44 protein-coding genes and 3 tRNA genes are annotated in these 57,671 nt (G+C 61.6%); 28 read left to right on the top strand and 19 right to left on the bottom strand.

Going from position 1 to position 57,671, the window contains the following annotated elements; all coding sequences use genetic code 11:
• Nucleotides 1-164 precede the first annotated feature (164 nt).
• Genes JF616_06345 through JF616_06325 form a run of 5 tightly spaced genes read left to right on the top strand, consistent with a single transcriptional unit; the run spans nt 165 to nt 10,664 of the window.
• On the top strand, nt 165-803 hold the full coding sequence (locus JF616_06345) for an RNA polymerase sigma factor (protein MBW8887364.1): 639 nt from the start codon (nt 165-167) through the stop codon (nt 801-803).
• Entirely contained in the window at nt 800-1,537 is a 738-nt protein-coding gene (locus JF616_06340) for a zf-HC2 domain-containing protein (GenBank protein ID MBW8887363.1), read from the top strand. The genes JF616_06345 and JF616_06340 overlap by 4 nt, the downstream gene beginning before the upstream one ends.
• Nucleotides 1,534-3,078, top strand: a complete 1,545-nt coding sequence (locus JF616_06335) for a caspase family protein (protein ID MBW8887362.1) — start codon at nt 1,534-1,536, stop codon at nt 3,076-3,078. Before JF616_06340 ends, JF616_06335 begins: the two co-directional genes overlap by 4 nt.
• Nucleotides 3,075-5,042, top strand: a complete 1,968-nt coding sequence (locus JF616_06330; protein ID MBW8887361.1) for a hypothetical protein — start codon at nt 3,075-3,077, stop codon at nt 5,040-5,042. The genes JF616_06335 and JF616_06330 overlap by 4 nt, the downstream gene beginning before the upstream one ends.
• Nucleotides 5,043-5,078: 36 nt before the next feature.
• Complete coding sequence (locus JF616_06325) at nt 5,079-10,664, top strand: VCBS repeat-containing protein (GenBank protein ID MBW8887360.1); 5,586 nt, start codon at nt 5,079-5,081, stop codon at nt 10,662-10,664.
• Between the two features lie 22 nt (nt 10,665-10,686).
• Here the strand turns inward: JF616_06325 and JF616_06320 are convergent.
• Nucleotides 10,687-10,760 (bottom strand) — tRNA-Val (locus JF616_06320).
• Between the two features lie 143 nt (nt 10,761-10,903).
• Between JF616_06320 and bioD the strand changes: the two genes are divergently transcribed.
• The 4 genes from bioD to JF616_06300 all read left to right on the top strand — a co-directional run bounded on the left by bioD (nt 10,904) and on the right by JF616_06300 (nt 14,383).
• Complete coding sequence (bioD, locus tag JF616_06315) at nt 10,904-11,629, top strand: dethiobiotin synthase (GenBank protein MBW8887359.1); 726 nt, start codon at nt 10,904-10,906, stop codon at nt 11,627-11,629.
• 108 nt (nt 11,630-11,737) lie between these two features.
• Nucleotides 11,738-12,928, top strand: coding sequence for an 8-amino-7-oxononanoate synthase (locus tag JF616_06310; GenBank protein ID MBW8887358.1), 1,191 nt, complete (start codon nt 11,738-11,740; stop codon nt 12,926-12,928).
• A complete protein-coding gene (locus JF616_06305; GenBank protein ID MBW8887357.1) occupies nt 12,921-13,592 on the top strand; it encodes a hypothetical protein in 672 nt (223 codons plus the stop codon). The genes JF616_06310 and JF616_06305 overlap by 8 nt, the downstream gene beginning before the upstream one ends.
• Complete coding sequence (locus tag JF616_06300) at nt 13,589-14,383, top strand: methyltransferase (GenBank protein ID MBW8887356.1); 795 nt, start codon at nt 13,589-13,591, stop codon at nt 14,381-14,383. Before JF616_06305 ends, JF616_06300 begins: the two co-directional genes overlap by 4 nt.
• 22 nt (nt 14,384-14,405) lie before the next feature.
• Here the strand turns inward: JF616_06300 and JF616_06295 are convergent, their stop codons facing one another.
• From JF616_06295 to JF616_06270, 6 genes are all read right to left on the bottom strand, one after another.
• A complete protein-coding gene (locus JF616_06295) occupies nt 14,406-15,380 on the bottom strand; it encodes an SDR family oxidoreductase (GenBank protein ID MBW8887355.1) in 975 nt (324 codons plus the stop codon).
• Nucleotides 15,377-16,180, bottom strand: coding sequence for a type III pantothenate kinase (locus JF616_06290; protein ID MBW8887354.1), 804 nt, complete (start codon nt 16,178-16,180; stop codon nt 15,377-15,379). The genes JF616_06295 and JF616_06290 overlap by 4 nt, the downstream gene beginning before the upstream one ends.
• Nucleotides 16,180-17,064, bottom strand: a complete 885-nt coding sequence (gene nadC / locus JF616_06285) for a carboxylating nicotinate-nucleotide diphosphorylase (protein MBW8887353.1) — start codon at nt 17,062-17,064, stop codon at nt 16,180-16,182. The genes JF616_06290 and nadC overlap by 1 nt, the downstream gene beginning before the upstream one ends.
• A gap of 65 nt (nt 17,065-17,129) precedes the next feature.
• Nucleotides 17,130-17,588 carry a hypothetical protein gene (locus JF616_06280; GenBank protein ID MBW8887352.1) on the bottom strand — a complete coding sequence of 153 codons (459 nt, stop codon included), beginning with the start codon at nt 17,586-17,588 and terminating at the stop codon, nt 17,130-17,132.
• Complete coding sequence (locus tag JF616_06275) at nt 17,585-18,823, bottom strand: hypothetical protein (GenBank protein MBW8887351.1); 1,239 nt, start codon at nt 18,821-18,823, stop codon at nt 17,585-17,587. Before JF616_06275 ends, JF616_06280 begins: the two co-directional genes overlap by 4 nt.
• Nucleotides 18,824-18,831: 8 nt before the next feature.
• On the bottom strand, nt 18,832-22,044 hold the full coding sequence (locus tag JF616_06270; GenBank protein MBW8887350.1) for a transglycosylase domain-containing protein: 3,213 nt from the start codon (nt 22,042-22,044) through the stop codon (nt 18,832-18,834).
• Between the two features lie 202 nt (nt 22,045-22,246).
• Here JF616_06270 and JF616_06265 point away from each other — a divergent pair.
• The 6 genes from JF616_06265 (at nt 22,247) to JF616_06240 (ending at nt 28,032) form a co-directional block, all read left to right on the top strand.
• Nucleotides 22,247-22,333: transfer RNA gene (locus tag JF616_06265), tRNA-Ser, on the top strand.
• 190 nt (nt 22,334-22,523) lie between these two features.
• Nucleotides 22,524-23,225 (top strand): hypothetical protein, encoded by a 702-nt coding sequence (locus tag JF616_06260; GenBank protein ID MBW8887349.1) that lies wholly within the window; start codon nt 22,524-22,526, stop codon nt 23,223-23,225.
• A gap of 103 nt (nt 23,226-23,328) precedes the next feature.
• Nucleotides 23,329-24,816, top strand: coding sequence for a glutamate--tRNA ligase (locus JF616_06255; GenBank protein MBW8887348.1), 1,488 nt, complete (start codon nt 23,329-23,331; stop codon nt 24,814-24,816).
• A 19-nt stretch (nt 24,817-24,835) separates the two neighbouring features.
• Nucleotides 24,836-25,909, top strand: coding sequence for a WYL domain-containing protein (locus JF616_06250; protein MBW8887347.1), 1,074 nt, complete (start codon nt 24,836-24,838; stop codon nt 25,907-25,909).
• Nucleotides 25,910-26,155: 246 nt separating this feature from the next.
• Nucleotides 26,156-27,085 (top strand): hypothetical protein, encoded by a 930-nt coding sequence (locus JF616_06245; GenBank protein ID MBW8887346.1) that lies wholly within the window; start codon nt 26,156-26,158, stop codon nt 27,083-27,085.
• An 8-nt stretch (nt 27,086-27,093) separates the two neighbouring features.
• On the top strand, nt 27,094-28,032 hold the full coding sequence (locus JF616_06240) for a hypothetical protein (GenBank protein MBW8887345.1): 939 nt from the start codon (nt 27,094-27,096) through the stop codon (nt 28,030-28,032).
• Between the two features lie 401 nt (nt 28,033-28,433).
• On the opposite strand, the gene JF616_06235 is transcribed toward JF616_06240, so the two are convergent.
• Nucleotides 28,434-29,561 carry a hypothetical protein gene (locus tag JF616_06235; protein MBW8887344.1) on the bottom strand — a complete coding sequence of 376 codons (1,128 nt, stop codon included), beginning with the start codon at nt 29,559-29,561 and terminating at the stop codon, nt 28,434-28,436.
• A gap of 75 nt (nt 29,562-29,636) precedes the next feature.
• Nucleotides 29,637-29,981, bottom strand: a complete 345-nt coding sequence (locus tag JF616_06230; GenBank protein ID MBW8887343.1) for an STAS domain-containing protein — start codon at nt 29,979-29,981, stop codon at nt 29,637-29,639.
• A 142-nt stretch (nt 29,982-30,123) separates the two neighbouring features.
• Here JF616_06230 and JF616_06225 point away from each other — a divergent pair, with 142 nt between their 5' ends.
• A complete protein-coding gene (locus tag JF616_06225) occupies nt 30,124-30,723 on the top strand; it encodes a DUF4416 family protein (GenBank protein MBW8887342.1) in 600 nt (199 codons plus the stop codon).
• Nucleotides 30,724-30,782: 59 nt separating this feature from the next.
• On the opposite strand, the gene JF616_06220 is transcribed toward JF616_06225, so the two are convergent.
• The 7 genes from JF616_06220 to JF616_06190 all read right to left on the bottom strand — a co-directional run bounded on the left by JF616_06220 (nt 30,783) and on the right by JF616_06190 (nt 37,762).
• Complete coding sequence (locus JF616_06220; GenBank protein MBW8887341.1) at nt 30,783-31,121, bottom strand: P-II family nitrogen regulator; 339 nt, start codon at nt 31,119-31,121, stop codon at nt 30,783-30,785.
• 233 nt (nt 31,122-31,354) lie between these two features.
• Nucleotides 31,355-32,365 carry a hypothetical protein gene (locus tag JF616_06215; GenBank protein ID MBW8887340.1) on the bottom strand — a complete coding sequence of 337 codons (1,011 nt, stop codon included), beginning with the start codon at nt 32,363-32,365 and terminating at the stop codon, nt 31,355-31,357.
• Nucleotides 32,366-32,855: 490 nt separating this feature from the next.
• Nucleotides 32,856-33,665 carry an urease accessory protein UreG gene (gene ureG / locus JF616_06210; protein ID MBW8887339.1) on the bottom strand — a complete coding sequence of 270 codons (810 nt, stop codon included), beginning with the start codon at nt 33,663-33,665 and terminating at the stop codon, nt 32,856-32,858.
• Between the two features lie 20 nt (nt 33,666-33,685).
• Nucleotides 33,686-34,414, bottom strand: coding sequence for a hypothetical protein (locus tag JF616_06205; GenBank protein ID MBW8887338.1), 729 nt, complete (start codon nt 34,412-34,414; stop codon nt 33,686-33,688).
• A 4-nt stretch (nt 34,415-34,418) separates the two neighbouring features.
• Nucleotides 34,419-36,134: an urease subunit alpha gene (gene ureC / locus JF616_06200; protein MBW8887337.1), complete on the bottom strand. Its 1,716-nt coding sequence runs from the start codon at nt 36,132-36,134 to the stop codon at nt 34,419-34,421.
• Nucleotides 36,131-36,916 (bottom strand): urease subunit beta, encoded by a 786-nt coding sequence (locus JF616_06195; protein MBW8887336.1) that lies wholly within the window; start codon nt 36,914-36,916, stop codon nt 36,131-36,133. The genes ureC and JF616_06195 overlap by 4 nt, the downstream gene beginning before the upstream one ends.
• Entirely contained in the window at nt 36,917-37,762 is an 846-nt protein-coding gene (locus tag JF616_06190) for an urease accessory protein UreD (protein MBW8887335.1), read from the bottom strand. It abuts the gene before it with no gap.
• A 213-nt stretch (nt 37,763-37,975) separates the two neighbouring features.
• Here JF616_06190 and urtA point away from each other — a divergent pair, with 213 nt between their 5' ends.
• From urtA to JF616_06150, 8 genes are all read left to right on the top strand, one after another.
• Entirely contained in the window at nt 37,976-39,283 is a 1,308-nt protein-coding gene (gene urtA, locus JF616_06185; GenBank protein MBW8887334.1) for an urea ABC transporter substrate-binding protein, read from the top strand.
• Between the two features lie 92 nt (nt 39,284-39,375).
• A complete protein-coding gene (gene urtB, locus JF616_06180; GenBank protein MBW8887333.1) occupies nt 39,376-41,232 on the top strand; it encodes an urea ABC transporter permease subunit UrtB in 1,857 nt (618 codons plus the stop codon).
• Nucleotides 41,219-42,382, top strand: a complete 1,164-nt coding sequence (urtC, locus tag JF616_06175) for an urea ABC transporter permease subunit UrtC (GenBank protein ID MBW8887332.1) — start codon at nt 41,219-41,221, stop codon at nt 42,380-42,382. Before urtB ends, urtC begins: the two co-directional genes overlap by 14 nt.
• A complete protein-coding gene (urtD, locus tag JF616_06170; protein ID MBW8887331.1) occupies nt 42,379-43,203 on the top strand; it encodes an urea ABC transporter ATP-binding protein UrtD in 825 nt (274 codons plus the stop codon). The genes urtC and urtD overlap by 4 nt, the downstream gene beginning before the upstream one ends.
• On the top strand, nt 43,196-43,957 hold the full coding sequence (gene urtE / locus JF616_06165) for an urea ABC transporter ATP-binding subunit UrtE (protein MBW8887330.1): 762 nt from the start codon (nt 43,196-43,198) through the stop codon (nt 43,955-43,957). The genes urtD and urtE overlap by 8 nt, the downstream gene beginning before the upstream one ends.
• 34 nt (nt 43,958-43,991) lie before the next feature.
• Complete coding sequence (locus JF616_06160; protein MBW8887329.1) at nt 43,992-45,545, top strand: ammonium transporter; 1,554 nt, start codon at nt 43,992-43,994, stop codon at nt 45,543-45,545.
• Nucleotides 45,546-45,862: 317 nt separating this feature from the next.
• Nucleotides 45,863-47,353: an ammonium transporter gene (locus JF616_06155; protein MBW8887328.1), complete on the top strand. Its 1,491-nt coding sequence runs from the start codon at nt 45,863-45,865 to the stop codon at nt 47,351-47,353.
• Nucleotides 47,354-47,600: 247 nt separating this feature from the next.
• Nucleotides 47,601-47,677: transfer RNA gene (locus JF616_06150), tRNA-Pro, on the top strand.
• Nucleotides 47,678-47,824: 147 nt separating this feature from the next.
• Here JF616_06150 and JF616_06145 read toward each other — a convergent pair.
• Both JF616_06145 and JF616_06140 read right to left on the bottom strand, forming a co-directional pair.
• On the bottom strand, nt 47,825-50,260 hold the full coding sequence (locus JF616_06145) for a putative Ig domain-containing protein (GenBank protein MBW8887327.1): 2,436 nt from the start codon (nt 50,258-50,260) through the stop codon (nt 47,825-47,827).
• An 8-nt stretch (nt 50,261-50,268) separates the two neighbouring features.
• On the bottom strand, nt 50,269-50,958 hold the full coding sequence (locus tag JF616_06140; protein MBW8887326.1) for a TIGR02147 family protein: 690 nt from the start codon (nt 50,956-50,958) through the stop codon (nt 50,269-50,271).
• 274 nt (nt 50,959-51,232) lie between these two features.
• On the opposite strand from JF616_06140, the gene JF616_06135 reads away from it, so the two are divergent.
• Genes JF616_06135 through JF616_06120 form a run of 4 tightly spaced genes read left to right on the top strand, consistent with a single transcriptional unit; the run spans nt 51,233 to nt 55,925 of the window.
• Complete coding sequence (locus JF616_06135) at nt 51,233-52,438, top strand: fumarylacetoacetate hydrolase family protein (protein ID MBW8887325.1); 1,206 nt, start codon at nt 51,233-51,235, stop codon at nt 52,436-52,438.
• 12 nt (nt 52,439-52,450) lie between these two features.
• A complete protein-coding gene (locus JF616_06130; protein ID MBW8887324.1) occupies nt 52,451-54,049 on the top strand; it encodes an aldehyde dehydrogenase (NADP(+)) in 1,599 nt (532 codons plus the stop codon).
• Nucleotides 54,046-55,011, top strand: coding sequence for a C-terminal binding protein (locus JF616_06125; protein MBW8887323.1), 966 nt, complete (start codon nt 54,046-54,048; stop codon nt 55,009-55,011). The genes JF616_06130 and JF616_06125 overlap by 4 nt, the downstream gene beginning before the upstream one ends.
• Nucleotides 55,012-55,043: 32 nt before the next feature.
• Complete coding sequence (locus tag JF616_06120; GenBank protein ID MBW8887322.1) at nt 55,044-55,925, top strand: SMP-30/gluconolactonase/LRE family protein; 882 nt, start codon at nt 55,044-55,046, stop codon at nt 55,923-55,925.
• A gap of 107 nt (nt 55,926-56,032) precedes the next feature.
• Here JF616_06120 and JF616_06115 read toward each other — a convergent pair whose 3' ends face one another.
• On the bottom strand, nt 56,033-57,487 hold the full coding sequence (locus tag JF616_06115) for a hypothetical protein (protein MBW8887321.1): 1,455 nt from the start codon (nt 57,485-57,487) through the stop codon (nt 56,033-56,035).
• Between the last annotated feature and the right edge of the window lie 184 nt (nt 57,488-57,671).

Here is a 57,671-nt window from a genome sequence, read left to right as displayed (position 1 = left end):
TCCCGGGTTGGCCGAAACCTCGGAAATTAAAAAGAATGGGGACCGGGCTCAAATGGCGCTCTACGACGGAATGCGGTTCGCCCCCCGATTTTAAGTAGCTTTGGCGCATCCGCCGCGGGCCTTTTGCGCAAGCGCGGAACAATCCCGGGAGCTAGCGCATCCAAATGATAAGCGCCGTCTGGATCGGTGGACAGGGCAAGGCCATAGGCAAGCTTCTGCGCTTGTCCCGCCGGCTTTTGCATGCCTTTTCCATCGGTCCCGAAACGCCCGGACATAAAGACGAATCCCTTCCGGCCATGCGGGCGGCGGAGTCCCCCGAGGAGCCGGAAGCCAGCGTCGAGATAGGCGCGTTATATCGCAAATACGCCGCGTCGATCTATTGGGTTTGCATGAAGTACGTCCGCAATAAGGAAGACGCGGAGGACATGGTCAACCAGGTGTTCATCAAGGTCCAGCAAAACCTCGCCGGGTTCAAGGGACAAAGCCGCATCTACTCCTGGATCTACCGTATCGCCGTGAACGAATGCATCCAATTGTTCCGCAAACGGAAATTCGAGGTGGACGGGGCCGGCGTCCCGGATTTCGAGGAGATGCTGCACGCTTCCCCGGAAGAACATATGGACGCATGCCTTTTGGTGGAGCGCATCACCCGGGAAGCCGATCGGGAAACCGTGGAAATCGTTTTCCTGCTCTACTTGGAAGGGTTGACGCAGGAAGAGGTGGTTGAGAAGCTCGGCATCTCGCGCACGACCATCCATCGCAAGGTGACCGCCTTCAAGGCGAAGATGGAGCGCTACCGGTGAAGCCTATCCACGCATCCACGGGACCGCATCCGTCGCGCCTCGCCCTGGCGGAATTCCTGGCCGGGGAAGCCTCGCCGGCGGATCGGTCCGCCTTGGAAAGCCACGTGCAAGCCTGTCCGGACTGCGCCGCGAAGTTGCGCGAAGCGACGGCCGCGCGGGATGCTTTCGCGGCGAAATACCCGAGCTGGGAATACTTCTCGGCCACGCGCCGGGCCCGGTCGGCCAGGGCCCCCGCGAAAAGCGCATTGCGGGCGTTTTGGGATTCGCTCTCCCCCCGGCCCGCCATCGCAATCGCCGCCCTCCTGATCCTGGCCATCGTGGCCCTACGCGTTCCCTGGACCCCTTCGCCCTCGGATTTGTCGGCCAAGGGCTCGGCCGAATTCCATTTGTTCGTGAACGGCCGGGCCTCCGGCGATAGCGTGGCCTGCAAGCCGGGAGACACCCTGCAATTGGGCATAATCGCGGATAGACCGGTCCATTTCGCCGTCCTCTACCGCGACGACGAAGGCGCCTTGCAAACCTATATGGACGAAGGCCAAGGCCGGCCGCTAGGAAACCCCCGAGGCGAAAACCTGCCCCATAGCCTTATTTTGGAACGTGGGTGGCAACGCGAACGTCTCTATTGCATATGGTCTTACGGAACCTTCGATTCCCGAGCCGCGCGGGCGCAGGCCGAAGGCAAAGCCGTCGCCGGATTGCATATGCGTCCCTTCTTGCTTTTGAATTCCCCATGAAGTGGTTGGCAGCCGGGGTCCTGGGACTCAGCTTGCCCGCCTGCGGCCTCGATCGGCTGGCCCTGGTGGTCGGCGATAACCAGGGGCTTTCCGATGAAAAGACCCTGAGCTACGCCACCCGGGATGCGGAGCAGGTCTTTTCCGCGCTATCGCAATTGGGAGGCTTGGACAAGGGCTCCGGAACCCTGTTGCTCGATGCGGACGTGGACAAGGTCCGGCTGGCCTTGAAGTCCATCCGCGAGCGGGTGAAGGCCCTGAAAGGCCAAGGCCGCAAGTGCCAGATCCTCCTCTACTTTTCCGGCCATGGATCGGACGAGGCCTTGCATATGGAAGGCGCGAGCCTGCCTCTCTCGGAAGTCCGCGAGTATTTCGCCGGCCTGGAAGCGGACTTCAAGCTCCTGGTCGCCGATGCCTGTTTCAGCGGATCCCTGATCCAAGCCAAGGGCGCGGGCCTGGCCGATCCCGTTCCCATCCGCTACCGGGACGAACTGAGCGTAAACGGGTCCGCCATCCTGACCTCCAGTTCCGCCGGGGAGCTGTCCCAGGAAAGCAAAGAGTTGCAGGGATCGTTGTTCACGCATTTCTTCGTCACCGCATTGCGCGGCGCGGCCGATTTCGATCGCGACGGGAAAATCACCTTGTGGGAAGCGTACGCCTTCACGCAAGCCTCCTTGCGGCGGCGCTTGGCCGGGGACAAGGGGACGGTGCAAACGCCCGGATTCGACGTGCAAGCGCGCGGCTCGGACAACGTAGTGCTTACGCGCCTGGAACTGGGCCAAGCCTTCCTGACCTTGCAGGGGATGCCCGCGGACGAATACCGGATCCTGCAAGCCGAAGACGGGACCCAGGTCGCCGAGTTCCGCCTTTCGGATCCGGAAGGGGTTAAGCTGGCGCTGCCGCGTTCGGCCTACCTCATCTACCGGGGACGGAGCGAAGTGGGATTCGCCGATCTCCGCCGCGGCAAGAGCGCCGCCTTGGGCCCGGAGGATTTCCGGCCGGCAGGACGGGAGCAACCGGGGGCCAAGGGCGGCTTCCGGAGCTATCCGCAGGCCTTCGCCTCGCGGGATCCCATGCAGATCGCGGCCCAGCCCCGGTGGTATCCGGCCTTTCCGGGGCGCGGGCGATCGGCTTTGGCCCTGGAGGCCGGGCTGATGGGGAACGTCGGGCCTTGGGGAGCGGGCTTGGCGGGCCTGTACCTCGCGAAGTCCGCCGCCATGGGCGAGGGCGGCCGCCTGGAGCAGGGCGGGCTGGGGGTATCGGGCGAGGTACGGTATTATTGGAGTTACTCCAGGGCGGGATCGATCTTCCTCGGCCCGCGGGCGGAATACTGGTCCATCGGGCAGGAGGTGAACGGGTCGGAGTTGCCGCGCGCGGATCTGCTGGGTAGTTTCGCGGCCTTAGGGCTGGAGCGCGCCCTGGGATCCGGATTCGCGGCCACGGTCTCCGCCGGGGCGGGATGGTTCTTCAGCCGCACGGCGGGAGGCGGATTGGATCGCGTCGCCGCCTTCCCGGTATCCTTTTCCTTAAGGTTCGGGCCATGAAGGCAGCCATCCGGGCCGGGATCCGCATTCTCATGTTCGCCGCCGCCGGGGCCGCGCTATGGGGTTGCCTTCTGCAGCAGCCCTTGGTCCGCCCCGAAGATGCCTACGATGCGCGTGCCGCCCTTCGGGGGGATTCGCTGGAGCGCTTCGATTCCGTTGAGGTCTGGCTCGAAGACGCGGAGGACTCCCGCCTGGTGGTCCTTTTATGGAAAGGGCCGTTGGCATCGCCGGAAAGCCTGGGCGTGGGCGCGGCGGACGGCAGTCGCAACCTCGTGTACGTCGTACGCGGCTATCGGCGCGATCGGGGCAACTGTTTCGTCGAGCGGAAGTCGCGCGGCGGCGAGACGATGGGGGTGGTGACGGACACCTGCGTGGCGAAGGATACGACGAAACCTCCGCCGCCCCCACCCGACACGCTGCACCCGCCACCTCCCTACGTGCGTCCCCATTTCCAAGGCCGGGATTTGGATGTGGTGGACAGCATCCCCGGCTCGATGCGCGTTAGCGACATGCCGGCTTTCCGAATCACCGCCAGAACCTCGGAAGACTGGATCCAAGCCGCATGGGAATCTTCCGGGGGCGATTCCGCCGCGCCCGGCCGCGATTCGGTCCTGCGGGTCGTATGCCGAACCTGGAGCCTTCCCGTGGGACATGACACGGCATATGTCGTCCTGGATTCGGCCGGTTCGCCGCTGGACAGCCTACGGGTGCTCTTGACGATAGGTCCCCGGTTCTTACGCGGTAAGGTCGTGGATTGGGGCGAGGGAGCTCCGCAAATCGCAATCCGGGTGGAACTGGCGACCCAGCCGATGGATTTCGGAAAAGGCTATACCGGCTTCACCGGCGAGGACGGGAGTTATGCCATCGCCGTGAATGAAGCCCTTCCGGCTGCCTACTACGCGCGCTTTTCAGGGGTGGATCGCATCGGGAAGCTGGACACGCTTCGCCTCGTGTCCGGCCCGGTAAGCCGCTTCGTGACCGCGATTCCCCCCGTCGGGTCCTTCCGGACCATCGATTTGGGCGATAAGCGCGAGATCCGTTCCGTCGCGGTAGCGGCCGGCTACGCCGTCGTAATGTCGACCCCGTTCAACCAGGCGGGCAAGGCGTACCTTGTCCGGATGGATACCCGACCTCCCGTTCTCGAAAAAACGATCGACTTGGCCAATAATGATGGCGATTCCCTAACTGCCGAATATTTCGATGCCGGAGAAATGCTGGCTGATAGCGACGCGCTGTATATTTCGTATCCGGATGCCAACCGCATCGGCCGCATCGCCGCGTGGAGGACTTCGCCGGTCCAGAGTGTGGTGCCCGTCACACTGCAACCGGGCGGTCTCTTGCGTGATGGGGCCCACTTGCTTACCTTAGGTCGTCTAAGCGATGGAACCTTGGCCCTCGCCCGCTTCCTCGCCGCCGATCTCTCCCTGTTGGAGATCGATACCTTGAAAGGTTACGGATGGGACGGGGCGCAGCCGGAGAGTCGATCGCCCAAACTGGTCTCCGGGCCCGGCGGGTATTACGCGGTGGAGGGGAACGCGCCGAACGTGCGGGGGCATGTGTTGCTGATCGGGAAAGCGGACGGTAAGGTGAAAGCGGCGCGGGATCTTTCCGAAGGCGAAGTGGACGATCTGGCATGGGTGGGCGGCCTGCTCTATGTCGGAGGGTCGTCGCCGGGATCGCGGTGGCTACGGGGATTCCACGCGGACTTAAGCCCGGCGGATTCCATCGATGCCGCGACGCCCATTGATCGCCTCGCCGCCGATGCCAGCGGGCTCTTCGGGGGATATGCTTTCGCGACTTCCGCCGAAAACGATTCCTTGCTGGTATTCGCCCCCTTCTCCCGGGAGACCCTCGGACGTCTTCCGGTGCCGGGCGCGAGGCCGGGGCGATCCATCGCCTTGGATCCGGCATCGCGGACCGTACTGGTCTCCGATGGCGATGCTTTGCGTTTCTCTTCTTTCTGATCGGATCCGTATCCGCCTCTACTGAAAGGCTTCCCGATGCGATTTTTCTTCGCCTTCCTCGTGGCTATGCTTCTGGCCCTGTGCCTGCCCCGTTCCGGTGCGGCACAGGAATTCCGGAATATCGGCGTAGGCATTACCGGCGTGGGGACGGGGTCGGGACCGGGCTCGGATGACGTCAACGATGCCGGGATCTCCGTTGGCGATTTCGATCATGACGGCAAACCGGACGTCCTCGTTTTCGGTAAATCCAACCCCACCTCGGTCTATGGCTTCATCCACACAGTGGAGGTCTGGCGGAATAACGGCGGCGGCAAATATTCCAAGTTCGAGGACTTCCATGCCTTAGGGGATTCGCTGGCTTCCTCCGCCGCCTGGGCCGATCTCGACCACGACGGATACTTCGAATTGGCGGTCTGGGTCCATCATCATGTCACCGATCCGGATGGCGGATATGATAGCGGCTGCGTCCGCATCTACGGTTACAACCCTGGCACGAATCGTTTCGAAGTGAAGGCCACCCCGCCGAACCTGGTTCCTCCTTTGTTGTATTCCGCTTCGCCCGTATTCCGGTTCCGCGATCTGGACCAAGATGGAATCCCTGAATTCTTCGTATCCGCCCAAATCCGCCCCGCGCGCGGCGATTACACGCCCGATCATGCCGTAACGGCCGTCTACAAGATCGGTCCCGGCCTGTCCTTCACGGCGATGCCCGGATTGCAGCCCGTCTATAATGCCGTGGTCGCCTTCGGGGACTTCGATCAAGACGGTAAGACGGATCTCTTCCTGGCGGGAAATGATACGAACGCCGTTAGCGTCGCCACCGTTTATAGGTATACGGGATCCGGCTTCTCCCGATACGCATCGCTTGCCGCCGGGATCTCGGTGGTCTCCGCCGATTGGGGGGATTACGACGGCGACGGACTCCCCGACCTCGTGCTTAGCGGCGGCAGAATCGCTACCACGAGGCTGTACAATAACACCGGATCGGGTTTCCTGTTGGATACGGCGGCGCTCTCCGGCTCGTTGAAAGCGGACGCGGACTTGGGAGTGGTCTCGTTCGGTGACATCAACGGGGACGGGTATCCGGACCTGGTGGTAAGCGGCGCGAATACCGATTATCCCGGCCAGTACTTCACCAAGGTGCTGGTGAACGACGACGGCTTTTTCGATGATCTGGGCGTTCCTTTGCAACCCTTCTCGTTGGCGACCGGATCCTTGGCCGATTTCGACGGCGACGGCAACGTGGATTTGATGCTTTCCGGCACGACCAACGACGCGCAGGGACGGCGCTCGCTCTCCACCGTGTTTTACCGGAACATCCGCGGCGATTTCCATGAGGCCCCCGCCATCGATTCGCTCCCGCCCGGCAGGCCGCTTTGGGGCGACTTCGATCATGACGGGCGCTTGGACCTCCTGGTCTGCCCGACGGGCGATGCCGCGAATGGAGCCTCTTGCAAACTGTACCACAACGACGGCAAGACCATGGTACCCCAGGCTTCGGCCTTGGACGGGATCAAGGGTGATCCCGAATTGTGCGACTTGGACGGGGACGGCTGGTTGGACGTGCTTCTGGCGGGAAAGACCTTTTACACCGGCGGGTTGCGGTGGTTCCGGGGAACGTCATCGGGATTCGCGGAAGCGACCCTGAATATGGATTCCTCCCTGGTCGCGAACATCCAGCATGTCCGGGTGGCGGATTTCGACGGGGACGGGAAGCCCGACCTTGCGGCCTGGGGGATCGACGCCTCCGACGCCGCAACCAACCAACATTCCTGGTCCTCTATATTCCGCAACCTTGGCAAGGGGGCCTTCGTCCCTGCGCCTAAAGGCGACCTCCCGGGGCTTACCAACGGGGATATGGCATGGGGGGATTTCGATCGCGACGGGAAACCGGACCTCCTTATCGCCGGAGATACCTTGAGCTGGGGATCCGGCTCCCCGATCACTGCGATTTACCGTAACGTGGGGGGTACCTTCCAGCGGACCGCCGATCAATTCCTGGGCCTTACCGATGCGAAAGTCGCATGGGGGGATTTCGACGGCGATGGCGACCTCGATTTCGCCGTCAGCGGAACAAACCCCCTTTCCCACCTGGTTACCGGTATGAGGGGCGACCCCACCACCCTCATTTACAGGTTCGTAAGCGGGCGCTTCCAAGAATCCGCACGCCCCGACATGCAAATAGGGGGCGACCTGGCCTGGGTCGATTTCGATAATGACGGCGATTTGGATCTCATCGGTTCCGGCACCTACATCTACCAAAACGTCACTTACAGCCTCACCTTGCTCTTCCGCAACGATGGGACCAAATGGACCACCCTTTGGCCCGATAACGCATTCATCCTGGGGGGCGTGGCGGTCGCCGACTTCGATGGGGACGGCGATCAGGATTTCGCCGTAAGCGGTTATCGCCTGAAGGTCTTCCGGAATTCGCTCATCGTCCCCAATGCCGCGCCTTCGGCGCCGGGCGGTCTCTCATCCGCCCTGGGCCGGAATTCGGTCCATCTCTCCTGGGGCGCGTCCAACGATGCGGAGACGACTCCCGACGGCATGCAATACAACCTACGGGTAGGCACATCGCCCGGCGGCGCCGACGTGTTGTCGCCGCTCTCCGCCCTTACGGGTTTCCGCTTAACCCCGAGCCCGGGGAATGCCGGGCAGATCCGCACGGCCACCCTCAATGGGTTGGCTCCGGGAACCTACTACTGGAGCGCCCAGGGGTTCGATCAGCAATTGGCCGGATCGCCCTTCCCTTCGGAACAGAGTTTCAGCCTGGGACTGCCGGCTCCGGAACTCTTGGGCGCGGAATCCGGTCCCGGGCCCGGCGCGGTCACCCTGCGTTGGCATAAGCTGCCGCAAACGCAATTCCAGCGTTACCTGGTGCATTACGGGACGTCGGCCGCGCCGGAAGCGCGCATGGATTCGGTGATCCACGCTGGCGATACCGTTCTGATCGTCAAGGAGTTGACTGACGGAACAACCTACCATTTCCGCCTCTCGGCCGAGGACGCGGGCGGAAACCCTTCTTCCTATTCGAATGAACTCACCGCGACCCCGGACGGCACGCCGCCCGCCATCCCCGCGCCTTTCACGGCTTCGCCGGGCGATCGCTCGGTCACCTTGAATTGGCCCGCCGCCACGGAAAGCGATTTCCTCTGCTATCTGATCTACCAGCGGAATGCTTCCGGCCCGGTCGCCCGCATCGATTCCATCACCGACATCCATGCGACCGGCAAGGTGGTGTCCGGGCTCAAGAACGGAACGCCTTACGCCTTCCTCATCGTCGCGTCCGACCGCGTGGGGAACCATAGCGGATTCTCGCCGGAAGCCGTCGCGATCCCCGCTTATCTTCTCACCCCCGCCGTTCCGGCCATCGCCTTCGGCAAGATCCATCTGGGAGCGGCCCAGGAAGCCACCCTCAAGATCACCAACGGGAGCGGGTTGCGCGTGCCGGTGGATTCGGCCCGGGTCGTGAACGACGCCTTCCTCCTCCCCGCCCTGCCCTCTTCCCTGCCCGCCAACGCGGATACGACCTTGACGGTGCGCTTCGCGCCGGGCAAGCCCGCGGGCGGCGACTTTACCGGCGTGCTCAAGCTCTATTACGGCGGCGCCCCGCTCCCATTGGAGATCGACCTTTCCGGGACCGCGGCGGCCCCGCCCTGGTGCCGTATCGACAAGGTTACCCCCGCCGACCTGCCGTGGGACACGGCTTCGTCCATATCCCTCCTGGCCACGGCCAACGATTCGGACAACGCCGGCGAAGGCGATCGCATCACCGCCTACCTCTGGTCCTCTAACCTGGCCGGGCCCATCGGCGCCAGCGCCTCGGGCTTCACCCTGAAACCCAGCGCCCTCGGCATCGGCGCGCACGATATCACCCTGCGCGTGGTGGACAACGAAGGGGATACGTCCGCGGCCGCACATGCCACCGTGTCGGTGCGCAGCCGTAAACCCCTGGTCCGCATCGATTCCATCTCCCCGCGCGGCCTTATCCTCCGGGGCGCGGATCGCCCCCGGTTCCATTGCACCGCCTACGATCTGGACGAAGGCGCCGATCCGATCCATGATAGCCTGCATACCTTCGCCCTGTATTCCACCTTGCAGGGAAGGATTTCGGGCGCGAAGGACACCACGCTCGATTCCTCCGCCCTGGCCCTAGGTCTGCACGGCTTCTACGCCATGGCCGTGGACGACGAAGGCGATACCTCCTGGTCGGACACCTCCTGGGTCCCCGTGCAAGCGGGCGTGGGGCTGGCCCTGATCGCGGCGGGCACGGATTTCAACGACAACCTGTATTTCTACCAGAACATCGCGCCGGCCTGTAATTGGGCTTATGCCAAACTGCGCCAGCGCGGCTTCACCGATTCGCTCATCACCTATTTCAATCCGGTGGGATGGCAAAGCATCGGGTTGGATTACCACGCCAACAGCAATATCGTGGACGAAACGCGCATGACGCCGGCCTTGCTGCGCGATCGCATCCTGGGCTACCGGGATCGGGTGCGCAACGGCGTACCCTTGCTGATCACCTTGATCGGCCATGGCGGCCATGCCGAGGTGCAGAACGGGAAATTCTTCCTGAGCCCCACGGAGTTCGTGACCCCCGATTCCCTGGATGCCTGGCTGGATACCTACGACTCGGGCAAGGGCGACAGCCTGCGCACGCCCATCGTGCTGGTATTGGATTTCTGCTACGCGGGTACCTTCATCCCCAAGCTGCGTTCCGCGACCCAGAACCGGATCGTGATCACTTCGGCGGCGGCGGATCGCCAAGCCTATTTCCAGTTAGGGCAAAGCTTCAGCTACGCCTTCTTCAAGCAGATCGCCAAGGGCGGCAACCTCGCGCAAGCCTGGGCGGCGGGAAAAGTCTGGTCGGATGCGAATGCCATCTCGGGACGGGTGCTGGCCAATCCCCAGGCCAATGCCGATCTCGACGATACTCCCAATGAGACCGTCGATCTGGCGCGCCTTTCCGAAGTCTATGTCGGCGGATCGCAACAGAACCAAAGCCCGGAAGCGGATTGGAAGGAAGTCCGCACCCGTCTCGATCCCGATACGCGGACCCTCTCCATCGTAGCCGTTCCCGAGGGACCTATCCCCGTCGATACCGCTTGGTACACCGTGCTAAAGCCCGATTTCGATCCCAAAGCCGCCGCCGATCCGTTCCAGTATGCGCCCCTCGTCCGCGCCAAAGACGGCAGCTTTTCCGCTGAAGTAAAGCTCGATAACGTCCTGTTCGGCGATTACCTGGTCCTGGTCTACGGCCTGGCCGGCGGCGTGGACATGATGCCCATGACCCAACGCGCCTCCTCGTCCGGACCGGTGGCCCTGCTACGGGGGCTGCCGGATCGCTTCGAGCTGGGGCAGAATTACCCCAATCCCGCCGTGGGCCAAACCTGGGTCCCCTTCGGTCTCACGCGGCGTGGGCCGATAACATTGACGCTGTGGGACATGCGCGGGGCCGAAGTGCGCACCTTGGCTACCGGCACTTTCAATCCGGGGCGTTACCTGTTGAAGTGGGACGGCCGCGATGGACACGGACGCGCGGTGCCGCCGGGGATTTACCTGTACCGCTTGTCCGGGCCCGAAGGGGTCCAGAGGAAAAAGCTGGTGTGGAGATGAGGGAAGAAGAGGAGAGCGAACCTGGACGATACTGGACTCGAACCAGTGACCCCTACCATGTCAAGGTAATACTCTAACCAGCTGAGCTAATCGTCCTGGTACGTCGCAGAACCCCGGGTGACAAAGCCGAGGCCATACCCGTCGAATCGTGAAGACCCGGGCGGATAAGGATTGGGAAAGCTAGTCGGGCCCCGCGGGTTTGTCAATCGAACCCCGGGCCGGTTTTTAGATTTCCGCCTATGGGCCGCATCCTCTTCATCACCGGCACCGGCACCGATGTCGGCAAAACCGCCCTCTCCCTGGCCGTCCTCTTATGGGCCAAGCAGCGGGGACTGAATGCGGCCTACCTGAAACCGGTCCAATGCGGAAGTTATCCCTTCGGCAGTCCCCCGCGGGAAGGGGGCGACGCGGATTGGATCGGGACGTTGTCGGGAGGCATGCCGGCTTACGTCACCTGCGTGTTACCCCTGGCGGCCTCTCCCCACCTGGCGGCCGAGCGCGAAGGCATCACGATCGATCCGGACCTATTGCGCGGCGAAGCGGAATCCCATGCCGCCGGCCGCGATCTCCTGATCCTGGAAGGCGCGGGCGGCGCCGCCGTGCCCCTGGATCGCCGGGGATCCAGCTTGGCCGGCCTGGCCCGGGACCTGGGGGCGCCCGCCCTCGTCGCCTGCGCCCCCGGCCTCGGCACCTTGCATCATACTTCGGCCACGGTCGCCTGGTTGCGGCAAGCGGGTGTGGGCTTGGCGGGATTCTCCTTCTGCCGCCGCGCACCGGAAGAAGATCCGCTGGAGGAGGACAACCGACGCACCTTGGGCGAACTCCTCCGGCTGCCTTTTTTCGGAACCCTTCCTTTTTCTACGGCCCTCTCCCAAGGCAGGCCGTTGGGGCCCGAGGACGGGGCCAGCTTCTGCGCTCCGCTGGCCGCTTCGCTGGAGAATTGGTTCGCCGGCGCATCGGGCTGAGCGTTCGCAACCCGGTCGGAGCCGAAAAACGGTCCCGGGATATTTTTATTTTTTCCCGCTTGCCCCTCCGCGTCCGCGGATAGGCCCAAGACCTTCCGGCGAGGACACGTGAATTCCGAAGATCAGAATCCTTTCCAAGCCCGCCTGGACGATCTGCGCGCGCGCGATCGCATGCGTACGGTCTCGGGTTGGCCTGGCCTGCCCGGCAAGTACCTCGAGCGGGATGGCCGGCGCTGCCTCAATCTCAGTTCCAATGATTATCTGGGCCTCTCGGCGCATCCCCGCTTGCGTCGGGCGGCGGCGGAGGCGGCGCTTTCCTTGGGGACAGGCGCGGGAGGATCGCGCCTTTTGGGCGGCGGCCTGCCCATCCATCGCGAATTGGAAACGGCGGTGGCGGCCCTGCGGCCCTTGGGCAAGGCCTTGTTGTTCAATACCGGATTCATGGCCAATGCGGGAGCTCTGCCGGCCTTGTCCCAGGTTCTGGGACCGATATTCAGCGATAAGCTGAACCATGCCAGCATGTCCGAGGCCATGCGCGCCTTGCCCCGCGGCTTCCATCGCTACCGCCATCGGGACCTGGGGCATTTGGAAAGCCTGCTGGCCGCGGGCAAAAGGGAGGGACCGGGCCTGGTCTGTAGCGAAACCCTGTTCAGCATGGACGGGGACAAGGCGGACGTGGAGGGACTACTACGGTTACAGGCGCGTTACGGGTTCTGGCTTTTCCTCGACGAAGCCCATTCCACCGGCTGCCTGCCGGAAGCCGTCGCGCCCGCGTTGGCGCAGGCGCGGAAGACCGGTCGCATCCTGATCATGGGTACTTTCGGAAAAGCCTACGGCGGTTTCGGGGCCTACATCGCCGGGCCCGCCGAAGCCATCGATTGGCTGGCCAACGCGGCCCGCAGCTTCATCTTCAGCACCGCCCTGCCCCCGGCGGTAGCGGGCGCCGCACTGGAAGCGATAAGGGTGGCGGAAGAAGAGCCTTGGCGCCGCGAGCGCTTGGCCGCGATAGCCGCCTATACGCGCGGCCTGTTCCGTAGCCGCGGCTTCGATATCGGGAGCAGCGAAAGCCATATCGTCCCGGTGATCGCCGGGAGCGATCGGGCCGCCTTGCGCCTTTCCGAGACCCTGTACCATGCCGGTTACCATGCCCCGGCCGTACGGCCGCCCACGGTTCCCGAAGGCACGGCCCGTCTGCGCATCAATCTCACCTGCGAAATCGAAGAGAAGGAGATCGACGCCTTGGCCGACGAGATTTCGGGGGCCCTGGACGAAAGCGCCAACGAGGCGGGCGATGGCTGAAGTCCTTTGGATCGGCGGGTGGGCTTCCGACCTCGCATGCTGGCACGGCGCCTTGGATGCTCTATACCCGGGCCGTACACATCGCTTCCTGGATGCCCATGCCCTCCTCGACGGCGCCGCGGATCTCCGAGCCGAAGCCGCCCGCCTGCCTCCGGGCGGATGCCTGGCCGCCTGGTCTCTAGGTAGCTTGCTCATGCATCAGGCCCTTATGGAGGGATGGCGCCCGTCGTGCCGCATCCTCTCGCTCTCGCCCATCTTCGATTTCTGCCGCGCCGGCGGACGTTGGCCCCAAGCGGCCGTCTTGCGCATGGCCCGCCGCCTGCCGAGCGAGCGGGATAAGGTCCTCGCCGAGTTCCGTTCGGCGGCCTGGGGCCAGTCCCAAGTGCCGGGGGAATGGGCCGAAGCCTGGGATGCCCGGGTTCGATCCTACTCGGATGATTCCCTCGTGCTTGGCCTTCGGACCTTGGCCGAGGCGCATTTGGAAAAGGCCCGGCTTCCTTCCGTCCCCGGACTGGTTTTCCTGGCCAGCCCGGAAGACCCGCTCTCCCCCGCCGCGCCGGGCGCGGATCCCCGCTGGCGTTCCTACCCGGGCGGCCATCTCCCGTTCCTCGACTTTCCCGGCCTCGTCGCGCCCTTGCTGCCGGCTCCGGAAAAGGCCGCATGAATTTCCATACGCGTCGATTCGACCGCGCCGCCGGGAGCTACGCGGCCCACGCCGATTTCCAAGCCGGCATGGCCGAACGCTTGCTCTCCGGATTGCCCAACGACCTGCCGGCCGCCGGACCGCTCATCGAATTCGGATGCGGCACGGGCCATCTTACCGCCCTGCTTTCGCGCCGGTTCCCGGACGCCGATCTGCTCGCCACCGATGCGGCACCGCGAATGCTGGGTCAAGCCGAGCGATCATTGGGAAAGCGCGCGGGCCTTCGCTTCGCGATCTGCGACGCATCGGGCGCCGTCCCTGCCCCCGGTCCCATCGCCGGGTACGGGCCCTATCGCTTGGCGGCCAGCAATGCCTTGGTGCAATGGTTCCCCGATTTGGTCCGCCACCTCCGCTGTGTCTCGGGGTTATTGGCCCCGGGCGGGTGCTATCTCGCTTCCGGATTCGATCGGTCCAACTTCCCGGAGCTCAATTCCATCTTGGGCGAGGCGCCCTTCGGCTACGCGGATTTCCCGGGCCATCCCGCCTCCGATCTGGGGGGCCTGGCGGCGGAAGCGGGGCTGGAATTAGCGATGTTGGAAAGCGAACGCCGGGAAACGGTATACCCTTCCCCCCGCGCTTTCCTGGAAGGCATCCGGGCGCTGGGCGCGGCCAGACGGCCCCGCGAGGGTTCCCCGATGACCCGTTCGCGGCTGGAGTTGCTTCTCAGAAGGTATCAGGAACGTTACCCCCGCGAGCGCGGGGTGGCCGCGACGTGGGCGCCTTGGTACGCGGCCTTCCGGAAGCCGGGTTGAGCCGTTCCTGCCGGCGCGCGCCTCACCCTTGGGATTGGCGTACGTAGTCCTGCAGGTTCTCGCCGGAAGACAGAAGCTTATCGAAATAGGCGACCGTCTTCTGCAAGCCTTCCTTAAGCTCTACCGTGGGAGCCCATCCGAGCTCCTTCTTGGCCAGGGAGATGTCCGGCTGCCGTTGCTTAGGATCGTCGCTGGGCAGGGGCTTGGAGATGATCTTGCTTTTGGATCCGGTCGCGGCGACCACCTGCTCGGCCAGCTGCCGGATGGTGAATTCATTGGGGTTGCCCACGTTCACGGGTCCCGAAAGCGTGGGATGTTCCATCAATCGTACCATGCCCTCGATCAGATCCGAAACGAAGCAGAAGGAACGGGTCTGGGACCCTTCGCCATAGATGGTGATATCCTTCCCCTGCAAGGCCTGCACGATGAAGTTGGAGACCACGCGTCCGTCGTGCGGATGCATCTTAGGCCCGTAGGTATTGAAAATGCGGATGACGCGGATGTCGACCTTGTTCTGGCGCTTATAATCGAAGAACAGGGTCTCGGCCACGCGCTTGCCCTCGTCGTAACAAGAACGGAGGCCGATGGGATTCACGTGCCCCCAGTAATCCTCCTTCTGCGGATGGATTTCGGGATCTCCGTAGACTTCGCTTGTGGATGCCTGGAGGATGCGGGCCTTCACGCGCTTGGCCAGGCCCAGCATATTGATGGCGCCCATGACGCTCGTCTTGATGGTTTTGACGGGGTTGTACTGGTAATGGATAGGCGAAGCCGGGCAAGCCAGGTTATAGATCTGATCCACTTCCAGGAAGATGGGCATGGTTACGTCGTGGCGTACCAGCTCGAAGTTGCCGCGGCCGCGCAGGTGCTCCACGTTCCGCTTCATGCCGGTGAAAAAATTATCCATGCAGACCACGTCGTGGCCTTGCCCTACCAACCGCTCGCACAAATGCGAACCCAGGAAGCCGGCGCCTCCCGTGACCAGGATCCTCTTCATTTCTTCCTTTTCCTTTTCTTGGAGCGTCCGTCGATCAGGTGATTGATCCCGATCAAGGTGAGATCCGGTTCGATGACATGGATGGCGCGGGAGCGTCCTCCCAGCAAAGGCGCCAGGCCGCCGGTGGCGATCACCGAAGGCGAGCGCATCTTCTTATCGGCGAAGATCGCCTTAAGCAGGTATTCCACTTGGCCCACCGTGCCTTGCAGCATCCCGATGCGCAACGCGTCATCGGTGGTGGTTCCCACGGCCTTATCGATCCACTTGAGCTCCACCTCGGAAAGCTTGGACGCCGTCTGCGCCAAGCCCCGCAGGGAGCTCTGGATGCCGGGGCAGATGATGCCGCCGAAGTAGCAGTCCGGCCCGAAAACGTCGTAAGTGGTGGCGGTGCCCAGGTCGATGACCACACCCTGCTTATGGCCGAGCGCGTGGGCGCCCAGCACGTTGGCGAGCCGGTCGGCGCCGATCTGCCGGGGAATCTCGTACTCGAGGCGGAGTCCCAGGCAATTGGACCAATCCAGGATTTCCGGGGCGGCGCCCAACACGTCCTCCAGGGCTTGCGCCCAGCTTTCGTCCAGCATCGGCACCACCGAAGCCATCGCGGATGCGCGGATGCCGGCAAGCTCAGCCTCGGGACGCAGCAAACCGCGCAGCCAAAGGGCGATCTCGTCCACGGTGGCGTCCTTGCGCGTGGGCAAGCGCCAGTGGCGGACGATGCGCTTGCCGTCGAAAAGGCCGATGACGGTGTTCGTGTTGCCCACGTCGACGGCCAAGCGGAGATCCAAGGGAGGGACGGCCATCAACGGCTTTCCCTTTCGATATCCAGCGAGATATCCAGCGCCTTAGCGCTATGCGTCAACGCGCCCACCGAGATGAAATCCAAGCCGAACTCGCGGATCCGCTTGGCGCGTTCCAAGTCCATATTGCCGCTGGCCTCCAGCTTAAGGCGCGGCGCGCGGGCCCGGACCCTGCCGATGGCCTCGCGCAGCATGGCGTCATCCATGTTATCGAGCAGCACGATGTCGACCGGAGCGTCCAGCAGGCTTTCCAGTTCCGCCAGGGTGCGGACCTCGGCTTCCACGGTATACTTGCCGCCGTAGAGGGCGTGGACCTTTTCCACCGCCGCGCGCACCGATCCGCAGGCTTCCGCATGGTTGTCCTTCACCAGCACCATATCGTACAGCCCCATGCGGTGGTTGGTCCCCCCGCCGATGGCGACCGCGTACTTGTCCAATCCCCGGTAGCCGGCCGGGGTCTTACGCGTGTCGAGCAAGCGCGTGGGCGCCCCCGCCAAGGCGTCGGCATATTCCCGCGCGGCGGTGGCGATGCCCGAAAAGCGCTGCAGGAAGTTGAGCAGGACGCGCTCGCAGGTCAGCAAAGCCCGCAAGGAGCCCCGCAATTCGGCTACCACCGTTCCGGCCCCGATGCGGGCGCCTTCCGCGGCCATGAGCTTGATGTCGGGATGGGCGCCGCGATTGCGGAAGACCCTTTCGATCGAGGGCAGCCCCGCGATCACCCCGGCCTGTTTGCACAAGAGCCGGGCATGGCCGGCGGCATCGGCGGGAATGGTGGCCAGGGTGGTGATGTCGCCATCGCCCACGTCCTCGGCGAAAGCCAGGGAGAGGAGCCTATCGAACGCTTCGGCCGGGAAGGCCGGCAAAGTGCCGGCATGGGTTTCGGGCATGGGCCTTAAGGTAAAAAAACCGCGACCGGGAGGTCACCGGGCGGAGGAAGTCGCCCGGCGGATGCTCAAGCTTCCGGTTCGGAGAAGCCGCTCAGCCCGATTCCGCCTTGGGCGGCCAAGCGCTCCATTTCGGCGTCGAAATCGGCGTCGAAGATGTCGTGCATCCGGTAGGTGCGCCCCGCGCGGGTGCTGAATTCCACGAAGGGATAGAATTCGGAATAGGTGCTCAGGAATCCCTTCCGTTCCGCGCGTTCTTCCACGCGCCGGATCTCGGCCAAGTCCTCGAGGGGGATCTCCACGGGGTGGACCTCGACCACGTTCTCGGAGAAACGGATGAACCGCTCGTTCAGCTCGATGCGCAATTCCCAACGGGGCGCATAATAAAGGATGATCGCCCCGGGCAAGAACAGGACCGCGCCCGCGAGGAGATTCTGCGTTCCCAACAGCAATCCGCAAGCGAGGAACACGTAACCCATGAGGTACCGGGAGAAATGGCGCTTCCGGTGGGGGCGGAAAACCATCACTTCAGCTTCTTCATCTCCCCATCCACCATTTCCCGGTTCTTCCGCACCTTGGCGCTGATGGGAAGTTCGGGGAAGTAGAACAGGCAGCTGTCCAATTCGGATGCGGTCTTGGCCAGGAGGTTCTTCTTGGCCGCATCCGAGCCCGCTTTCTTATAGTCCTTGAAAGCGTTGGCGGCCGTGCGGCGCTTGTCTTCGCAGAAACGATCGCCGATCTGGGCTTTCTTATCCTTGACCCAGGATTGGCCGGTGCCGCCTCGTTCCAATGACTTGAGGGCCGCGATGTACTTACCCTTGGCCGCCAGGGAATCGGCTTCGGCCGCGATGGCGGCGTTGGTTGCGGCGGCATCCGCGCCCGGGCCCTGCGCGGCCGTCCCGGCGGATTCCGGCGAGCTCGGCGGCGAGGCCGACGATGATGGGGCCTTGGCCGTATCGGCCGGGGAACCGGTCGCGCCGGCCAGGGCGGTCTGCCCCGCTTGGGCTTGCGGGCTGATCCGGCCGGCCCGCTTATCCCTCTCCCAGGCGCGGTTGGCCAGCTTCTTCAGCTCGCGTTGCAGTTTAATGTCCGTCACGATTTCAAGCAAAGCCTTTACCTGCTTGCCCACTTCCTCCTGCCCGGCATCGGCCAGGTAGCTTTCGTTCACGTCCTTGAGGCGCTTCTTGATCGAATCCGGCAGGGCGGCCGATTGCAAGGCCTCGCTCAGGGTCAGGCCCCATTGCGCTTCTTCCATGGTGAATGCCACGGCGGTCTTGCTCTGGACGATTTCCTTCCAGCGCTCGCGCGCCCGGTCCCAATCGCCTTCGCGGGCGGCCTTGTCGGCGGCCTGCGCGGCGGACAAGATCACCTCTTGCAACGAGAGCTTATCCCCGTCCGATACCGTGAACACGCGCTCGCCCTTGTCCTGGGCCTTCACTCCCCCATGCCGCAGGATGGTTTCCAGGCGATCATATGCGTCCCGGCTGCGCTTCAGGGTTTCCTTATCCAGGGATTTGGCGTCCGGCTCGCGCAACAGCAACATCCGATAGCCGAGCATCATATCGAGGACCAGGCGATCCTCCGGCGTCTTCACGACCTTCTCCAACTCGGAAAGATCGCCCCCCTCTTCGACGCGCACGGTGGCGGTCCCGGAGGCCGAGGGGGCCGGTTTCCCCTTATTGGACGGACCGGCGCAACCCGCCAGCCACGCCGCCGCCAGGGTAACACCCAAGATCCCGTAACCTTCCCGTTTACCTAGCATGTCGCCTCTCACTCCTCGCGGATAAGGATCGTGGTGTAGGCCGCCGCATCGGCGGACCCTTCGCCGCCCGAAAGCTCGTCCGACAAATCTTCCGTATAAGTGCCCTGGTTCTGCAAGACCCGTTCGTCGGTCGCGGGCAAGGGCAGCCCGGTCCGCTTGGAAACCACATATTTCTGGTACTTATCCTGGTTGAAGAGGGGCGCCTGCCCGGTGGCCTGGATGTCCAGGTCGAGCAAATCGATGCGATCCGAGAAGGCATCCACCTCGGCCACGGCCCGGGCGATGGGGATCCAGGCCGGAATGGCCACCGCGCTGCCGGTTCCCTTGAAACCCTTGCGGAGCATGGACACGTTGTCGTCGAAGCCGGTGTATACCCCGATGGCGTAGCCGCTGGCCGCGTCGAAACCCTTGTTCTGGCCGTTGGGCGCCGCGATGAAGCCCAGGAAAGCGCCGTTCCGGTAGTCGTTGGTGGTTCCCGTCTTGCCGAAAGCCGGCAAGGGCAGCTCGGGAGTCGGTTTATCCGCCGTGGCCGGCGAAGGGGCCATGGGGATTTTCAGTTCGCGGCCGATTTGCTGCCCGGTGCCGCCCTTGACCACCGCGGACAGGATCCCTTCGATGCCGGCGCGCGTCTTCTCGGTGATCACCCGTTCGCGATCCAGGTAATCCTCGAAGATGACCGTTCCGTCGTGCAGGCAGATTTTCTCGATGTACAACTGCGGCTCGCCGAACTTGGTCTTGTAGGTATAGCCGTCCTTGAGGGCCTGATACGCGTTCACGGCTTCGCCCAGGGTGATGACGTTGACGCCCAAGGGATAGGAAATGACCGGGTCCAAGGGGGACGTGAGGCCGAGCTTGCGGCTGAATGCGACGATATAGCGCAAGCCCGCCAGCGCGCGGAAGTCCTGCGAAGCGTACAGGTTTTCCTTGGAGTAGCCGAGGGGCTGATCGCCGCCGCGCGCATCCAGCTTGGCCGAAAGGCGTTTCAAGCTGCCCACGCCGATTTCGCCTTCCACCAGGACCGAATCGTCGGAGAGCCAAGAGTCGGGATCGCCGATGGGGGTCCACGCGCTGTCGGGCCGGCCCGCGAAGATGCCTACTTGGCCGCCGGTGTTATGCCGCGCCAAGGTGAAGCGCTGGCCGCCGGTCGCGCGCGCTTCCCAGGCGCGCGCCTCTTGCAAGTAGGCGAGGAAATCGCGGCCTAGGATGCGGTAGCGGAGCACGTCCTCCTTGTCCCCGGAGCCGGCGTACTTCTGCTGCTCCTTGGTGAAGCCCAGGCCGAAGGGCAGCGACTTCAGCGCCTCCGCCTCGCCAACCTTTCCTTCGAAAGTGAGATCGATGGCGAGATCACCCGCCTCCTTCTGGTAGAGCAGTTCGCGGGCGCGGTCCACATTCAGCACCAGGCCCAGCGAGTCCCGCACGAAGATCTCGAACTCGCCCTGCATGTTGAAGTTTTCCGGGGCCATGCCGATGTCCTTGGCGATTTCCCAGAAGCGCGCGAATGGGGTCTTGTCGAACAGGTGGTAAAGCAAATAGATGCTGGCGATGTTCTCCGAACGCCGGCCGGCCCATACCATGCTGACCGTGTCTTCGGGCGGATGATCGGGCTTGGGGAAGTAGAAGACGTTGCCCAAGCGGAACATCTGGCGGAAGTTGAGCAAGGGGTCCAGCGGCTTCCAACCCAGCTCCAGGGCGGCGGCATAGACGATGGGCTTGAATCCGGATCCGAATTGGCGACGCGCCTGGTTCACCCGGTCGTATCCGGTATTGCCGAAGCCGCCCACGTTGGCGAGCACGCGGCCTTCCCTCAGGATTTGCGCCCCGCCCTGGATCTCCGGCCGTTGCATGATCTCGAGATCGGGCTCGAGTTCGGCCACCGGCTTGCCATCGGGCGAAGGCCGTTGGTATTTCCACGGCACGCCGCAGTAGATCTGCATCCCCGCCGCCAAATGCTTACGCAGGATTTCCACGCGCGCGGCCGCGCCGGGCAAATCGGCGATCCCGGTTTCGTGCAGGTTCCACGTACGCAACCAACGCTCGATGGCCTCCGGATGGATGGTCGCGCGCGCCGTCCCGAAGGCCACCTCGATGGGCTGTAGTACGCCGCCCTTGGCCGGAGGCGGAGACGTAACGATGCGGCCCTGGTAGAAACCTCCCGGCTGGAAGGCGCTCACCAGGGAGATACCCGAATCCTTGGGCGCATGATAACCGCGCAGCAGCAAATCCAAGCGCGACAGGTTCGCGTAGGTGGAGTACTCCGCCGCCCTCTGCAGATCGGCGTCGAGGGTCGTATAGATTTGCAGGCCATCGGTCATGAAATCGGTTACGTCGTTCTTGTCCAGCAGGGCCTGCATGGGAGCCGTTTCCAGGAGGCGCTTCACCTTGACCATGTTCGTCGATAAGGTGAAGCGGAAAGCCCCGCGCCGGAACTCCAGCTTCTGGTGCGAGGCCGCGGCGTATTGATCCTTGGTGATCTTCCCGTCCCGGTACATTTGCTTCAGCACGTAAGCTACGCGGTATTGCCCGCGCCTCAAGGCCAGCTCTTTCCTCTCCGGCGTATCCTGCATGAAGGGATTGTACTGGTTCGGCCCTTTCACCGACCCGGCGATGAAGGCGCATTCCAACAGGTTCAGATCCGCGAGATCCTTGTTGAAGAAATACCGCGCCGCGATGCGCACCCCGTGCCCGTTGCCCGAGACGTAGAACTGGTTCAGGTAGAACTCGAGGATTTCCTGCTTGGTGAAATGCCTTTCCAGACGGAAGGCGTTGACCAATTCCTTTACCTTCCCTAGGATGGTGCGCGGGCGCTTGAACAGGTTCTTGGCGGTCTGCTGGGTGAGCGTGCTGCCGCCCCGCTTGAGGCTGAAGGACTTGAGGTTGTCCAGCATGGCATAGGCCAAGCCCTTGGGATCCACCCCGCCATGGTTCCAGTAATTATGATCCTCCGCCGCCACCAGGGCGTTGATGATGGCCTTGGGGATGGAATCAAAAGGGACGTAATCCCGGTGCTGGCCTTCGAAAAAGGTCCCTACCTTGGTCTTCCCGTCCGAATAGTAGACGGTGCTTTCCTTGGAAAGGATCTGCATGATGGCTTCGCGGGTGAACTGGTGGTCCGGATCGCGGCGAACGGAAAGGGCGAAGGCGCCGACCGCCCCTAAGGAGAGCAACAAAGCGGCTAAGACGGTCCCCAGGATCGTCCATTTCAAGCGAGGCGAAATCTTCATGCGATCCCTGGAAAGGTAGTTTATACCCAATTCACAGTCGTTGGCCCACCCTCATCGGCGGTTAGACGTTACTCGGGAGTGGGGCCCGGGACCATGGCCGTTCGGCTTTAAGCCGGGTTTCCGATTAACTATAATTCCCCGCTCCCTGCTACGGCCCTTGTGGGCTTCCGCCGCGCCCGGCAACGGGCCGAGGAAGCTCCACGGAGAGGTGGCCGAGTGGCTTAAGGCGACGGTTTGCTAAATCGTTGTACTGTTACAGGTACCGGGGGTTCGAATCCCCCCTTCTCCGCCGTGGCAGGGTAATCCGTTTTCCCGCATCACCTCCGCTGCCTTCAGCTGCCCGGACTGACCACGGACCTGGTCAAAGCCTGAACGCTCGAAAATCTTAATCGGCCCTGACTTGGGTCGAACTCCGTTACCGGTAGGGGTACGCAAATTACGATGCCAGAGGGTAGATTGAACCTTGGAGGACGCGCAGCGTGAAGATAGGGTTCCCGGTATATTGTTTCGGACTTTCCCTTTGCATCCTTTCCTGCAACGCCCCCGTCGTGACCTCGCCCAATGGCACCGACCTCCCGCAGAACACCCAGCTGGATTCGATTCCTGTTCCGGGCAAGGCATTTGGCGACTTCGCGCCCTTCCGGATCGGCAACTCCTGGACCTATCGGGATTCGATAGTGACCTGTCCGGGTTTGCTCAGCTGCACAGCAACCGTCGAGTCAATTGCCGTGGTTATCCAAGATATTTTTGACAGGAATGATACGACCTTTTTCCGATTGAGCGCGGGAAGTCAAGACTCCTCATTCTGCTTCGAAAAGGGAAATGCCTTTTACAACATCAGCGCGCTGACGGGTGCAACGCCGGCATTGGGCTGTTCTCCGCTCTTGTATCACGATGTCTTTTACAATGACTCCATATCGGATCGCTTTGTGAAAATGGATATCCTTGGAAAGAGCACATGGATCGTAACGACTACGGACACTCTGCATTACTCACCGTCAACACGCGATTACCCACAAGACCACTTCCTATTTAGACCCGGGCCAGGGCAATTCACTGACTTTCGCTTGGCCAGGGGCTTGGGCGTTATCAGCTATCATTACTCCGTGATCTTGGGTTCACTTACCAGCCCAACCAGCAGAGACGACTATTTGACCTTGATCGGAGCGGACCTCCACTGATCCCCGGAAATTCCGCAAGGCCCGTCCCCAATAATGCCCTGTTGGGCAGTATGCTTTTTTCTTAATTTCCCCCCACTCAACCTCTTCGCAGACGGAACCGATCATGTCCTCCCAGCCCCGCGCCCGCGTCCGCTTCGCCCCCAGCCCCACCGGCTACCTCCACGTCGGCGGCGCCCGCACCGCGCTTTTCAATTGGCTTTTCGCCAAGCACGTGGGCGGGGATTTCCTGCTGCGCATCGAAGACACCGACCAGACCCGGTACGATGCCAAGGCGCTGGTCGATCTCATCGCCGACCTGAAGTGGCTGGGCCTGCAATGGGACGAAGGCCCCGAAGTGGGCGGCCCGCATGCCCCATACTTCCAGTCCCAACGCCTTCCGCTCTATCAGGAACACGCCCAGAAGCTGATGGACACCGGGAATGCCTATCCCTGCTTCTGCACCACCGAGCGCTTGGACGAACTGCGCGAAACCCAGAAGCGCAACAACCTGCCCACCAGCTACGACCGCCTATGCCGGAACATCCCGGCGGAGACTGCGAAACAGCGCGTGGCCGCGGGCGAGAAACATACCGTGCGCCTCAAGGTCCCTTTCCATGGGGATACGGTGTTCAAGGATTTCCTGCGCGGGACCATTACCTATCAGAACCGCATCCTGGATGATCTGGTTCTGCTTAAAACCGATCGGTTCCCCACCTACCATCTCGCCAACGTGGTGGATGATCACTTTATGCAGATCACCCACGTTCTCCGCGGGGATGAATGGATCCCGAGCACGCCGCGGCACGTGCTTTTGTACCAAGCCTTCGGATGGGAGCCCCCAACCTTCGTGCACTTGCCCGTGATCCTCGGGCCGGACGGCGGCAAGCTCAGCAAACGCAAGGGCGCGGCCTCGGTGGGCGATTACCGCGATCTCGGTTATCTGCCCGAGACCCTGGTCAACTTCCTTTCCCTGCTCGGCTGGAACCCGGGTGGCGACGAGGAGTTCATGGAACGCGCGCGTCTCGTCGAACTCTTCACCTTGGAGAAGATCAATCCCAAGAGCGCCGTCTTCGACGAGAAGAAGTTGGAGTGGCTCAACGGGCAATACTTCCTCAGGCGGGACGTGGATTTCTTCCTGCCCATCGTGATGGCGGAATGGGCCAAGGCGGGAGTGGATCCCAACGCCTGGCCGGAAAGCTATTTCCGCACTGCCATCGGCCTGCTCAAGGATCGCTCCAAGCGCATCCCCGACTTCGTGGCCTATGGCATGTATTTCTTCAAGGAACCGGAAGCCTACGAGGAGAAGGCGGCCAAGAAGCAATTCGGCCCCGGCTCGGACGCTTTGCTCGACACGCTGCGAACCGGCGTCGCAGGCCTGCCCGAGTTCTCGACTGCCGCCTTGGAAGGCTTGTATAAGGAAACGGCGGATAAGCTGGGCAAGAAGGGCGGCGATCTCATCCACCCCACCCGCTTGGCCATCTCGGGCCTTCCCTTCGGGCCCGGACTGTTCGAGCTGATGGCCGCCCTCGGCAAGGATGCCGTGCTGCGGCGCATGCAGGCCGCCGCCGAAGCCATCCGCTCGGGCCGGGTCCAGACGGTAACCGTGGCCTGAGGAGAACAGGAGGACACGAATGCGAGCCTCCCCTTCTTCCGCCGGTAAGCTCCCGCCTAGGCGGGAACCGCTGCCGCCCCGGGAGCCGCACCCGCTCCGAAGGGCGCCGCTTCCGCCCCCCACCCATAAGACCGCCAAGGTCCACCATCTCGTCGAATTGCTGCGCGGGCATGCGGGGGGCATGCACGTCGATCAGATCTCCGCCGCGCTGGGCGTGGACCTGCGCACCGTCAAGCGCTACCTCTCGGATCTGCGCCGCATGGGTTATGCCCTGGAACAGGAAAAGGGCGGCGCCGGCCGCCGCAGCCTCTACCGCATCCCATCCAACGACAAAACGCCCATCCATCTCATCCCCGCTTTGAAAAAGCTTTCCGCCGAATTGCATGCCGGCGGCAATCCCAAGCACGCGCCCTTGATCCGCCAGGTGACCGCATGGCTGGAGGATCGCGAAAGCCCGCGAGCCGAAGCCGCCCAACCCGCCGAGGGCATCTATCATATCGATCACGGCCCCTTCGCCGAGGCCAATCCCCTCCCGAATATCTTGAAAAGCCTGGAAGCGGCCATCGCGGATCGCAAGGCGGTGAAGCTCACCTATTCCGGATACGCCGCCGATAAGGACGGCTTCCTGTTCTACCCGTATGTGCTATCGCTGCGCGTGGGCACCCTCTACCTGGTCGGCAGGCAGGACGGGAACAAAGGCCCCTTCAAAAGCCTCTCGGTCAAGCGCATCCGCCGCTGCGTGGCCACCCAGGAATCTTTCGTCCGCGCCGCATTCGATCCCGCCGAGCAATACAAATACACCTTCGGCCAATGGGCCCGCCAACCGAATGAAACGCCCGATGTCGTATTGTTGGCGCTGAAGGCCAAGTGGCTGGAAAAGTATTTGTCCGAAAGCCATTTCAATCCGCCGGGGAAGGTATTCTCGAAGGGCAACGAATCCTTCTTCGAGGTCAAGCTTGTGGTTAAGCCCGATTTCGTGAACTGGGTCCTGTCGCTGGCCCCGGACCTGGTGCCGATGAAACCGGATAGCCTGCGGAAAGAGGTAGCGGAGAGGTTACGTCGTGCGTTGGCGGAGGTGGATCCGCGCGCCTAAAAGCGGGCTTTAACGGCCTTTGCTTACGCATCGGATCCCTTGGCATGGTCCTCATCTTCCAAGCGGAAAAACGGCGCTGGTCCTGAACTGACCGTTAAAAGCCTCGCGTAATTACCCCAGCTAGAAGAAACCGCGGAAATCCGACCGGTTTCCGCTTTGCATTCGCAGGCATGCCGCTTGCTAATTTTATCCGGATTCCAGGTGGGACAGGAGAAACCCATGCGCCTAGCGAATCTGATCCCGGCCTTGCTCATCGGCATCGGTTCCATCGCGCCGATGGCTAACGCGGCTGGTCCGAATGCCCTGTCTGCCGCCGCGGATTCCTGCGGCCCGTCCTATCTCGACATCTATGACTTTCAGGTCGGGGATGTCTTCCAGTATTCCAGATCCCGTTGGGATGCAGGAGGTGGAAATGGCCAATACGCAGGTGACGATAGGAAGTATACCATCCTCTCCAAAGATGCCCATCCCGATGGATATCGTTATCAGGTCAGGGGTCTGATCAGGTCCTGGTCGTTTACCCCCGCTAACAACCAGCAATTCGGTTCGTTCAACGGAACCTGGCTCTTCACGGATAGCCTCGCTAAGCCCAGCTTGAATGCATGCGAAGATCAGGTCGCCAAGATGCTTTACGGTTCATTTCCGCCAGGCCCCCCGCGGGCCACCGGTTACTATACCCGGGTCCATATCGCGATCGGGGATACCTTCGATATCCGCTTTCTAACCGACACCACGCGCTTGAAATATTTCGGGGCCCCGATAACCAGCCAATACCCGAACAATAACCTCTATGTTGATTCAGCCGGTAATATCCTGCTCGGTGAACAAGGACCGATCGAGAATGGGCCCTTAACCTACCTAGAGGTATACGCCGCCGGGCTGGGGATAGTCCACTCGGAGAATGCCGAATTCGAAAGCAGCCCCAAGATGAGCATGACGGGTTACATCCGGAACGGCGTGACCCATGGAAAGGTCGAATCGGATAGCGCGTTCGGTGTGACGGTTGCTATTCGCGCGCCGAGTCCAGAAGGAATGACCCACCCGGATCCTTACCGCCCTAGCGAAATCGACCCGTTCCTATTTTCCGCCGGGAAATCCGGATTACGCGATCCGCTCGGACGCCGAGCCCAATCCTTCCCGATCCGTTCATCGTATAAGGTTGCATCTTTCCGATAGGGGCGATCATGAAAATCCAATATTTGGTTTTCCGGCTGTTCGCATCCATCTCCATGCTCGCCTCGGTAGCGGTCGCCGGGTCCCCGTCGTCCGGCGTTACGGACTCCTGCGGCCCGACCTTCCTCGAGATTTACGATTTCCAGGTTGATGACGTTTTCCAAGTCACGGAGATGCACGGTTCTAACGGCAATGGCTCATCGTCAACCGCCACTGAGGAGAAATACCGGATCGTTTCCCGAGAGGCGATCGCAGGCGGATTCCGATATGGTATTGAAGAACGGACCCGGGTATCTTATTACTCCGCTTCCCCATATGGTGGGCCCGCCATTACCTCAACGGGATACGGCAATATCAACGGGATTTGGGAAATCACGGATAGCACCGCGCGAAGGGCGTTGAACACCTGCAAGGATCGGGTCGCCAAGCTTCCCACCTCAGGGTCCCAATTTGCCGGTACGGACGGCCAATATTCAGGCTTATCCGGAAATAACGAGTTCACCCGCGTACGGATAACCGTCGGGGATCGGGGATCCTTTCCTCTCGCGGATAGCGCTACGCGACTGAAAATCTTCGGAGCCCCGCAAGGGGCCGCTACTAGGAACCTTTATACGGATTCCGTCTTGAAAGTCGCCAGCTCCGGTCAGGAATGGGCCGTCTATGCGCCCGGATTGGGACTGGTGCGGATGACAGCGATGGTTTTCGAATCCCAAATCGAATACCAATTGCAGGGATATTCGCGGGGCGGCGTTACGGTGGGTACGGTTTATCCGGACTCAGTCTTCATCATGCCAGTCGCGCTCCGCCTTAAGACCCCGGAAAATCTGGAAATCCCGGACATCGTTCGCCTCACCCGCAACGGACCTTCTTTCCTTAGCATGGGAAGCGCCGGAATCAGAGACCTGATCGGGCGCCAAATCCGATCATTCCCGAGCCAAGGGCTCCCTTAAACCAAGATCCCCCAACGCAAATAGACAATCGTTTCGCGGGAGCGCGCAATGTATTGAACGTATGCGAATGAATTCCCTTTGTCCTCGAACACTATGCGCTTGAAAATCCTGGGAGGCCCGAGCTACGGATTTCCGGGAACAAATCTTTATTCGGATTCGGCCGGAAAAACGGCGTTGAACTCCGGCGATCGTGTTCTGGCAGAAAATGCGGCGGGCCTCGGGTGCGTGGCCCGACTCCCTGTCCGTGCGGGAAAAATGGGGTCCTGGAAGGGGTTGGAGCTCTCTTCGAGAGGGATTTTCATTTCTTCGGAAGGCTCGGGCTGCCGCGACATTTCCGGGCGGCTGGCTACCTCTTTACCGCGATAAGGCCCAGCTCCGCTCCCGGGCGCGGTAGGCTCGCCTTAATCCTTAAGGACGCCCTCGCCCCATTGCTTCAAGAGCCCGACCACGTCGTCCAAGCCAGGGCTCTTGGCGTTCCGCACGTACCAGCCCGAAGCGCCGACGCCGCTGTAGAGCGCTTGCGCAACGGGAAGATCGGCCATGATGCCGGCGCAGAATCCGCCGTTGAAATGATCGCCCGCTCCCGTCGAAAGTTTCGGGCTGGGGCAATAAGGCCCCTCGATGCCGGCCGAGAGTCCGCCCACCGCCGCCCCCGCGTAGCGGACCGCGTGCACCACCACGCCGTGCAAGCCCATGCGCTCGCGAATGCGCCGCGCCGCGGCTTCGTTTCCGAGCGGCGACTCCTCGGGCTTCTCCTTCAGGCCCAGCACATCGCTTACCTGTTCGGCTTCACGCTGGTTCAGCCCCAGGATAACCCCGGTCTTCCCGGCCAAGGTCGAAATCTGCCCCAGCACCCTCTCCATGTCCCCGCGGGAACGCTTCTCCGGATCGGCCAGGTCGAAAAAGAATTTCACCTGGCAGCCCTTCGGCACCAGGCGGATGATGTTGTCGAGGATCTCGCCCATCTCGGTGAGCATGGTCCAGTTCGTGCAGGCCACCATATCCGAATTGAAGAGGAGCTCGCGCAAAGGCGCGTCCCCGACCACTTCCAACAGGCGCGACCAGCACATGTCCTTGATGGTGTGCAGCTTCCCGAACATCAGTTTGCCGTCATTGAATTCCAAGGCATCGGTATGGCCGGGGATGCCCACCGAAATCACCTTGGTGCAGATATTTTGCAAAGGCTTGAATACCGGATGCAGGTCGGGATAGCCCAGCATCCCGATACAGGTCACCTGGGCGCCCATGCCCGCGGCGGCCATAGCCATCAGGGGGCCGTTGCCGCCGGCCTTCTCGACCATCGGGACCAGCTCGATATTGGCGGACTTGCCCGCGGCCGAAGCGATGCGCTCGGCGAATTCGGCGATGGTCGCGATGCGCTTGAATTCGACCTTGTTCTGGCGGGTTGCTACCGGATGGATGATCTCGTCCACGAAGCCGTCGAAACCCACCAGGAATTTCTTCCCCGCGATGGCGGCCTTGCGTTCCGCGATGGCCTCGGCTGCCTGGATGATGGTCTTGTTCGTCACTATGCCTTCCGCCTTTCGAAGCGAGCGCCGCTCCCATTCGCATGGGAATTTTCGTCGTTAGTTATAGCCGGGTGTTCAGCGGTTCAGGGCGATGTCGATGGTAGGGAGGAGAGGGATCATATCCGTGATGCCGGCGATCTCCAGGACCTCGACCACATGGCCCGCCTGGCAAACTATCTTGAATTGGCATTGGTTGTCCAGACCCCACTTGATGAGCTTCGAGAACTCTCCCAATCCGACGCTGGAGAGCATGGTTACGCTCGTGCAATCGAGGATGACCTTGTCCGGTTTTTGCATACGAAGATTGGCGAACTCGTTGCGCAGGGCATCCACGGTTTCGAAAGTCAGATCACCGGTGATTTCGACCACCGAGTGCCCCTTCTTCACGAAATTCCTGCACGAGAAAACGTTCCTGGCCATGCCAATCCGGATCTTCCGCCCCCAGCTTTCTACCTTTACCTGATCACGCGCCGCCCCGGCGCCGGCCCCCAGAATAAATATTCCGGTATGGATTTGCAAATTTATCATAATTGGGCGGATTTCCCCAACCCACGGAGCGGCTATGGGTTCCTATAAGCCGCCGCTCCCCGTGAAATTGGTAATTGGGCTTTTAGCCGGCGAAACCGGCATTCTGACATCTATGCGGGCAAAGCTGGTCCAGCGCTTTGGACCGGAAGAGGAGGTCCTATCCCCCATCCCATTCGTTTGGACCCGTTATTATGAAGATGAGCTTGGGGCGAATCCCTGGCGCGCATTCGTGTCCTATGAGAAGTTGATTCCTCGCGAAGACATCGTCGCGATCAAGCGATGGACGAATGAAGCGGAATCGGAAACCGCGGTGGGCGCCATGCGTCGCGTAAACCTCGACCCCGGGTACATGACATTAGGGCAATTCTTCCTGGCGACCACCAAGGACCAACGGCATCGCGTGTACGTGCGGGATGGAATCTTTGTAGAGCCCACGCTCTTCTTCGAGAACGGCCTTTTCCAACCGTTCGCATGGACCTACCGAGATTACCGGAGCCAAGAGTACCTAGGATACTTCCTACGAGCCCGCGCCAAGCTGGCCTATCAAATGCATCATGAGGGGCGGCCCTATTCAGCGAGGAAGGCCTACGACGACGGAAACGGGGAAGGGATTAGCGGTTCAGATCCGGGTTGAGGAAGAGTTCCCCCCGGACCGGGCCGAGGGGAACGCATCTGGAGGCTAAGGGATGCGGGTCAGAGCACTTCGTTGCCGGTTTCACCGGTACGAATGCGCAGCGCGCTTTCCACGCCGAGGACGAAGATCTTTCCGTCGCCGATCTTGCCCGTGCGGCCCTTCTCGGCGATAGCGGCGACCGCTTTCTGGACGAGTTCGTCGGCCACCACCATTTCCAGCTTCACCTTGGGGATGAAGTCGGTATGGTACTCGCTGCCGCGGTAAAGTTCGGTATGGCCCTTCTGGCGGCCGAATCCCTTCACTTCGGTAACGGACATGCCGGTGACGCCCATTTCTTGGACAGCGGCCTTGACCTCATCCAGCTTGAACGGTTTGATGTAAGCAACGATCATCTTCATTTGAGAGTCTCCTTATGCCTCCGATGGACGAATAGCAATCTAGTTCCCATCAATCCCTGTGCCAGTTAACACATTGATTGCGAGTTGGTCAAAATCCCTCGAGTTTGCAGTTTTTTGTTCGACAGAGCCATCAGTGTACTTGTGTTTTAAGACAATTCAATCGGAACAGGTGACAATAGTTGACACTTAAGATGCGATTCGGCCCCCGGTGTTAACCGGAGGCCGAAATGTCATCAGAAGGAGAAGGTGGATTCGGCCGCGTAGCTGGTAGCTTCGAGGTTGCCGAAGTCTTCGCGGATTTCAGCCAAGACCAGCCAATTGGGGCTGACCTGGAAGCTGGGGCTGAAGGTGACTTCGCTGCCCATGTCGTCGGTAGCGGAGTTCTTGTCATCGATGGTAAGGGCGCTGTAGCGCAGGGTCAAGCCCACCTTATCGGTCGCCTTGAAGTTCACCATGGCGAGCCAACCCATGCCGGACAAATCGTTCTGCGTACCAACGAGCCAGCTCTCGAGCAGGTTGAATTCGGCCGCGGCCGTCAACTTGCCCACGGCATAGGAGGCCCAGATGTTTGTCAGGCCCTGGCCGTCATCACCAAGAGTGGTGGCGGCGTCCTTGTCGCGCATCTGCCAGAGCTGGGTGGCCTTGATGGTCACGCCTGCCACGGGCATCACCGAAATCTGGCCCTCGAAGCCGGGGGAATTCAGGAGTTCGGTTTCACTGGGATTCCAGACATCCGAAACCACGGCGCCATACAGGCCGAACTTCGGCGTGGTGTAGGCGATGTTGATGCCGTTCTGATAGCCGCCATAAATGCCGCCGGTCTGCTTGGAGGTCGAGTATTGATAGAGTCCGGTCGGCTCGGCGGCTTCGAATCCCGAGGTGCTGAGGAAACGGCCCATGCCCAGGCTCAATTCCTGGGTCAAGGTCGCCGTGATGAAAGCTTGCTCGGTGAAAATGCCGCTGGCGCCGCCGGAGAGGCTGTTGATATCCGCGCGGGCCGAGAAGAACCCGAACTTGTAGAAGAAGTCCATTTCGTATTGATCCAGGCTTCCGTTCAAGGTTGCATCACCCGCGCTGCCGGTAACATCATTGCCATTGACGGAACTCAACTTCGCGCCGTTGGCGGACATGTCGACGAATCCGCTCAGGGAAAAGTTGTCGTTGACCTTGATATCGGCCGACGCCACCATGGCCCCGAAGCCGAGAACCGTCAAGGCGAGCGGAAGTTTCTTACTCTCAATCATTCTTACTCCTCTTTATTCCTTCCCGGACCGGAAGGAGGACATTACAATCGTTAATCAATCTCTATGCCAGAACCAGGAAACAGGCCGTATATGGCCCGTTCCCTCTGAAACGAGCATGAAATGCCGTTCCGGGATCTGACATCGTTATCAATTCCTAACAAAACTAACTCCTGTTTCCCAGTTGATGACAGAAAAGCTTTCTCTCCGAGATTATTGTCATGAATACATTCGGAACGATAGATAGGATCCATTTTGTCATCTAAGGCAGTAATCAGTAACTATGAATTTCCATGCCCGGACTATCGGGATCCCGTCCATGAATAAACGGAGACGAAAGCGTATCGCCAAATCTGGTTGTCCGCTGCGACGTCTTGATGGACTTGGCCAGGATGTTTCCAAAACAAGCCGTACGTCTGCCAGTCATGCCCGGGATGGGCAGAGCAAGCCGCCGCCAAGGCGAGAACGGAAATTCCGATTTTAAGAATCCTCTTCATGAATGAGCCTCCTTGTGATTGGGTTGGGTAACCGCGCCTTTCCAGGCGCGCAGGATATGATCCGCTATCTCGGCCACGGCTTGGCCGTTCTTCACTTGGGCGAATAGGAAGGGTCCATCGCCCCGCATTTTCAGGGAATCCCGGCGCATGATCTCGAGATCGGCTCCCACCTGGGTGGCCAGATCGGTCTTGTTGATTACCAGCAAATCGCTCTGGGTGATGCCAGGCCCGCCTTTGCGCGGAATCTTATCTCCTCCCGATACGTCGATCACATAGATGGTGTAATCGGCCAGCTCGCGGCCGAAATGGGCCGCCAGGTTGTCGCCGCCGCTTTCCACGAAAAGCAGATCGATCCCGCCTTGGAAGCGATCCATCAACTGCTCCAGGGCGGCCACGTTCAAGGAAACGTCCTCGCGTATGGCCGCGTGCGGGCATCCCCCGGTTTCCACGGCCAGGATGCGTTCCTGGGGAAGCGCCTGGTTGCGGATCAGGAACTCGCCGTCCTCCCGGGTGAATATGTCGTTGGTTACCACACCGAGGCTATAGGTTTCGCGCAGGTGGCGGCACAGGGCCAGGGTAAGGGCGGTCTTTCCGGAGCCTACCGGCCCCCCGATGCCGATCGTGAAGCTGCGCCGCTTGTAGTCGCGATCGGGAAGGGCCAGTTCGCGTAGGCGGTATTCTCCCGGGGACTCGAATGGCTCATGGCTATGTCCATGAGAGCCTGGCTCATGGGTATGGGCGCCGGGCCCGTGCGTATGACCCTCGGGGCCATGCCCGAGCCCATCGTGAACGCGCAGTATCTTCATGCGGACTCCTTCGGCTTACGTCAACTTTGGAATAGTTTCGAGTATAAGCGGGGATGGCTGGCCTGGGCCAATTCGATCATCGGCGCGGTCCTCTCGGCGCGGGCATAACCGTCCTGGATACGGGCGGAGCGGGCGGCCAACAAGGATTCGCCTATGGAAATATGTTCGCGGTGAAGACGCTGGGCTTGCAGGGATCCGACCAGGCCAAGGCGCACCGCGGCGCCCAATTGATCGCGTAGGGCCATGTGCAGAAGCAGGGACCGGGCCTCGGATAGGGTGAAGCGGGCGACGCGCAACGCCGCAGCGAAGGCCATCAGGAAATGCAAGGGGATGCCGCGCGCGTCGAACCAAGGGCGGATGGCGATCATTCCGGGAAGGTCATAGGCGGCTTCCATGGCGCGCGTCCAGGCTTGTCCCTGGGAAAGGCTGGCCCGGCGGGAGGCGGGAAGGAAAACCCAGGCGTCCCATTCGCGCGCGACCGCGGCGAAGTCTTCCGCAGCGATTTCCGTCCCGGGTCGGTACGGCTGGGTTGCGGTAGCGCCCGGCGGAGCTGCGCTGGCGAAGGCGGAAAACAGGAACGGCATTTCCGCGGAGATGAGTTGCTCCAGGCAGCACCCGAGGTACTCCCGGAAATCCTCCCAGGTCTTCAGATACCCCATCTTTGCCATGCTCTCCAGCCCTCCGCTGAAGGCGAAGCCTCCCGCGGGGAAGCTGGAGTCGGACAGTTGCAGCAGATCGAGCAGGGACATGGTTTTAGAAAAAGGAATAGAGTTGCGCCAGGGGGAGGGACTTCGCGGGCTCGCAAGCCAGGATCTCGCCGTCCGCTTCGACAACGTAGGTCTCGGGATCGACCTCGATACGGGGCGTGGCGGAGTTAAGGCGCATATCCGCCTTGGAAATGTTCCGGCAACCCTTCACCGCGACCACGTTCTTGGACAGGCCGTAGGTATCGCGCACGCGGCGCAAAGATGCCTGCGAGACGAAAGCGAGGGAGGTCAGGCCCACCGCGCCTCCCATGGCCCCGAACATGGGGCGTGAGTGGTAGGGCTGGGGCGTGGGGATGGAGGCGTTGGGATCGCCCATCTGGGCTTGGGCGATATAGCCTCCCTTGATCACCATTTCCGGACGCGATCCGAAGAAGGCGGGTTTCCAGAGTACGATGTCCGCCAGCTTGCCGATCTCCAGGGAGCCGACCTCTTCGGAAATGCCGTGGGCCACCGCGGGATTGATGGTGTACTTGGCGATGTAACGACGCGCCCTCAGATTGTCGGCCCCCGCCAGCGTCTCTCCGGGCAAGGCCCCGCGTTGGGTCTTCATCTTGTGGGCGGTCTGCCAGGTCCGGGTGATGACTTCGCCCACGCGGCCCATGGCCTGCGAATCCGACGACATCATGGAGATGGCCCCCAGATCATGGAGGATATCCTCGGCGGCGATGGTTTCGCCCCGGATGCGGCTTTCGGCGAAGGCCACGTCCTCGGGGATGTTCTTGTCCAGATGGTGGCAAACCATCAGCATGTCCAGATGTTCGGCCAAGGTGTTGACCGTGAAGGGGCGGGTGGGATTGGTCGAGCTGGGCAGGACGTTGGGCAAACTACAGACCTTGATGATGTCCGGCGCGTGCCCGCCGCCCGCGCCTTCGGTATGGAAACTATGGATGACGCGCCCCTTGAACGCGGCGATGGTCGCTTCCACGAAACCGGATTCGTTGAGGGTATCGGTATGGATCGCCACTTGGATATCATGCTCATCGGCGATGGCCAGGCAGGCGTCGATGGTCGCCGGGGTCGTGCCCCAATCTTCATGGAGCTTGAGGCCGATGGCGCCGCCTTCGATCTGCTCGACCAGCCCCGCGGGCAGCGAGGAATTTCCCTTGCCCAGGAAGCCGAAGTTCAAGGGATAGGCATCTGTGGCTCGCAACATCATTTCCAGGTAGGCCGCGCCAGGCGTACACGTGGTCGCGCAGGTTCCCGTGGCAGGCCCCGTGCCCCCGCCCAACATGGTGGTGATTCCGGAAGCCAAGGCTTCGCCGATCTGCTGCGGGCAAATGAAATGGATATGCGAATCGATGCCGCCCGCGGTGGCGATCATGCCTTCGCCCGCGATCACTTCCGTGGTGGGCCCCACGATGAGATCGGGATGCACGCCGGGCATGACATGCGGGTTTCCGGCCTTTCCGATGGCCCTGATGCGCCCGTCCTTGAGGCCGATATCCGCCTTATAGACGCCGGTGTAATCGAGGATGAGGGCGTTGGTGATGACGGTGTCCAGGGCGATCGCCTGGGGAACGCCCGCGGCTTGGCCCTGGCCATCGCGCAGGGTCTTCCCGCCGCCGAACTTGCACTCTTCGCCGTAGACGGTGAAGTCCTTTTCCACTTCGATCAGCAGCGAGGTATCGCCCAGGCGCACGCGATCGCCCACGGTGGGCCCGTACATGTCCGAGTAGGCGCGACGAGAAACGGATAAGCTCATGTTCCCTCCTGGGACGCGAAACCGAGGTCCCGCGCGCGCGCGATGGCGGCGTCGCGATTCGGCCCGTCCAACGAGCCGGAAATGAGGGCGTTGCCCCCGTACACGATGCGCTCTCCGGACAATGGCACCAGGCGCACCACCTTGGTTTCACCAGGCTCGAAGCGGACAGCGGTGCCGCTGGGGATGTCCAGGCGCAGGTCCACCGCGCGGGCGCGATCGAAGCGCAAGGAGGCGTTGGTTTCGAAGAAGGGGTAATGCGACCCGACCTGGATGGGGCGATCGCCGAGGTTGGTAACTTCGAGCTCGACCGCCTCGCGATCGGCATTGAGAGGGATGTGCCCCTCGCCGAGAAGGTATTCTCCCGGCGCGGCTTCGCTTACCGGAGGATGGTGCCCGGGATGTCCCGGATCGATCGGGCCTTGCTTCGGTGGCGGCAAGCCTTCCAATCCCGAACCGTATAAAGCCCATTCGCCTATGGGAGTGCAGATGGGATGATGCACGGTTACCAACTTCACGCCGTCGGGAAAGGTTCCTTCCACTTGCACCTCGTCGATCATGCCGGGCACGGGAGGCAACACCTGGGTCGTTCCCAGGATTTGCTTGCCCTTGTCCATCAGCCCTGCCACCGTCTCCCCATCGCGGATGAATTCCAGCAATTGCGTGGCGATGAGGGCGACCGCTTCGGGATAATTCAGCCGCAGACCGCGCCATAAGCGCTTCTGGGCCAGGAAACCGGCGCCATGCAAGGCCAGCTTCTCGATGTCTTTCGGCGATAGCCGCACTTAATGCCTCCTTAGCCAAGGATTGAAGCCCAACCAGGCCGCCTCCGCGAGGACGGCGAATATGAGATCCTGGACCGGTTGCAGATCGCGCCGGTCGGCCCCCAACCCACGTAGCAACCAGCCCACGCCTTCCCTACGGCCGAGGCCTATCCAAGCCTTACCCGGCCGATTCAAGGCGAGCAACGGGCCTTCCAGCCGATCGGCCAAGGCCGTCGCCCGCGGGCCGATGAAGGCCGCGGTCAGGAAGGAGCGGAATACGCCGAAGCGGCCGCACCGGAATGGATCTTGGGAGTCCGGTTCGAGGGAGAAGCGCTCGACCAGGACCGGCGCGCCTCCGGGCCGCGTAATCCTGAGTTCGCTGCGCACAGAGCTGTATGCGAAGACCTCGCCGCGGGCGGAACGTCCCGGTTGCAGCCAATCCAACACGATCAACTCGCCGAGAGGATGGACTTGCCAGCTCTGGGTCTGGCGGTATCGGCTGTCCGCGAAGGGCACCACCGGATCGGGACAGACCACGGCCAAGGCGTTCGCATGCACCGTACCTAGGGTCTCTTGCGAGCTGCCTTCACGAAGGGCGCCTTTATATACCTTGGTGCTCGCCTGGGTTCCCAGGTAGAGGCGGGTGCCTTCGCTGCATTTCACACGCATGCGGATGGCATCGCCATCCACCAGGCCGCCCCCGTAGTTGGAAACATAGACCTGACAGCTACCGCCTTGCGGCCGCGGATTGATGAACTTGATCGGAGGCAATCCGAGGCAACGGCTGAGCTGCGAAGCCCCTCCCGAATTTGCCACTTCGATTACGTTCCAGTCGGTTTCCGTGCCCACCATTGCCATTCGCCTCAAGCAATTTCGCTTCCAGCTGTTTTTTGGACAATTTCATAACAACCATTCTAATTGTAAGGATCTGTCCGGGACTGCGCCCAAAATTGTCAAATAATGCTTCGGAATAGCGTCCGCTTGGCGAATCGGATTAATCCCGGGCCTTCTCAACCCATGGCATTTGAATTGCTTTTTGCATTCTCCCGTTCCAACCACCCTCGGAGAGGAGATCCCAACATGCATCGATCCAAGCAGCCTGTTCTCACCGCCCTAAAGGCCGGCGCCGCCGCGATGGCCCTAGGCCTGGCGGCCTTCACCCACGCGTCCGCCGCGGATGAGACCGTCAAGGTCGGCATCCTTCACTCGCTCAGCGGCACCATGGCCATCTCGGAAGTGTCCCTGAAGGACGTCGTGATGATGGCCATCGATGAGATCAACGCCAAGGGCGGCGTGAACGGAAAGAAGATCGAGCCGGTGATCGTGGATCCGGCCTCGGACTGGGATTTGTTCGCCGAAAAGGCCAAGCAGCTGGTGAACGTGGACAAGGTGGCCGTGACCTTCGGTTGCTGGACCTCGGTCTCGCGCAAGTCGGTGCTGCCGGTGTTCGAGAGCAATGACGCTTTGCTGTTCTACCCCGTCCAGTACGAAGGCGAGGAATGCTCCAAGTCGGTGTTCTACACCGGCGCGACCCCCAATCAGCAATTGATCCCCGCCGCCGAATATCTGATGAGCAAGGACGGCGGAGAGTACAAGAAGTTCTACCTGCTCGGAACCGATTACGTGTTCCCGCGTACGGCCAACAAGATCCTGCGCGCCTTCCTTCTGGCCAAGGGCGTCCCCGCAGCCAACATCGAGGAGGAATACACCCCGTTCCATCACCAGGATTACCAGACCATCGTGGGCAAGATCAAGAAGTTCGCCGCCGGCGGTAAGGCCGCCGTGCTCTCCACCATCAACGGCGATTCCAACGTGCCCTTCTACAAGGAATTCGCCAACCAGGGCCTGACTTCGGCCATGTGCCCCATCATGGCCTTCTCGGTAGCCGAAGATGAACTGCGCGCCATGGATACCCAGTACCTCGTCGGCCATTTGGCCGCCTGGAATTATTACGAATCGGTCAAGGTGCCTTCGAACCAGACCTTCGTGAAGAACTTCAAGGCCTTCGCCGTCAAGAATAAGCTGCCCGGCGGCGACAAGCGCGTGACCGACGACCCGATGGAAGCCGCTTACATCAGCGTCAACATCTGGGCCCAGGCCGCCGCCAAGGCCAAGTCCTTCGCCCCGGACGCCGTCCGCAAGGCCGCTTACGGGATGACCTTCCAGGCCCCCGGCGGCTTGGTCAAGATGGACGAACGCAACCACCATCTGCACAAGCCCGTCCTGATCGGCGAGATCAAGAAGGACGGCCAGTTCAAGGTGGTGTGGAAGTCGAAAGGCCTGGTCGCCCCCGAGCCCTGGTCCATCTACACCAGCCCGGATAAGGGTTGCGATCACGTGGATCACGACGGCACCTATACCAAAGCCGACGTGAAGGCCCCCAAGTAACCTAGGAGTTACGCTAACCGGGCGGGCCGCGAACGGCGGCCGGCCCATTCAACCGTACCCCGCCGGCTTCCGGCGGGGCGCAAGGGAACCGAATGCTTCGCACGTCTCTGCTCCCCGTGCTGGGAGCGGTCCTTCTCGCTTCCGCCCCGCTCCGTGCGCGGGCGGAAGCACCTGGGAATCCCGCCGAGCCGGCGGCTCTGCCGGCCGCGGCCCAAGTTGACCTGCGAAGCGCGTCAACGGGTGACGTTAAGCCATCCTCCGCTAACGCCTCCGTGCCTGCCCTTCTCGATACCTTATTGCGCAACACCGAACGCCGGACCGAAACCGTCAAGGCCCTGCTGGCGGTCGGCGACGAGGGATTGCAGCCCCTTTTCCAAAACCTCTTCAAGGGTAACGTCTACGCTTACACCGCCGCAGGCTCTTCCGATACGCTCTTGGTCATGGCCGGGGCCGAAGAGCAACGCGAAGGGGAAACCTGGGTACCCCTAATCAAGCCGTACCCCGCCGTCTCCTTGCAAGGCGGCGACGGTAAGCCAGTTTACGCGAAGTTGGCCGATCTGGCCGAGGTCGAAACCGACCGCGAGGTACGCAACCTCATCCAACCCGTGCTGACCGCCATGGATCTTAAGAGCCGCGATGCGGTTAAGCGTAGGGCCGCGGCCTTGACCATCGGCGAGTCCGGGGATCCGGGGCAAGCTGGCCTTCTGGAAAAAGCCTTGTTGGCCGAGTCCAATCAAAGCGTCCGCCATCTGATGGAAGAAGCCTTGGCGCGCCTCCGGCTGCATTCCCCGGAAGCGACCGTGCGCGCGGCCGCGGCGGCCAAGCTGGGCGAGATCCATTCCGTCAACGTGCTGCCCGAATTGAAGGCCCTGGTGCAAGCCGCTCCGGAAGCGGCGAGCGGCTCCGTGGCTTCCAGCTCCCCGACGGCCGGATCCGGGTCGACCGAACCCGCGGGCGCCGCGGCCTTGCCCGGCAGTGAAACCGATCCGTCCGTGCGCGCGGCCGCGGAGAAGGCCATCCATGCCATCGAATCCTTCCAGAGCTTCACCGGCGTGGTCCAGAATCTGTTCACCGGTTTGAGCCTGGGCTCCATCCTCATCCTCATGGCCCTGGGCCTGGCCATCATTTTCGGCCTGATGGGAGTCATCAACATGGCCCATGGCGAGTTCATGATGATCGGGGCGTACGCCACCTATCTGATCCAGAACGCCTTCGCGAAATGGCTTCCCCCTTCCTTTTTCGATTGGTTCCTGCTGGTCTCCTTGCCGCTTTCCTTCCTGGCTGCGGGCGGCATCGGGATGTTCGTGGAGGCCACCATCATCAAGCGCCTCTATGGGCGCCCCTTGGAAACCCTTTTGGCCACTTGGGGCCTGAGCCTTCTCTTGGTACAGTCGGCCCGCAGCCTGTTCGGCGATCTCACCGCGGTTTCCACGCCCAAGCTGCTCTCGAAGGGTTGGGAAATCTTTCCGCAAGTGGTGCTGCCTTTCAACCGCATCTTCATCATGTTCCTGACCATCGCCATCGTAGGCGCGGTCAGTTGGGCTTTCTATCGAACCAGCCTCGGGACCAAGATCCGGGCGGTGACCCAGAACCGATCCATGAGCGCATGCCTGGGGATCGCGACCCGCCGGGTGGACATGCTCACCTTCGGCGTGGGGACCGGGATCGCCGGCGTGGCCGGTTGCGCCCTGACCCAGATCGGCAACGTGGATCCGGGCATGGGCCAGAATTACATCGTGGACTCCTTCATGGTGGTGGTCACCGGCGGCGTGGGCAAGCTGGCGGGCACGGTCATCGCCGGCCTCGGGATCGGATCGCTCAACAAATTCCTGGAGCCTTTCCTGCAAAGCGTATACGCCAAGGTCGTGCTTCTGGGCCTCGTGATTTTCTTCCTGCAGAACCGCCCTTCGGGCCTCTTCCCCGCGAAAGGCCGCAATGAAGACCTCTGAGTCCTTCTTCCGAAGGGAGAGGACGGCCTTGGTATTGTCGGCGTTGGCCGTGATCGCCGTTCCGTCCTTGAACGCCTTGGGGATCGTTTCCGACAACAACCTCAACCTCTTGGGCCGGTACTTTTGTTTCGCCTTGGCCGCCCTCGGAATCGATCTGATTTGGGGCTATACCGGCATTCTCTCGCTTTGCCAGGCCCTCTTCTTCTGCCTGGGGGGTTATTGCATCGGCATGCATATGCTGCTCAAGACCGGGACCCAGAGCGTGTACGGCAGCGCCCTACCCGATTTCATGGTCTGGAACCAGGTGAAATCGCTACCGCTCTTCTGGGAACCCTTCCGCCACTTTCCGGTCGCCTTGGCCCTGGCCTTGGCTGTCCCGGTGCTTTTCGCCCTGCTGTTCGGCTTCTTCGCCTTCCGCAGCCGCATCAAGGGCGTGTACCTCTCCATCATCACCCAGGCCCTCGCCTTGGCCATGTGGCTCATCTTCCTGCGCAACGAAACCATGCTGGGCGGCACCAACGGCCTCACCGATTTCAAGACCTTGCTGGGTTTGGAACTGGCGCGCCCCGGCGTAAAGCGCGGTCTATACATGCTGACCGCGGCGGCCCTGATCGTCTCCTACTTCGCGGCGCGCTACCTGGTCTCTTCCAAGGCCGGCAAGGTGCTGGTCGCCATCCGGGACAGCGAGCATCGCCTACGCTTCACGGGCTTTCCGGTTACGCGCTATAAGCTCTTCGCCTTTTGCATGGCCGCGCTCTTGGCCGCAATCGGCGGCATCCTTTACGTGCCGCAAACCGGCATCATCACCCCGGGGCGCATGGACGTGAAAAGCTCCCTGGAAATGATCGTTTGGGTCGCCGTGGGCGGACGCGGAACCTTGGGAGGCCCTATCCTGGGGGCCATCGGCACCAGCCTCGCTTACACCTGGCTGACCAGCAAGTTCCCCGGCACCTGGCTGTACTTCCTGGGATTCCTATTCATCACCGTGGTGCTGTTCTTCCCGCAAGGCGCCATGGGAGCCTTGGCCAAGCTGCGCTTTCCCCGCGCCGCACGGAAGCCGTCGGCAGTCGCGAACGGGAAATCGGTCGCGCATGCCCCGGAGGCGGAATCGGAAACCGCCATCGCCGCGGCGGCGCAGGAGGGCCGATGAGCAAGCGCATCCTGCAAGTCGAAGACTTAATGGTCTCCTTCGACGGATTCAAGGCCCTCGACATCGCCTATTTCGAACTACAGGAAAAGGAATTGCGGGTCGTGATCGGGCCCAACGGGGCGGGCAAAACCACCTTCATGGACGTGCTCTGCGGAAAGACCAAACCCCAATCCGGTAGCGCCGAGATGGACGGGAAGGATCTGACCAAGCTCAACGAACAGCAGATCGTGGAGCTGGGCGTGGGCCGCAAGTTCCAGACGCCTTCCGTATTCGGCAGCCTATCCGTGTTCGACAATCTGCTCTTGGCCCTCAAGACCGATCGCCGCGTCTGGCGCTCCTTGTTCTACAAGCTCTCGCCGCAGGGGAATGACCGCATCGAGGAAGTGGCCGAGACCGTGGGCCTGGCCGACTGCCTGGGAATGGACGCCTCCTTCCTCTCCCACGGGCAAAAGCAATGGCTGGAAATCGGCATGCTCATCCTGCAGGATCCCAAGCTGCTGCTCATCGACGAGCCTGCTGCGGGCATGACCGACGAGGAGACCGCGAAGACGGGGCGCCTCCTGACGGAGTTGGCCGAGAAGCATTCCATCATCGTCATCGAGCATGACATGGAGTTCGTGAAGCAATTGGCCCGCCAGGTGACCGTGCTCTGCGAAGGGAAGATCCTGACGGAAGGGCCCATCGAGAAGGTGCAGGAGGATCCGCAGGTGATCGAACGTTATCTGGGCCGGTCCCACGGAACCCGCAACGAGCGCGCGGCTAAACCGGTGAACGCCGCCATGGCAGGAGCAGGTTCCGTCACGGGAGGGGCCCATGCCTGACTCCGCCCTGCTCCCGGCTACCGCGCCGGCCATCGCATCCAGATCAGCCACCACCGCCCTGGAGGTGAAAGGCCTGGACGTTTTTTATGGCGAAAGCCAAGTCCTACGCGAAGTGAACCTGTCTCTCCGCCCGGGCACCATCACCGCGCTGATGGGCCGCAACGGGGTCGGCAAGACGACCTTGCTGAAGGCCATCATGGGCCTTTTGCCCGCCCGCCGCGGCGAGATCCGCTTCGAAGGCAAGACGCTGAACAAGCTGCCGCCCGAGAAACGGGCCCGGTCCGGCGTCGCTTACGTGCCGCAAGGCCGCGAAATATTCCCCAAGCTCAGCATCGAAGAGAATCTGTTCCTGGGCCTGCAGGCCCGGCCCGACGGGCGCAAATCCCTGCCCGAGGACGAAGCCTACGGGTTGTTCCCGTTCCTCAAGGACATGCGCAAGCGCCTGGGCGGAAACCTCTCCGGCGGCCAGCAGCAGCAACTGGCCATCGCCCGCGCCCTGCTGGGCAAACCCAAGGTGCTCTTGCTCGACGAACCCACCGAGGGCATCCAGCCTTCCATCATCGACGACATCGAACGCGTGCTCATGGGCCTCAAGGCCAAAGGCGGGATCGCCATCCTGCTCGTGGAACAATACCTGGAATTCGCGCGGCGCCTGGGCGATCGCTATTCCATCATGGAACGGGGCACCGTCGTGCTCGAAGGAGATACCGCCGGCCTCACCGAGGCCAGCGTTAAAAAGCATCTGGCTTTCTGAATCCCGTCCGTCCACCTCCAACAAGGAAGTCCGTATGGTAACGTTCAGGCTACTCAACCCGAAAACCCTGGCCGCTTGGGCCCTCGCCCTGGGCCTTTCCGCCGCCGCCGCGGCCTTCGCCGATCAGCCCGCCGCGGCGACACCGCCCCCTGCCTCCGCATCGGCTTCCGCCAGCGCCCCGGCCGCGGCCCCGGTGGCTGCTGCCCCGGCAACCGCCGCGCCTTCGGCCCCCACCGATCCGGATTTCGCCGCCTATATGAACAACGCGGCTCCCGTGAAGCTGACCGGCGTCGCCGGCCCCGGCCACAACGGATTCATGATGATATGCTCCGCCCTGGTCCTGTTCATGACCTTGCCGGGCCTGGCCCTGTTTTATGGTGGTCTGGTGAGGACGAAGAACGTGCTTTCCGTGCTCGCCCAATGCCTGGGGATCACCGGAATGGTCACCTTGCTCTGGTGGGCCTTCGGGTACAGCCTCACCTTCGATAGCGGGTCCCCCATAGTCGGCGGACTGCACTTCGCTTTCCTGAAAGGCGTTACCAGCGTTCCCAACACCAATTATTCGTATTGGGTCTCGCAGAACGTTTTCTCGATGTACCAATTGATGTTCGCCATCATCACCCCGGCCTTGATCGTGGGCGCAGTCGCCGAGCGCATGAAATACAGCGCCATCATGCTGTTCTGCACCGGCTGGATGCTGGTGGTCTATTTCCCGCTGGCCCATATGGTGTGGGGCGCCGACGGCCTGATGAACGGCGTTTGGAACGCCGCCGCCAAGATCAAGGCCATCGATTTCGCCGGCGGTACCGTGGTGCATATGTCCTCGGGCTGGTCCGCCTTGGTGCTCTGCCTCATCCTCGGGAAACGCATGGGCTTCGGGCAACGCAGCTTCGCGCCGCATAGCGTGGTCCTCACCATGGTCGGAACGGGCATGCTGTGGGTCGGCTGGTACGGATTCAACGCCGGGTCCGCCGTCGCCGCCGACGGCATCGCCGCCAACGCGTTCATGACCACCACCCTCGCCACCGCCGTCGCGTCCTTCGTTTGGCCGATGATGGAATGGATCTTCAAGGGCAAGCCCACCGTGCTCGGCTTCTGCTCGGGCGCCGTGGCCGGCCTCGTCGTCATCACCCCGGCCACCGGCTTCGTGAACTCCAACGGCGCGGTCATCATCGGCATCGCCGCCGGCATCGTGCCCTTCCTGGCCTGCAGCTGGCTCAAGAACATCTTCAAGTACGATGATGCGCTCGATACCTTCGGCGTGCATGGCGTGGGCGGCACCATGGGCGCCTTCCTCACCGGCATCCTGGCCACCGCCGACGTGAACGGCAACCTCCCCACCAACCTCAAGGACATAGTCGGGCATACCCTGTGGATCGAACAGCTCAAAGCCATCGGGATTACCATGCTTCTGGCCATGGTGGGCACCGCCGTCCTGGCCTATATCATCAAGGCCGTGGTCGGTCTGCGTCCCTCTGCCGAATCCGAGTTCCAGGGACTGGACTTGTCCGAGCATGGCGAAGCCGGATATCATTACGAAGAAGCCATGGGCCATTCGTCTCCCGCCAACGAGAAGACATTCGCCTGATTTTCGGGGTATTGTTCAGCTGATTCCCGAGCCGGCCTTTTTGGGCCGGCTTTTCCCCAATAAAACCAGAATTGTCACAATCTGGATTTACAATTCCCGCAATTGACAATATGAATTGACAATTGATGACATATCTGACCGTCCATCCCAATCCGGTTTCCATTTTGCCTCCAAAGAGGCCGATTTACGTCTTTGGCATGACCAATGCTAAAGCCTTACTCGCATATCCAGGGTCAGGCCGCTGGAAGACAGACCATGATCGAGGCCGCTGGAAGGACGACGACTCCCTAATCGAGGAACCCAAGATGAGGATACCAATGAACCTAAGATCCAAGCTCGTTGCATGCTGGGTGCTTACCCTAAGCCTGCTAGGCGCAACGGCAAGCTTCGCCGACACTGCCCCCGCCGCCGCCCCGGCCACGGCGACCGCCGCCCCAGCGGCACCTGCAGCCGCGGCTCCCGCGACCACGGTGGATTCGGCCACCCTGGTCCGCATCGCGGATCTGGAAGCCTATATCACGAACTCGGCGCCCACCAAGCTGACCGGAGTTCCGGGTCCCGGCCATAACGCCTGGATGATGGCTTCGGCGGCCTTGGTTCTGTTCATGACCTTGCCCGGCCTTTTCCTCTTCTACGGCGGCCTGGTCCGCACCAAAAACGTCCTGTCCGTGATCGCGCAATGCTTCGGCTGCGCGGGCATGATCACCATTCTGTGGTGGGCCTTCGGGTACAGCTTCACCTTCGCGCATGGCTCGCCTTTCCTGGGCGGCCTGTCGTTCGCCTTCCTGAAGGGCGTCACCAGCGCGCCCAATACCGATTACGCGTATTGGGTCTCGCATAACGTCTTCTCCATGTACCAGTTGATGTTCGCCATCATCACCCCGGCCCTGATCATCGGCGCCATCGCCGAGCGCATGAAATACAGCGCCATCATGCTTTTCATCCTGGGATGGATGCTGGTGGTCTACTTCCCCCTCGCCCACATGGTGTGGGGCGCCGACGGCTTCATGAACGGCGTGTGGAACGCCGCCGCCAAGATCAAGGCCATCGATTTCGCCGGCGGTACCGTGGTGCATATGTCCTCGGGCTGGTCCGCCTTGGTGCTCTGCCTCATCCTGGGCAAGCGCGTCGGTTTCGGCAACAAGCACTTCGCCCCGCATAGCCTTACGCTCACCGCCATCGGCACGGGCATGCTGTGGGTCGGCTGGTATGGCTTCAACGCCGGTTCCGCCGTCGCCTCGGACGTGGTCGCCGCCAACGCGTTCATGACCACCACCCTCGCCACCGCCGTCGCTTGCGCCGTCTGGCCCATGATGGAATGGATCTTCAAGGGCAAGCCCACCGTCCTCGGCTTCTGCTCGGGCGCCGTGGCCGGCCTCGTCGTCATCACTCCCGCCACCGGCTTCGTGAACTCCACGGGCGCGGTCATCATCGGCGTGCTCGCCGCGGTGATCCCGTTCCTGGCCGTGACCCAGTTGAAGGCCATCTTCAAGTATGACGATGCGCTGGATACCTTCGGCGTGCACGGCGTGGGCGGAACCTTGGGCGCCTTGCTCACCGGTTTCCTTGCCACCGCCGACGTGAATGCCAACCTCAACACGAACCTCAAAGGCATCGTGGGCAACACCCTTTGGATCGAACAGCTCAAGGCCATCGGCCTGACCATCGCGTTGGCCGTGATCGGCACCACCGTGCTGGCCTTCATCGTGAAGGTGATCGTGGGACTGCGCCCGTCGCACGACGAGGAACTGCAGGGCCTCGACTTCATCGACCACGGCGAAGCCGGGTATCACTACTCGGAGGAGTAATAACCGCTCGGTGGAGCATCCCGAAGGGTATCTCCACTTGAGAAGGAAAAAGCAACGGCTAAGGCGGCTGGACGCCGCCGAGGGGCGAACCCCGCGGAGACCTGGGTCTTCGGCCGGTGCGAAAAAAGGCGGGTCCTTCCGAATCGGAGGGGCCCGTCTTTCTTTTTGGGGAAGAAATACGCGGGCAAAGGGCCCTGGCGGTTGGCAGTTCCGGGGGCCTATGCTAACTTTGGTGGCCCTTGGTCGACGGGATGTGGCTCAGCCTGGTAGAGCACTTGCTTCGGGAGCAAGGGGTCGTGGGTTCAAATCCCGCCATCCCGACCAACTCTCTCTGATTCGAAACCCCCTTCCCGAGGGGGTTTCGCTTTTTAGGGATATGCCCGGGGTCACTGGGCCCGGGCTTTTTATTTCCAAATACTCCGGCTGTGGTCTTCCCTTGGCATCCATTCCGGAAGGATGGCGATCCGTTATTCACGGACCGTCTTTGCTCGGATCATATTCCAGCAATAAGAAATTCGAATTGGAAACCGATTCGTCCCTGCGGTTCAGGACATAAAATCTCCCTCCGACTTCCGCGCATAAGGGGGAACCGATTTTCGCGATCATATCCGTCTTCCCAGTCCAGGCTCCGGCTGCGGGATCGAATTCATCCATACCGCTTGTGGGAACTGGGCCGAAATTATTGTCGCCGGACTCGCCGCCCGCAACGAATAGCTTATTACCCGCAACGCATGTACCTCCCCCCGCGACCGCCCAATCCATACCCGGACCATCGCTCCATGCATCCGTGGCCGGATCATAAACCAATACCGATCTGGAAGGAAAATTCGTGATTGCCGGATCCGTGTCGGCCGGATAGCTTCCGACGAGATAGATTTTGCCGCCCACGCCGACCGGCGTACCTAGGCGCAGGATCCGCTTCGACTTGAAAGGGGGCGGGGATTTAAGCGTCCACGCGTTCGAACCCGGGTCATACACCGCTAGTCCATCCGCACTGGATCCGTTTCCGCAATCGCCATCCGTGCCGCCGCACATGTAATAGTATTTGCCTTCCGACACGGCCGATCGGCCGTAGATGCCCGGGTCGGCGATTGGAGAAGAAGTCAAGGTTCGCATCGAATCGGCAATGGGATCATAGGAGCGCATGGCTTTGCCGGGGGCCAGATAGAAGATTCTCCCGTTCAGCGCCTGGGGCGATGTGTTGTAAGGCGCAAAGGGAAGCTTCCGGCCCGACCAGCTATTCGTCGACGGGTCATAGATTAACAGGGTATCTGGGCTGAGATCATGCATTGCATAGGTTACGCCCGCATAGATTTTCCCGGCTATGGGCAGGAAGTAATGCGCATAAAAACCGCTGGCGCCAACAGCGGGTACGTCTCGGCGCAGGATCCAGGGGTTTTCGCTCACCTTGAGATCGAAGGGCGGCAAGAACGCTTCCCGCCTTCCATCGGTGACCTTGAGCGTCACGCCGGAGTATGTCCCGCTATCCTGGCTTTTGGGCGTGCCTCGCAATTGCCCGGTGGCGGAGTTCAACGTGAGCCAGTACGGAAGCGCCGTAGCGGAAAATCGCAAAGCATCGCTATCCGGGTCCGCGAAGGCGGGCGTGAAAAGGAATTCCTGGCCCACCCGTATGCGTGTAGCCGGATTTCCGCCGATGCTAGGCGCGCTGTTTCCGTGAATGGAAAGGCTATCCTCCCAAATCAATCCGAGGGAATCTCTCACCTTCACATACGCCTTATAAGGCCCCTGCGCAGACCAGTTAAACCCCAGAGAGTCGGTAAGCGTATGGAGCCCGTTTAGGGACCGGACTTTGACAACCGAATCCGGACTGCCCAAGGCCCACGAAATCTCCGTCAAACCCCGGATTAAATTGCTGAGGTGCGCAGCCAGGATGGTTGAATCCGCGTTGATAGCGGAATCCCAAGTGACCTTTACGACATCCAGGCTTAGGAAGGTCCGTACTTTGGCGGGCGCCACGGCGAATAGGGGCACGAAGCCGAAGTTCGCGCCTACCGTATCCGATTTGCTGCGAACCTTGATACGGTACTCAAGGTGGCGATCGGTCGTATCCTGCTGCGTGAAAAGTCCGTGGCGGGAAGGCAAGAGTAGGGTATCGGAAAAAGCCGTTTCCGTCGCCAAGCCGATGGATTGCCGGGAAAGCTCGATAGTCGCGGACGAATCGCGGAACACCAGATATTGCGACAGATTGACGTACTTGACCGGATCCCACGTGAGGTGGACTATGCCGTTCAAGGTATCATAGGTAGCCCTCATTCCAGTCACCACCGGTATTCCGGTATATGGCAGCCGCAAGGTATCCGCCAGGGTATCCTGGTACCCGGTCCGAGCCAAGAGCGGGACGAACAGGGGAGTGTAATTGGGTTGAGTGGTCACCACTTTCAAGCGGTACCGTCCGGCCGCAAGGTTTTCCAGCCTGAAGCTTCCATCCTCGTTGACGTTGACGAAATTATTGGTCCCGAGAACTTGTACGATCGCGGATCGCGGGTTGTCGTTGGGTTCAAGCCCGACGAATCCGGCGAGGCTGCCGGGAACTTCAAGGGTATCGGAAGGAAGGGAGTCGGACGTTCCGCCCACCGAGACGGAATCCTGGTAGGAATAGAGACCATCCCTATCGCCGAGGATGTTGTATTCTCCCTCCGGCAGGGAAGCGAGGGTATAACGGCCTGCATGGTCCGTGGTGGTCACGTAGGCCGCGGCGGAAGAGTCCGGGATGTGGTTGACCTGATACACCCGAACGCGGGCTCCCGCGGCGGCACTGCCGTCCCCGAGAAAAAGCTGTCCAGCCAGCTCATTGTCGACCACCGAACCCCGGTTAGCCTGTTTTCCATCGAACAGGCAAGCCGTCAGCAGCATGACGCCGCATATCCCGATCCTCGTAGTCTTCATGGTATTCCTCAGTTGGTTACCGGAAAAAATTGCACGTTGAATTGGAAAACCTTATCCGGTCGCGTATCCTCTTTCATCAAGACCATCAGCCTCTTCCGTAAGGATTCGATTTCAGAAATAGCCTTGTCAAATCCCGGTTTGGAAAAGGAAAGCGTTATGGCAGAGATATGCCGTTCCTCTTTCTGGAATCCTTCCAGGGCCTGCATTCCCAATTCCATATTGGCCTTGAGGTAATTCGCTGCGTATAAGGATTTGAAGGACGCATCCTTCTTGAGCATGGCGGACGCGGGACGGAAGGCGCCTTGAGCATCTTTGCGGATGAACCCGAGCTTTTCCAGGAGGCTAATGGCTTCCTTTGCCTGAGAGGTTTTCAGAGCGGGGTTCAGCTTCTTGTAGTAACGGTTTTTTTTTTTTTTTGAATTCGCCTGGTTGTATTGGATCAGGGTTTCCAGGTAATCCGCTTCCGTATCCTTCAGCTTGAGCAGGCCGGCCAGCTTGACCAAGTGGGTGCCAGCCAGGTTGGTCCGGCCTTTCAGCAAATCGTTGAACCAACTGGCCGACGCGAATCCCATTTTGGAGGATATATACCGGTGGGAAAACCTCCTGTCGATCCGCCGGGCCCGTTCGTAATAATCCTTCAGGAAAACGCGGTAGTCCGCATAGGCGAAGACCGAAACGGCAGCTGCTTCCATTGGCATAATGGTAGCCGATCCCTGAGCGATCCATAAGGCGGCGGCGCAAAAAATCGTACGATCTTTTCGTACGCCGGGAACTTCGGTAAACGGGTGAAAGATGCTGGATTGCCTCAAAGCAAGCCATCCGAAGCCAATGAGCAGGGTATACCTGGCGGCATTTCCCTCGTAGTTCCGCGGACACGGTTTCTAAGGGAGCATGCCTTCGCGAAGGGAGCCCGCCCGGGGCGAAAGTAATAATCCGGAAGTATCTTTATCCTCCTAGTCCTGGAGCAGACCCATGTCCCCCACCGGAAACGCGATCTCCTACCTCCCCAAAGACGGCTTCGCCGGCACCTTGATCGGCCGGGCCTGGCTCCCCGCTTCCGGCTCGGATATCGGCGGACCCGTACCGGTGCTTTTGACCGAACAGGGCGTCCTCGATCTTTCCCCTCTCGCGCCCACCTGCGCGGAACTCCTGAACCGGGGATTTTCCAAAGCAGACGCCGGCCTTTCCGGATTGCGCAGCATCGGGCGCTTCGGGGAAATCATGGCCAACACCATGGCCGCTTCCAAAGCGACCGGGCGCGATGCGACCCTCCCGTATTTTCTCGCGCCCGTGGATCTCCAGGCGGTCAAGGCCTGCGGCGTCACCTTCGCGGCCAGCCTGCTGGAACGGGTGATCGAAGAACGCGCTTCCGGCGATGCCCGCGAGGCCGATCGCATCCGCGCGGCCATCCAGGCCCGCATCGGCGCGGATCTTTCCGGGGTGAAGCCGGGCTCACCGCAAGCGGAGGAATTGAAGCAGGCGCTCAAGAGCCAAGGAATGTGGTCGCAATACCTCGAGGTGGGCATCGGGCCTTATGCCGAGGTGTTTACCAAGGCGCAGCCGCTCTCCGCCGTGGGGCCGGGAGCGGAGATCGGCATCCTGGCCGTCTCCTCATGGAACAATCCCGAGCCCGAAACCGTGTTGCTGGTGGACGCGAAAGGCCGGGTGGCCGGGGCGACCTTGGGCAACGACGTGAATCTGCGCGACATCGAGGGCCGTAGCGCCCTGCTGTTGGGCAAGGCCAAGGACAACAACGCTTCTTGCGCCATCGGCCCGTTCATCCGGTTGTTCGACGCGACCTTTTCCCTGGACGATGTGCGTCGTCAGGATGTGGGGTTGACCATCGAAGGGCCGGACGGATTCCGCTTGGAGGAAGCCAGCCAAATGCGGAAGATTAGCCGCGATCTCCTGGACTTGGTGGCGCAAACCCTGGGCGAAAACCATCAGTATCCCGACGGCATCGCCTTGTTCACCGGCACGCTGTTCGCTCCGACCCAGGATCGCGACGGGCATGGCAAAGGCTTCACCCATAAGTTGGGCGACGTGGTGCGCATCCATGCGGAGAAGTTGGGCACCCTGGAAAACCGGGTGACCCATTGCCATTTGGCGCCGCCTTGGGAGTTCGGGATTTCCGCGCTCATGAAAAACCTGCACCGCCGCGGATTGCTGAAAGCCTGAGGAGAATCCGGAATGATCCCCCTGAACCAAAAATCGTACATCGCCGGGGAATGGGTTTCTCCGGACGGGAAAAGCTTCTCGTCCCTGAACCCGCGCACGGGCGAAACCGTGGCCACTTACGCCAGCAGCGGGGCGGCGGAAGCGGAGCAGGCCTTGGCCGCGGCCCGCGAAGCCTATGGGGAGTATCGGCTCCTCGGCGGAAAGGCCATCGCGGGTTTCTTGAGCGCCATCGCGGATGAAATCGAGAGGCTGGGCGAAGGGTTGCTGGAAACCTCGGACCGGGAAACCGGCCTCGGCATACCGCGCCTGACCGGCGAGCGCGCCCGCACCTGCGGCCAGATCCGCGCCTTCGCACGATTGGCCGAGGATGGGCAATGGGTGGGGGCCAGCATCGATACCGCCCAGCCCGATCGCCAACCGGCTCCCAAGCCCGATATCCGCCGCATGCTCCGACCCATCGGCCCCGTCGCGGTGTTCGGCGCGTCCAACTTCCCTTTCGCATTCGGCGCCATGGGCGGCGATACGGCTTCGGCGCTGGCCGCCGGCAACCCGGTCGTCGTGAAAGGGCATTCCTTCCACCCGGCCACCAACGAACTCTTCGCCCAGGCCGTCGACAAGGCCATCCGCTCCCGCGGTATGCCCCGGGGCGTGTTTTCCCTTTTGCTAGGCAACGGCCACGAACTGGGCGCCGCCCTGGTGAAGCATCCTTTCACCCAGGCCGTGGGCTTTACGGGGTCCCTCAAAGGCGGGCGCACCTTCATGGACCTCGCCGCCGCGCGCGAAGTCCCCATTCCCGTGTTCACGGAGATGGGCAGCATCAATCCGGTCTTCGTCTGCGCGGGGGCGCTCAAGTCCCGTGCCGAGTCCATCGCTTCCGGCTTAAGCGCCTCGGCGACCCTGGGTACGGGCCAATTCTGCACCTCGCCGGGCGTGGTGGTGGCCGTAAAGAATGCGACGTTCGCTGCGTTCGAGAATGGGCTGCGGGAGAAGTTCGCGGAAAAGCCGCGCGGCGTGCTATTGCATTCCCGCATCGGCAAGGCTTTCGCGGAAGCCGTGGGCGAGGCAGGGCAACATTCCGGGGTGGATGTCCTTACCCTCGTGGATGACCCCGAGGTAAGCGTTCTGACGCCGCCCAATGTCGTGTTGCGGACCCCCGCGAAAACCTTCCTGTCTAATCGCAAGCTCTCGGAGGAGATCTTCGGGCCCGCCGTCCTGCTCGTGGTTTGCGACGATGCCGGGCAAATGCGGGAAGTGGCCCGCAATCTCGCGGGAAATCTCACCGCCACCATCCAAGCCGACGGGGATGATCGGGCCCAGGTCGCCGAACTCCTGGAGATCCTGGAGCAGAAGGCCGGGCGCGTCATCGTCAACGGCTATCCCACCGGCGTTGAAGTCTGCCCCTCCATGCAGCATGGCGGCCCATATCCCGCCGCGTCCCTGGCTTTTTTCACCAGCGTGGGAGAGGATGCCATCCTGCGCTTCGCCCGGCCGGTGGCGTATCAAGGCGTTCCCAACGCGCTGCTTCCGGAGGCCCTTCGCGACGAAAATCCCCACGGGATTTTCCGCAAGGTGAATGGCAAGCTGACCCGCGAGCCCGTGAAGACGGCATGAAGGTCGTTGTCACCGACTGCAATTTCGAGTCCTTCGCCGAGGAGCGGGCCATGTGCGACCGCAACGGCTGGCCGCTCACCATTCTCCAATGCAAGACGCCTGTCGAAGTGATCGCCGCGGCGGGGGACGCGGATGCCCTGTTCGTGCAATACGTCCCCATCACGGACGCGGTGCTGGCGAGCCTCCCGAAATGCAAGGTGATCGTGCGCTACGGCATCGGCCTGGACAATATCGACTTGGCGGCCGCCAAGGTCCGGGGAATACCCGTCTGCAACGTGCCCGATTACGGCATCGACGAAGTAGCCGATCACGCCGCCGCCCTCTCCCTGTCGCTCTTGCGGCAACTTCCCTTTTTCGACGCCGCCATCCGCCGGGGGGAATGGCCCTCCGTCGCTCCGAAGCCGGTGCTCTCTTGCAAGGATCTTTTCTTCGCCGTGGCCGGAGCGGGGCGCATCGGCCGGGCCACGTTGGAGCGCATGCGCGCCTTCGGTTTCAAGCTCGGCGCCTACGACCCGTACGTCCCCGCGGACGCCTTGGAGGCCATAGGCGCGGAAAAGCTTTCGCTGGACGACCTGTTCGCGCGCGCCGACATCCTGTCCCTGCACTTGCCTTTCAACCCGGAAACCCGTCATCTGGTCAATGACGAGCGCTTACGGGCCATGAAAAAGAACGCCATCCTCATCAACACCTCGCGAGGCGGCCTGATCGATACCCGAGCCTTGGCCCAGGCCCTTGACGCCGGCACCATCGGCCATGCCGGCATCGACGTGTTCGAACGCGAGCCCTTGGAAGCGGACCATCCTTTGCGGACTTGCCGCAACGCCTTGCTCACCCCGCATATCGCTTACTACAGCGCGGCCAGCATCGTGAGGCTCCAGCGCTTCGCGGCCGAGGACGTGGAGCGCGGGTTGACGGGCCAAACGCTTCGTTGCGAATGCGCGGGCGTGAAATCGCGGGCGTGAACCGTCGCTGAATGAATCCGAAAGGAGCGGGCATGTCGATTACTCCGGAATGCGTTTGGGAAGAACCGGCCATCCTCGGCGAGGGATCCGTGTGGGTGGAGCGGGAGAATTCCCTCTACTGGGTCGACCTGGTGGGCAAGAAGGTCCACCGATATGGACTTGCGGACAAGGCCCGGAAAACCTGGTCCTTCGCAACCGAGGTGACCAGCCTGGCCCCGCGCCGACGCGGGGGTTTCGTAGGAACGACGCGGCATGCCATCGCCTTTTTCGATTTCTCGTCGGATATCGTGGCCCCGCGCGTCATCGCGGAATTCGAAACCGACATACCGGGCAATCGTTTCAATGACGGCAAGGCGGATGCCTTGGGCCGCTTCTGGACCGGCACCGTGGACGAAGCGAATTGGCGGGACGCGACCGGGAGCCTCTATCGCCTTAACGTGGATTTATCCGTCCAGAATATCGAGAGCGGATACATCTGCAGCAACGGTCCGGCCTTCAGCGTCGACAAGAAGACCTTCTACCACAACGAGACCATGAAGGGCTTGGTCTACGCCTTCGACCTCGACGGCGACGGCGAAATCCGCAACAAGCGCGAGTTCGTGAAACTAGGCGCCGACGAGGGCGGCCCGGACGGCATCACCGTGGACTCCGAAGATTGCCTGTGGGTCTGCCATTTCGGCGGCGGCCGCGTGACGCGCTTTTCCCCCAAGGGAGAACGCCTACAGACCCTTTTACTGCCGGTTCCCAACGTAACCTCCTGCACCTTCGCGGGCGCGGGATTGGATACGCTTTTCATCACCACGGCCCGCTACGGCATGAGCGAAGCGGATATCCGCAAGCAACCTCTCGCGGGAAGCTTGTTCGCCTGCAAACCCGGCGTGCGGGGATTGCCGACGCCGGATTTCGCCGGATAGCAAGACGGCTTCCGGTAAACCGGAAGCCGTCGGAACCAAACCCAAAGCACTCCGCAGAGCGCGGGATTAAGACGGGGTATGGCCGTCACCCATGACGGCCGAACCGTTCAGAATTGCTTGAAAAACTGCCAGGCTTCTTTTTCGATAAAGTTTCCAGTCGTCCCCTGATCCGTATATACGGCCTGGTGTCCGCCGACAAATGAACTGAATTTCACCGGATACCCTGTTTTGCATCCCGTGAACTCGTTGACGACATGAGTGCTACCGGTTGCAAGCTTGATATCCGCAGCCGTGGAGGTGCACCCATTGTCTTGCATATGCTGCAAGAGGCAATATTTCCCGCCTTGTTGCGACGCGTCACTATGGATCCATGGGCACGTACCATCGGTGGTACCGGTTGTCTGGTAATAGGCAATCGGAATATGCCTGTTGGTTGCCTGAGTCATATTATAGTTGGCCGGAGCATAGGTGGCCACGGCCCGGATTTTTTCCGGATATTCCATGGAAAGCACATACGAGAACATGGCGCCGAAGCTGAAACCAGTGACGAAGACACGTGTGGTATCAACACACAAATTGGTTTCCACCAAAGTCAGTACACCCAGCCAGAATTTCGAGTCATTGGGTAGATTCCAGGTACCGTCGCTATTTCCCTGGAGAGCAACATAGATGCCTGGGATATTGTCCTTGTCCGCCAGGGTTTTGATAGAATAATATCCGCTCAGATCATCCCCATTATCGGTTGCCGCGACTCTTGCGGCGGAACCGCCCATGCAGTGATTACCGAAAACCAATTGGTAGGGTGTGTCTTTGTTGTAACTAGTCGGGAGACTGATGATGTAGGTTCCCCGGCCTCCAGCACTGGAAATAGTGTATGTCCCGGATTTGGGAATGATGGTTCCCAGATCCTTCCCGCACCCGAGGCTTTTGATCGGGGCGTTCTTGAGGCCACCCCAGATGTCGGTGGAGGCCTGCAGGGTCACGTCCATCGTCGCATCGTAGGAGGCGACTTCTACCGATTTGGCGGCGAAGCCCGTGGCGGAAACCTTGAGGGTATCGACGGTGGCCGCGACCTTCGTGAGCCGGGCGCCGGCCGAAGACGTATTCTCCAGCGAGATTTTCATTTGCCCGACGACATTGTCCATCGGGAAATATTTGAACGTCCGCGATTCCCGTCCCACGGAAGCCTTGACGATCAACAGGTTTTCCCCGGGAAGCTTCCCGACGAGGTCCATCCGGTAAATCCCCGCGGAGGCTTTCTCCACCGCTTCCCTTTTCAGAAGATTTCCCTTCGCGTTGAAGATCTCGATCTTAACGGGAGCGGGAACGGCCATGGAAAGCTGGAGCACCCCTTTTTCCATTACGATATCGCGGGATTGCGCATCGGATAGTTGCCGAATGGCGTCCACGGTGAAATTCAATGTATAGGAGCCGTCGGCCCCGGTCGTCGCGCTATGCTTCAGGCGAGCCAGCGTAACCGTCGCGCCCGTCACCGCCTTCCCGGTGCCATCCGTCACTTTGCCATGAACGTTGACCTGTTGCGCGTTGACCGCCAGCCCCATGGATAGGGCCAATCCCAATACCGTCCGTAAGTGCATACTCAATCCCCCTAGTATCGATGCGTCGATTCAGATCCCTATAACTTCAGGACCCTTTCCATTGCTGCATAAAGTCTTTTCCATTTCTGAGCTTTTTAATGCCTTTATTCGCCGGTTTCGGCGCTTTGGTGGGGGATTTTTGTTTACG

It is taken from the genome of Fibrobacterota bacterium (genome assembly GCA_019509785.1).
Taxonomy (GTDB): domain Bacteria; phylum Fibrobacterota; class Fibrobacteria; order UBA11236; family UBA11236; genus Chersky-265.
Note: the sequence above shows the minus strand (reverse complement) of the source record. Positions and strands in the feature narration are given on the sequence as shown.

What these genes read in the sequence shown, in the direction of transcription:
- JF616_06270 (MBW8887350.1), bottom strand. Translation starts at nt 22,044, where the DNA reads ATGAAGATTTCGCCTCGCTTGAAATGGACGATCCTGGGGACCGTCTTA.
- JF616_06125 (MBW8887323.1), top strand. Translation starts at nt 54,046, where the DNA reads ATGAAGGTCGTTGTCACCGACTGCAATTTCGAGTCCTTCGCCGAGGAG.
- JF616_06335 (MBW8887362.1), top strand. Translation starts at nt 1,534, where the DNA reads ATGAAGTGGTTGGCAGCCGGGGTCCTGGGACTCAGCTTGCCCGCCTGC.
- JF616_06275 (MBW8887351.1), bottom strand. Translation starts at nt 18,823, where the DNA reads ATGCTAGGTAAACGGGAAGGTTACGGGATCTTGGGTGTTACCCTGGCG.
- JF616_06205 (MBW8887338.1), bottom strand. Translation starts at nt 34,414, where the DNA reads ATGTCCCTGCTCGATCTGCTGCAACTGTCCGACTCCAGCTTCCCCGCG.
- JF616_06295 (MBW8887355.1), bottom strand. Translation starts at nt 15,380, where the DNA reads ATGAAGAGGATCCTGGTCACGGGAGGCGCCGGCTTCCTGGGTTCGCAT.
- JF616_06305 (MBW8887357.1), top strand. Translation starts at nt 12,921, where the DNA reads ATGGCTGAAGTCCTTTGGATCGGCGGGTGGGCTTCCGACCTCGCATGC.
- ureC (MBW8887337.1), bottom strand. Translation starts at nt 36,134, where the DNA reads ATGAGCTTATCCGTTTCTCGTCGCGCCTACTCGGACATGTACGGGCCC.
- JF616_06225 (MBW8887342.1), top strand. Translation starts at nt 30,124, where the DNA reads ATGGGTTCCTATAAGCCGCCGCTCCCCGTGAAATTGGTAATTGGGCTT.
- urtD (MBW8887331.1), top strand. Translation starts at nt 42,379, where the DNA reads ATGAGCAAGCGCATCCTGCAAGTCGAAGACTTAATGGTCTCCTTCGAC.
- ureG (MBW8887339.1), bottom strand. Translation starts at nt 33,665, where the DNA reads ATGAAGATACTGCGCGTTCACGATGGGCTCGGGCATGGCCCCGAGGGT.
- urtE (MBW8887330.1), top strand. Translation starts at nt 43,196, where the DNA reads ATGCCTGACTCCGCCCTGCTCCCGGCTACCGCGCCGGCCATCGCATCC.
- JF616_06345 (MBW8887364.1), top strand. Translation starts at nt 165, where the DNA reads ATGATAAGCGCCGTCTGGATCGGTGGACAGGGCAAGGCCATAGGCAAG.
- urtC (MBW8887332.1), top strand. Translation starts at nt 41,219, where the DNA reads ATGAAGACCTCTGAGTCCTTCTTCCGAAGGGAGAGGACGGCCTTGGTA.
- JF616_06330 (MBW8887361.1), top strand. Translation starts at nt 3,075, where the DNA reads ATGAAGGCAGCCATCCGGGCCGGGATCCGCATTCTCATGTTCGCCGCC.
- urtA (MBW8887334.1), top strand. Translation starts at nt 37,976, where the DNA reads ATGCATCGATCCAAGCAGCCTGTTCTCACCGCCCTAAAGGCCGGCGCC.
- JF616_06155 (MBW8887328.1), top strand. Translation starts at nt 45,863, where the DNA reads ATGAACCTAAGATCCAAGCTCGTTGCATGCTGGGTGCTTACCCTAAGC.
- JF616_06250 (MBW8887347.1), top strand. Translation starts at nt 24,836, where the DNA reads ATGCGAGCCTCCCCTTCTTCCGCCGGTAAGCTCCCGCCTAGGCGGGAA.
- JF616_06300 (MBW8887356.1), top strand. Translation starts at nt 13,589, where the DNA reads ATGAATTTCCATACGCGTCGATTCGACCGCGCCGCCGGGAGCTACGCG.
- urtB (MBW8887333.1), top strand. Translation starts at nt 39,376, where the DNA reads ATGCTTCGCACGTCTCTGCTCCCCGTGCTGGGAGCGGTCCTTCTCGCT.
- JF616_06130 (MBW8887324.1), top strand. Translation starts at nt 52,451, where the DNA reads ATGATCCCCCTGAACCAAAAATCGTACATCGCCGGGGAATGGGTTTCT.
- JF616_06135 (MBW8887325.1), top strand. Translation starts at nt 51,233, where the DNA reads ATGTCCCCCACCGGAAACGCGATCTCCTACCTCCCCAAAGACGGCTTC.
- JF616_06255 (MBW8887348.1), top strand. Translation starts at nt 23,329, where the DNA reads ATGTCCTCCCAGCCCCGCGCCCGCGTCCGCTTCGCCCCCAGCCCCACC.
- JF616_06160 (MBW8887329.1), top strand. Translation starts at nt 43,992, where the DNA reads ATGGTAACGTTCAGGCTACTCAACCCGAAAACCCTGGCCGCTTGGGCC.
- JF616_06290 (MBW8887354.1), bottom strand. Translation starts at nt 16,180, where the DNA reads ATGGCCGTCCCTCCCTTGGATCTCCGCTTGGCCGTCGACGTGGGCAAC.
- JF616_06240 (MBW8887345.1), top strand. Translation starts at nt 27,094, where the DNA reads ATGAAAATCCAATATTTGGTTTTCCGGCTGTTCGCATCCATCTCCATG.
- nadC (MBW8887353.1), bottom strand. Translation starts at nt 17,064, where the DNA reads ATGCCCGAAACCCATGCCGGCACTTTGCCGGCCTTCCCGGCCGAAGCG.
- JF616_06325 (MBW8887360.1), top strand. Translation starts at nt 5,079, where the DNA reads ATGCGATTTTTCTTCGCCTTCCTCGTGGCTATGCTTCTGGCCCTGTGC.
- JF616_06115 (MBW8887321.1), bottom strand. Translation starts at nt 57,487, where the DNA reads ATGGGGCTGGCGGTCAACGCGCAACAGGTCAACGTTCATGGCAAAGTG.
- JF616_06140 (MBW8887326.1), bottom strand. Translation starts at nt 50,958, where the DNA reads ATGCCAATGGAAGCAGCTGCCGTTTCGGTCTTCGCCTATGCGGACTAC.
- JF616_06215 (MBW8887340.1), bottom strand. Translation starts at nt 32,365, where the DNA reads ATGATTGAGAGTAAGAAACTTCCGCTCGCCTTGACGGTTCTCGGCTTC.
- JF616_06120 (MBW8887322.1), top strand. Translation starts at nt 55,044, where the DNA reads ATGTCGATTACTCCGGAATGCGTTTGGGAAGAACCGGCCATCCTCGGC.
- JF616_06220 (MBW8887341.1), bottom strand. Translation starts at nt 31,121, where the DNA reads ATGAAGATGATCGTTGCTTACATCAAACCGTTCAAGCTGGATGAGGTC.
- JF616_06145 (MBW8887327.1), bottom strand. Translation starts at nt 50,260, where the DNA reads ATGAAGACTACGAGGATCGGGATATGCGGCGTCATGCTGCTGACGGCT.
- bioD (MBW8887359.1), top strand. Translation starts at nt 10,904, where the DNA reads ATGGGCCGCATCCTCTTCATCACCGGCACCGGCACCGATGTCGGCAAA.
- JF616_06230 (MBW8887343.1), bottom strand. Translation starts at nt 29,981, where the DNA reads ATGGCCAGGAACGTTTTCTCGTGCAGGAATTTCGTGAAGAAGGGGCAC.